Genomic DNA, 55,081 nt, shown 5'->3' with positions numbered 1-55,081 from the left:
GATGGCGTGTTCGAGGCCTCCGAGATTCTCGCGCGTCATGACGAGACCTACATGCCCGCCGAGGTGATCGACGCCTTGAAGGAACAGGGCGTCTACCAGGAGCCGAACGGCTAGTTACCTGACCGTTAAGACCGAAATGGGAGCGTCTCCGCATCAAGTGGAGCGCTCCCGATGCTGTCTGTCGAAGCCATTGTCGATGAGATTCTCGCCCGCGAAGGCGGGTATGCGAACGATCCGGACGATCCGGGCGGCGCGACCAACCACGGCGTGACGATCCACACCATGCGAAGGCTGGGGCTGGACCTCGACGGCGACGGCCGGGTTTCGGTGTCGGACGTGAAGCGGCTGACACGCCGGCAGGCGCGCGAGATCTTCATCGCCGAGTATTTCCTGAAGCCAAGGATCGACTGGCTTCCCGCGCCTCTGCAGGCCAGCGTGTTCGACATGCAGGTGAACGCCGGGGCGCATGCGGTACGGCTTCTCCAGCGGCTTCTGGGGCGAATGGGCTTTTCCGTCTTGGTTGACGGCGCGGTTGGTCCGCTGACGCGCGACGCCGCGCGGCAGGCCGCGGCGGCGGCGCCGGAACATATCGCGGATGCCTATGGGATCGCGCGCCGGAACTACTATTACGCCCTCGCGGATCGACGGCTGGCGAGCCGGAAATATGCCCGGCGCCGCGATGGTGGAAAGGGAGGCTGGATCACGCGCGCCGAGGTGTTCATCTCGCCGCGCTACCACCTGAGCGAGGCCGAGCATCGGGCGAGGGTCGCGGCATGGGGCTGATCGGAAACATCCTGGGCGTGGTCTTCGGGGGCGGCCGCAACGCGGTGCGCGAGACCATCGAGGTCTTTCGCCCGAACGCCGAGGCCGAGGCGGTGCGCAGCGCGGCGCGGGAGGCCGCCGCCTTGGCACAGTTCGCATCCGAATTCGCCTTTCAGAGGCAGGGCCTGTTCGACCGCGTGATCGATGGGCTGAACCGTTTGCCGCGCCCGTTTCTCGCCTTCGGTGTGCTAGGCCTGTTCGTCGCCGCGCTGGTCGATCCGGTCTGGTTCGCGGCGCGCATGCAGGGGATCGCGCTGGTGCCCGAGCCGCTCTGGTGGCTGATGGGGGCGATCGTGTCGTTTTACTTCGGTGCGCGCCACCAGGTGAAAGCGCAGGACTATCAGCGCGGGCTGGCCGAGACACTGGCACGGACGCCGGAGGTGATGCGTCATATCCGTGATCTCGAAGCGCTGGCGCCGGAGGACGCGGACGAAGAGGCGCCGTCGCCGGAAGTGACTGAGCGCGACGGACCTGAGGATGGCGAAGAGAATGCCGCGCTCGATGACTGGAGGCGAAGCCTTGGGCGGTGACCTGATTTTCAAGCTGGTTGCCGATCACGGTCCCTGGGTGCTTCTGGTGTTCTTCCTGCTCTGGCGGGATTTCCAGAAGGATCAGGCGACCCGCGACGTTCTGGACAAGAACGCCGTCGTCCTGACCGAGATCGCCACTGTGATCCGCGAACGGATGCCGAGGAGCTGAGCGATGTGGCGCGTCCTGAACCGGATCCGAAGATATCTTGCCGGGCGCCGGTTCGACGCCGCGCTCCGGCGGAACAACGAAGCCGCAGACCGTCTGGATGCGGCGCTGCGCGAGGTGTTGAAACGATGACGGATGCGTTGAGAGTGATGGGCCTGGCAGTCTCGGCGATGCTCGTGATCTATGCCGCGCTGGGGTACGAGGCGGCCTACGAGATCAGCTATGGCGCGTTCACGCTGATGGCCGCGATGGTGTCGCTGACCTTTCTCTGGCTATGGATGCAGCGTGCGACGCCGCTGGCCGTGGGGATGTCCTTCGGCTGGGCCGGGGCGGCAAGCGTGATGGGCTGGTGGTGGATCTACAACCTCCTCGATACTCCGGCGTTCATGCGTGAGAACGTGGCGCTTTTCCTTTGCCTGTCCGTCTATTTCGTCGGAGCCGTGCTTCACTTCTCGGTCATAGGACGGTCGCTGGGGCTGGCGCGGGGGCTTTGGGCGGCGCCGGTGGCGTTCGCTATCGCGGTCTCGGCAATGCTTCACGTCACGCGACTTTGATCGGGGACCCGCGACCAAGCGTCCTTGGCCCTTGGCCTTGGCGAGGCGGCGGATTACTCTTCCTGCATGATCATCGAAACCGGACATTTCAGCCTGATACTGGCCCTCCTGGTGGCCTTGGTGCAATTCGTGCTGCCGCTTGTCGGGGCGCATAAGGGCTGGCGTGGCTGGATGGCCATAGCCGGACCCGCCGCCCTGACGCAGGCGGCGCTTCTGACCTTCTCGTTCTGCGCGCTGACCTATGCCTTCGTGACGTCGGATTTCTCGGTCCGGCTGGTGACGCTGAACTCGCATACGCTGAAGCCGATGCTTTACAAGGTGACGGGCGTCTGGGGAAACCACGAAGGTTCGATGCTGCTCTGGTGTCTGATCCTTGCGGTGTTCGGCGCGCTGGTGGCGCTTTTCGGCGGTAACCTGCCCGAGCGGCTGAAAGCGCGGGTTTTGGGCGTTCAGGCCTCGGTCGGCGTTGCCTTCCTCGGGTTCCTGATCTTCACCTCGAATCCGTTCCTGCGCCTGGCCAATCCGCCGATGAACGGGCAGGATCTGAACCCCCTCCTGCAGGATCCCGGTCTCGCCTTCCATCCGCCGTTTCTCTACCTGGGCTATGTCGGCCTTTCGATGTCCTTCTCCTTTGCCGTCGCCGCGTTGATCGAAGGCCGGGTGGACGCCGCGTGGGGGCGCTGGGTGCGGCCCTGGACGCTTCTGGCCTGGCTGAACCTGACGATAGGGATCGCACTGGGGTCGTGGTGGGCCTATTACGAGCTGGGCTGGGGCGGGTTCTGGTTCTGGGATCCGGTCGAGAATGCCTCGTTCATGCCCTGGCTGATCGCTGCGGCGCTTCTGCATTCGGCCATCGTGGTCGAGAAACGTGAGGCGCTGAAAAGCTGGACGATCCTGCTGGCCATCCTGGCCTTCGGGTTCTCGCTGATCGGGGCCTTCATCGTACGTTCGGGCGTTTTGACCAGTGTCCACGCCTTCGCCAACGATCCCGAGCGCGGCGTCTACTTGCTGGCGATTACCGGGGTCTTCATGGGCGGCGCGCTGACGCTCTACGCTTTCCGCGCGGGCGAGTTGCAGGCCAAGGGCGTCTTTGGCATCGTCAGCCGCGAAAGCGCGCTTGTTGCGAACAACGTGCTGCTTGCGGTGGCGACCTTCGTGGTCTTCATCGGCACGATCTGGCCTCTTATTGCCGAGATGATCTGGGACCGGAAGCTATCGGTCGGGCCGCCGTTCTTCGATGCCGCCTTCACACCCTTCATGCTTTTGCTTGCGGCGATCCTGCCCATCGGCTCGGTCCTTCCGTGGAAGCGGGCGAAGCTGGGCCGTGTGATGCGGCCTCTCTGGCTGGCCCTGATCGCGGCGTTCCTCGTCTCGGCTTTGGCCTGGGTGGTTCAAACGGAGAAAACGCTGCTGGCGCCTGTGGGTGCGCTTCTGGGGGCGTGGCTGGTCTTTGGTGCCGCTGTCGATCTTTGGACCCGTACGGGGAGCGATGCGTCGCAGAAATTCGGGCGCGCCCTCCGCTTGCCCCGTGCCGACTGGGGCCGGGTCGTGGCGCACGCCGGGCTTGGCATCACGATTTTCGGCATCGCGGCCATGACCGCCTGGCAGATCGAGGACATCCGGGTGGCCCGCGAGGGGGAAACCTTCGAGGTTGGCAATTACGAAGTCACGCTGGTCGACGTGCAGCGGGTCGAAGGACCGAATTATATCTCCACCATGGCCGAATTGCGCATGGTCAGGGACGGGCAAGAGGAGGCCGTGCTTTTCCCCGAGAAACGCGTCTATCCGGTCGCGGGCATGCCCACGACCGAAGCGGACATTGACAACGGCGTGTTCCGGGATCTCTACCTCGTGATCGGTGATCCGCAGGACGGCGGCGGGTATGCCGTGCGCACCTATATCAAGCCGTTTGCCAACTGGATCTGGGCTGGCGCGATCATCATGGCGCTGGGAGGCTGTTTGTCGCTGTCCGACCGCCGCTTTCGCGTTGCGGCCGGTGCCCGCAAGGCACCGCAATGCGTGCCGGCCGAATGATACGGGTTCTCCTGGTATGGCTGATGCTCGCGGGCGCGGCCTTTGCGGTTCAGCCCGATGAGGTGCTGGACGATCCGGTTCTGGAGGAGCGCGCGCGCGAGTTGTCGAAAGGTCTGCGCTGCCTTGTCTGCCGCAATGAATCGATCGACGAATCCAATGCCGAACTGGCCCGTGACCTTCGCCTTCTGGTCCGCGAGCGCCTTCTCGAGGGCGACAGCGACGAGGAAGTGATCGACTTCCTGGTTGCGCGCTACGGTGAATACGTCCTCCTCAGCCCGCGTGCGACGGGCTCCAGCCTGATCCTTTACCTGGCAGGGCCCGCGATGCTTCTGGCTGCACTTGGAATTGCGCTGGTCTACCTGCGCCGGCGTCGCAGTCAGCCGGAAAGCGCGCAGCTGAGCGAGGAAGAGCGCGCGCGACTGGCCGAGCTTATCGACGAATGACGTAAGGTGCCTCTTTCCTGAACCACTTCGTTCACTTATGTGAAGCGAATGCGACAGGAAGGATTTTCGATGGACTACCAGACCATTCGCCTGACCCGGACCGACGGTTACGCGGTGATCACCCTTGCCCGAGCCGGTGTGATGAACGCGCTGAACACCCAGATGCGGGCCGAGATCCTGCACGCCGTCAAGTCTGCGGAAACCGACGCGCGCTGCATTGTCCTGACAGGTGAGGGCAAGGCGTTCTGTTCGGGGCAGGATCTGGGGGACAGCTCCTCGGTGGCGAACGCCAACCTCGAGCGGACGCTGCGCGACGAATACGTGCCGCTTCTCCGGGCCATCTTCGACTGCCCGGTCCCAACGATCGCTGCGGTGAACGGGCCGGCGGCCGGGGCAGGGGCGAACCTGGCGCTGGCGGCCGACGTCGTGATCGCGGCTGAACGCGCGGTGTTCCTGCAGGCGTTCACGCGGATCGGGCTGATCCCGGACGCGGGCGGAACCTACTGGTTGCCGCGCCAGATCGGTTTTGCGCGTGCCATGGGCGCGGCGCTTTTCGCCGAACCTGTCAGCGCCAGACAGGCCGCCGACTGGGGCATGATCTGGGAAGCGGTGCCGGACGACGACTTCGATGCCCATTGGCGCCGCCGCGCGGCGACGCTGGCCGCTGGACCGACAGTGGCCTACCGCCAGACGAAAGAGGCGATGCGCGCGAGTTTCAACAACTCGCTCGACGAGCAGCTTCTGCTGGAGGCGAAACTTCAAGGCCGCTGTGGCATGACGCGGGACTTCCGCGAAGGCGTGCTGGCCTTCCTGGAGAAGCGCCCCGCGGAATACGAAGGTCGATAAGGCGCGCTGCCCATGTCGCGCCCGGCCTGTTGAATTCTCGAAAAGAATAAGGGCGCCCTTGGGCGCCCTTTTCTGTGTCAGCGTTTCTCGACGTCGACGTAATCGCGGGTCGTCTCGCCAACGTACAGCTGGCGGGGACGGCCGATCTTCATCTGCGGATCGGCGATCATTTCCTTCCACTGGCTGATCCAGCCAACAGTCCGCGCGACCGCAAAGATCGGCGTGAACATCGAGGTCGGGAAGCCCATCGCGTCGAGGATGATGCCCGAATAGAAGTCGACGTTCGGATAGAGCTTCTTGTCCGCGAAATAGGGGTCTTCCAGCGCGCGCTTCTCAAGCTCCTTGGCGACCTGAAGCGTCGGGTTGTTCTCGATGCCCAGCAGATCGAGCACCTCGTCCGCGGATTGCTTCATCACCTTCGCGCGCGGGTCGAAGTTCTTGTAGACCCGATGGCCGAAACCCATCAGGCGGAACGGATCGTTCTTATCCTTGGCGCGCTCGATGAACTCGGGGATGCGGTTCGGCGTGCCGATCTCGCGCAGCATTTCGAGGCAGGCCTGGTTGGCGCCGCCATGGGCCGGGCCCCAGAGGCAGGCGATACCTGCGGCAATGCACGCGAAGGGGTTGGCGCCCGAGGACGAAGCAAGGCGCACCGTCGATGTCGAGGCGTTCTGCTCGTGGTCGGCATGAAGCGTGAAGATGCGGTCCATCGCGCGGCTGAGGATCGGGTTGACCTCGTAATCCTCGGCCGGGACGGCAAAGCACATACGCAGGAAGTTCGACGCGTAGTCGAGCGAGTTCAGCGGGTACACGAAGGGCTGCCCGATCGAGTACTTGTAGGCCCAGGCAGCGATGGTGGGCATCTTGGCGACCAGGCGAATCGAAGCGACCTCGCGCTGCCAGGGGTCGGCGATATCGGTGCTGTCGTGGTAGAAGGCGGACATCGCGCCGACGACGCCGACCATGGTGGCCATCGGGTGCGCATCGCGCCGGAAGCCACGGAAGAAATACTGCATCTGTTCATGCAGCATCGTGTGGTTCGTGACGCGGTTCTCGAAATCTTCCAACTGGTCCGCCGTCGGCAGTTCGCCGTAAAGCAGCAGGTAGCAGACTTCGAGGAAATGCGATTTCTCAGCCAGCTGGTCGATCGGGTAACCGCGATGCAGAAGCTCGCCCTTGTCCCCGTCGATGAAGGTTATGGTCGAGTCACAGGATGCCGTCGAGGTAAAGCCCGGGTCATAGGTAAAGATGTTGCCCTGAGCATAGAGCTTGCGGATGTCGATCACGTCGGGGCCCGCGGAGGGGGACAGGATCGGCAGTTCCAGTTCCTTGCCGTCAAACGAGAGTTTCGCAGTTTTGCCCGTGTCAGCCATGTTTTCCCTGTCTCCTCGGACGCTGCGCCCCCGTTGGGCGAGCGTGGTTCATTCAAGCGCCCCCGCCTTGCGGCGGAACCGTCCTGTCACTCGGCGCAGTCAGCGATCCGAAGTATCGTCTCTTCGCGTCCGAGAACAAGCATCATGTCGAAGACACTGGGAGTAACGGAACGTCCCGCAAGCGCCGCGCGCAGCGGTCCCGCGAGCTTGCCAAGACCCAACCCGTGAGCTTCGGCGAGGGACTTCACGATCCCTTCCAGCGTGTCGCGTGTCCAGCTAGCATTTTGCAGGTGCGGCGTCAATTCTTTCAGTATACCACGGGATACCAAATCCAGCGCTGCCGCCGATTTCTCGTCCGGCTCCAGCGGCCGGGAAGTCAGAACAAATGACGCTTTTTCAATGATTTCCGGGTATGTCTTGGCACGCTCTTTCAGACAATACATTGCACCCTCCAACTCCGCCGCCTTGTCGTCTGTCAACCTGTCCTGACCGGAAAGTGTCAAAAATTCCTGAATTCCTGCTACGAGTGCAGCATCGTCCATCGCGGCGATATGCTGGCCCGAGAGGTTGGCGAGTTTCTTGGTGTCAAAACGGGCCGGGGCCTTCTTGATGCCACCGAGATCGAACCATTCTATTGCCTGAGCATCGTTGAAGAACTCGTCGTCGCCGTGGCTCCAGCCCAGCCGGGCAAGATAGTTGCGCATGGCGGGGGCAGGATAACCTTCGGCGGCCCATTCCTCGACTCCCAACGCGCCGTGGCGCTTCGAGAGCTTCTTGCCGTCCTCGCCATGGATCAGCGGGATATGCGCCCAGACCGGCACGTCCCAGCCCATCGCGTCGTAGACAAGCATCTGGCGGGCGGCGTTGTTCAGGTGATCGTCGCCCCGGATTACATGCGTGACGCCCATGTCGTGGTCATCGACCACCACCGCCAGCATGTAGACGGGCGTGCCGTCCGAGCGCAGCACGATCATGTCATCCAACTGGTCGTTGCGAATGGTGACATCGCCCTGAACGGCATCTCGGATCACGGTTTCGCCTTCGCGGGGGGCCTTGACGCGGATCGCGTAAGGAGCATCGGGGTGGTCGGCCTCGGAAACGTCGCGCCAGGGCGAGCGGAACAGCGTGCTTTCGCCTTTCGCCCGCGCCGCTTCGCGAAAGGCCTCGATTTCCCCGGGCGTCGAGAAACACTTGTACGCGCGTCCCGTGGACAGCATCTCGCGGGCCACCTCGGCATGACGTCCGGCGCGCTCGAACTGGCTGATGGCGTCGCCGTCCCAGTCGAGACCCAGCCATTTCAGGCCCTTGAAGATGGCCTCGGTCGCTTCGGGCGTGGAGCGCGCGCGGTCCGTATCCTCGATCCTTAGGAGGAACTTGCCGCCCGTGTGGCGCGCATAGAGCCAGTTGAACAACGCCGTTCGCGCGCCTCCGATATGCAGGTATCCGGTGGGCGACGGGGCGAAGCGGGTGACGACGGGCATGGGCATTAACCTTTGGGTAAGCATGAGGGCCTAGGCTCGCGCGGGTGTATTCAACGCGCCCGGAGGTGACAAGGGTGCGCCTTCTGAAGCAGTGCGGGACGTGGCTGGACGGGCAGAGGGGCGCTCTCTTTCCCTGGGCACCTGTTTTCTTCGCTTCTGGCATCGCTACCTACTTCGCGCTCAAGTGGGAGCCGGGGCGCGGCTCCTGGCTGGCTGTCGCGGCTGTCATGGCGTTTCTGCTGGGGCTCGGATGGGTTCGGGGGCCGGGTCGCCGACTCGTGATCACCGCGCTTCTTCTGGCGCTGGCGGGGTTCTCGGTGGCAGGGCAGCGCGCGCATTCGGTGGCGGAACCCGTGCTGGCGTTCCGCTACTACGGCCCGGTCGAGGGGCGGATCGTTGCCATAGACCGTTCGGCCTCCGACGCCGTGCGCCTGACGCTGGACCGGGTGCGGCTGAAGGACGTCCCGCGGGAGCGCACCCCGGCGCGCGTCAGGATCGCGCTCCATGGCGTGCAAGGCTACCTGGAGCCCGAACCGGGCCTGACAGTCATCGCCACGGCGCATCTGTCGCCCCCGGCCGGTGCGGTCGAGCCCGGCGGCTACGACTTTCGCCGCCAGGCATGGTTCCAGCGGTTGGGCGCGGTAGGTTACACCCGCGTTCCCGTTCTGGCCTACGCGCCGCACGAGGGGCATGAGTTGTCTCTCGCCGTCTACAGGCTGCGGATGCACATCTCGCGCGCCGTTCAGGACGCCCTGCCGTCGCCCGTGGGCGGCTTCGCGGCGGCGATCACGACCGGGGACCGCTCCGGCATGGATTCGGAGGTGCTGGAGGCGCTGAGGGCCTCGAACCTCGCGCATCTTCTGGCGATCTCGGGGCTGCACATGGGGCTTCTGACGGGCTTCGTCTTCTCCGCGCTGCGCCTGGGGCTTGCCTCCTTTCCAGGTGTCGGACTGCGATGGCCGGTACGAAAGATCGCTGCCATCGCGGCGTTGTGCGCGGGCGCGGTCTACCTGGCGCTCTCCGGCGGCAATGTCGCGACCGAACGCGCCTTCATCATGGTGGCGGTGATGTTCGCCGCCGTACTGGTGGACCGCCGCGCGATCACGTTGCGGTCAGTGGCCGTTGCGGCGCTGATCGTGTTGAGCCTGCGGCCCGAGGCGCTTTATGGCCCCGGTTTCCAGATGTCCTTCGCCGCGACCACCGCACTTGTCGCGGTCTACGGGGCCATGCAGGGACGCGCGTGGTCGCCCGGGCGATGGCCTGCCTGGATACGTGTCGCAGGGGGCGTGGCCCTGTCGTCCTTCGTTGCGGGAATGGCGACCGCCCCGATCTCGGCGGCGCATTTCAACCAGGTGCCGCATTACGGGCTGATCGCGAACATCGTTTCGGTGCCGCTGATGGGGGCGGTCATCATCCCGGCGGCGGTGGTGTCGGCGGTTCTCGCGCCCCTGGGGCTGGGTTGGGTCGGCCTGAAGCTGATGGAGTGGCCGATCCTCTGGATCCTCTCCGTGGCGCGCACGGTCTCGGGCTGGCCGGGATCGGTCAGCGCGGTGATCGCTCCCGGGCCTGCGGTGTTGCCGTTGATGGCCCTCGGCGCGCTCTGGATCGTCATCGTTCGAGGCCGGGCGCGGGCGGCAGGGATGCCGCTGATGGTGCTGGCTCTTGTGCTCTGGGGGCAAGCGGAGCGGCCTCGGGCGCTGATCTCGCAATCCGGCGGGCTGGTCGGGGTGATGACACCCAAGGGCCGCGCCCTGTCTAAGCCGAAAGGCGATGGGTTCGCGGCGACAAGCTGGCTTGAAAACGATGGCGACAGGGCCGGACAGGCGGAGGCGCACGGCCGCACCGCATTCGGAGATGACGCCGTGCGGGTCGTGGAGATCGAAGGGCTGACGCTTTTCCATGCCACCGGCAAGCGCGCCGCGGCCGAGGCTGTTGCCCGCTGCCGCGAGGCGGCCGCGGTGGTGGTCAACGTCGCGGTCGATGCTCCGTCGGAGTGCGAGGTCTATGACGCGGTCCGTCTAGACCGGGTCGGGGCACTGGCCATAGAAGTGGGGCCCGAAGGCCCCCGAATGGTTACCGCGCGCCAGGTGGCGGGCGCGCGGCTCTGGTCTCAGTAGCTGCGGATCAGGCCGACAAGGCGCCCCTGCACCTTGACCTGATCGGAGCGGAACAGTCGCGTCTCGTAGGCCGGGTTGGCGGCCTCCAGCGCGATCGTGTCGCCCTGCTGCCGGAAGCGTTTCAGCGTGGCTTCCTCGTCCTCGACCAGCGCGACGACGATATCGCCATTGTCGGCGGTGTTCGTCTCGCGGATCACCACGATATCACCGTCGTTGATGCCAACGTCGATCATCGAGTCGCCTTTGACTTCAAGCGCATAGTGATGCCCCTTGCCGGTCAGCATCTGGCCGGGCACCGCGACGTGGTGGCTGACCTCGCTGATCGCCGCGATCGGCACACCGGCGGCGATCCGGCCCATGACGGGCAGTTCCATTGCCTGGGCTTCGACCGGCATGGCGCGGGCCGGCGGTGGCGTGTCGGGCCTGTCGCCTTCGATGACGCGAGGCACGAAGGTCTTTCCCTTGTCGAGACTGTCGGGAAGCTTGACGATCTCGATGGCGCGGGCGCGGTGGGCGAGGCGGCGGATGAAGCCACGCTCTTCCAGTGCCGTGATCAGGCGATGAATGCCGGACTTGGACCGCAGGTCCAGCGCCTCCTTCATTTCATCGAACGAAGGCGGAACGCCGTCGCGTTGAACGCGCCTGTGGATGAATTCAAGCAAATCCAGTTGTTTACGGGTCAGCATTGATGCAAACCTCCTCTGCTCGGCCCTGCGCATTCGCGCATGTGTTCAGCCGATGTTCTACTCTCGTTCCCTTTTTGTGTCAATGATTGGTTAATATTCGATGAATGCGATTTCGTCGCCTGCCTCGCGGCTGCCGTCATGGGGTGGGCGGACCGCCAGAACGTTGGCGCTGGCCAGTACTGACAGAAGCGCGCTGTCCTGGCGGTCGGCGACAGTGATCCCGTCGTCCGAGAGAGTTGCGCGCATGTAATGCTGCCGGGGACCGTTCGGGCCGATGGGAGCCACGAGCGGTGCGCTGCGCATGGGCAGCGCGACCTTGGGTAACCCCTGCATTGCGCGAACCATAGGTCGTACGAAGATATGAGCGCAAACCATTGAAGAAACGGGATTTCCGGGAAGTCCTATCATCGGAGTTCCATTCAGGCGTCCAGCCATGAGCGGTTTGCCGGGGCGCATCGCGATCTTGTAGAAGGCGCGCTCCATTCCAAGGTCGGCGGCGACCTGCCCGACGAGGTCGTGATCGCCGACGGAGGCGCCGCCGATCGTCACGATCAGGTCGGTGCCGGTCGCCAGAGCGAAACAGGCTTCAAGGCTCGCCGCGTTGTCGCGCGCGATGGGCAGAAGGCGCGTCTCTGCGCCGTCCTGCTCCAGCGCGGCGGCAATGCCGAAACTGTTCGACGCGATGATCTGGTCGGGGCCGGGAGTCTCGCCCGGCATGACAAGTTCATCGCCGGTGGCGATCAGGGCCACCCTTGGTCGGCGCGCGACGGTCACCTCGGGCACGTTCATCGAGGCGATGAGCGAGACATGCGCAGGAGAAAGGACAAGCGGCGGATCAAGGGTTTGGCCGATCTTAAAATCGGCACCTATCTCTCTGATATACAGCTTTGAATCGATTTTCTCGCCAAGAACAATCCAATCGCCCTCGCGCGTGGCGTCTTCCTGTATGATGACACGCGCGGCGCCATCCGGAACGGGCGCTCCGGTAAAGATGCGGACTGCCTCGCCAGGGCCAACGGCGCCCTTGTAGGCGTGGCCGGCGGCGGCTTCTCCGATGACATGGAATCCGTCGCCCGGATTGGCATCGGTCGTGGCGATGGCAAAGCCATCCATGACGGATACGGCGAATGGCGGCTGGTTCCGTGCGGCGGCGACCGGCGCCGCCAGGATGCGCCCGGCGGCAGAGCGCAGCGGTACAGTCTCGACCCCCGTCGGTACGACAAGGTCGAAGATGTGACCCAGCGCCTCGTCGACGGAGATCACGCCGGCGCCTCGTACCGCCCGGACTTGCCGCCGTCCTTCAGGACGAGGCGGATATCCTCGATGACCATGCCCTTCTCGACAGCCTTGACCATGTCGTAGATCGTGAGACAGGCAGTCGCCACGGCGGTCAGCGCCTCCATCTCGACGCCGGTCTGACCCGAGGTCTTCACGGTCGCCTCGACCCGGACGCCGGGCCGCTCCGGATCAGCGGTAAGTTCCAGCGCAACCTTCGTGATTGGCAGTGGATGGCAAAGCGGGATCAACTCGGAGGTTTTCTTGGCCCCCATGATCCCCGCCAACCGTGCGACCGAGAGAACGTCGCCCTTCTTGGCGCGTCCTTCTGTAATCATATCAAGGGTTTCCGGCGTCATCCTGACGTAGCCTTCGGCCACTGCGATACGGTCGGTATGGGCCTTTTCCGAGACATCGACCATATGCGCCTGGCCCTGCGCGTCGAAATGGGTGAGGCCCGACATCACGCCGCTCCCTTCGCGGGAACGGGATCGGCCAGGATCGCGCGGGTTGCCGCGGCGACGTCTTCCTGGCGCATGAGGCTTTCTCCGATAAGGAAGCAGCGCGCGTTGCTGGAGGTGGCCAACCGGGCCAGGTCGGCCGGGGTGAAAAGGCCGCTTTCGGCCACCAGGAGCTTGCCCTCCGGCACGCGGGTGGCAAGGCGCTCGGTGGTGCCGAGATCGGTTTCGAAGGTCTTGAGATTGCGGTTGTTGACGCCCAGAAGCGGCGAACGAAGCGCCAGCGCGCGGTCCAGCTCCTCCTCGTCATGGACCTCGACCAGCACGTCCATGCCCCAGTCGAATGCGGCCGCTTCCAGTTCGGCCGCCTGCGCGTCGGTAACGCTCGCCATGATGATCAGGATGCAGTCCGCTCCCCAGGCGCGCGCCTCGGCAACCTGGTAGGTGTCGTAGAGAAAATCCTTCCGGAGGCAGGGCAGCGAGACCGCGTTCCGCGCGGCGGTCAGGTATTCCGGGGCTCCCTGGAACGAGGGTGTGTCCGTCAGAACGGACAGGCAAGTCGCGCCGCCGGCCTCATAGGCGCGGGCCAACGCGGGCGGGTCGAAATCGGCGCGGATCAAACCTTTTGAGGGGCTGGCCTTCTTGATTTCGGCGATCAGGCCATAGCCGGCCTCCGCAGCGGCGAAGAGCGCCCGGGCAAAGCCGCGCGGCGCGCCGGCCGCGCGGGCCTGGGCTTCGAGATCGGCAAGCGGGGTCCGTGCCTTGGCGGCGGCGATTTCTTCAAGCTTGTAGGCTTTGATGCGGTCGAGAACGTTTGTCATGAGGACGGGAATAGCGCGTTGGCGGGGCGGTGAAAAGCGCCCTTGATGGCCGGTGCCAGTCCGCGGTGCAGGATCAGCGGGGCTCTGCCCCGCACCCCGAAGTATTTTCGCCAAGAGGAAAGAAGGCGTTATCGGCAGGATGCGTCAGGCCCAGCGGATTCCGGCATCGCCCTGGGCTTCGAGCCACGCGTTCACCCGGCTGAAGGGGCGCGAGCCGAAGAACCCGCGATAGGCCGACAGGGGCGAGGGGTGGGCGGTCTCGATGAAGAGATGGTCCGCTCCGGTTACGTGTTGCCGCATGGACTGGGCATGTTTGCCCCAGAGGAGAAAAGCGCGCGGCCGGTCCGAGAGGCGGGCCAGAACCTGCTCGGTCAGCCGCTGCCATCCGAGCGCCACGTGCCCGCCTGCATCGCCCGACGGCACGGTCAGCGCCGTGTTGAGGAGGAGAACGCCCTGGTCGGCCCAGTGGGTCAGGTCCCCGGTGGCCGGTGTGGCCCCGATATCGTCCTCGAGTTCGCGGAAGATGTTTCTGAGGGATTTTGGCAGCGGCGTGTCCGGCGTGACCGAGAAGGCGAACCCGTGCGCGTGGCCGGGGGTCGGGTAGGGATCCTGGCCAAGTATGACGACGCGGGTCGCCTCGGGCGGCGTGTGTTCAAGGGCGGCGAAGCGTTGGGATGCGGGCGGCAGGACCTCGCGCGGATCGCTGTCGATCCGGGCTGCAAGCGCGGGCCAGTCGTCGCTGAAGAAGGGCAGGTCGGCCCACCCGGCAAGGCGCTTCGGCGTCATGCGTCCGAGGTGACGCGGGCCAGCCCCTCGACCTTTTCCTTCGCCCTGCCGCTGTCGATGCTCTCGGCCGCGATCTCGACGCCTTCCTTCAGGCCGGCGGCCTTCTCGGCGATGACAAGCGCGGCGGCGGCGTTCAGCAGGACCGCATCGCGATAGGCGCCTGTGGCGCCTTCGAGCAGGTCCCGGAAGGCCTGCGCGTTTTCCTCGGGCGTGCCGCCAAGTATGTCGCGGAAGGGATGCACCGGCAGGCCGGCATCCTCGGGGTGAAGTGTGGCCGAGCGGATCTTCCCGTCCTTCAGGATCGCGGCGTCGGTCGGGCCTGAGATCGAAATTTCGTCGGTGCCGTCATGGCCGTGAACCAGCCAGGCTACCTCGGACCCCAATTGCTGCAGCGTTTCGGCCATCGGGAAGATCAGGTCGACGGCGAAGGCGCCGGTGAGCTGGCGTTTGACACCGGCGGGGTTGGTCAGCGGACCGAGGATGTTGAAGATGGTCTTGGAGCCGAGTTCCATCCGCACGGGCATGACGTGTTTCATCGCCGGGTGGTGCATCGGCGCCATCATGAAGCCTATGCCGACCTCTCTCAAAGCCTTTTCAACCACTTCCGGGCCGACCATCACGTTAATCCCAAGCTGCGACTGCAGATCTGCCGCGCCGGATTTGGACGAGAGGTTACGGTTGCCGTGCTTGGCCACCGGCACGCCGGCGCCGGCCACGACGAAAGCGGTAGCGGTCGAGATGTTGAGCGTGCCCATGCCGTCGCCGCCGGTGCCGACGATATCCATGGCGCCCTCGGGCGCGCGCACGGCGGCGCATTTGGCGCGCATCACGGCGGCTGCGGCGGCGTATTCGGCGACCGACTCGCCGCGTGCGCGCATCGCCATCAGGAAACCGCCCAGCTGCGCGGGCGTGGCGTTGCCTTCGAAGATGATCTCGAAGGCTTCCTCGGCCTGTGCGCGGGAGAGAGGGCCTTCGGAGGCGGCGTAGATCAGTGGCTTCATTGCGTCAGTCATGCGGGTACCGGAACCAGGTCTAGGAAATTCTTCAGCATGGCATGGCCATGCTCCGAGCGGATGCTCTCGGGGTGGAACTGCACGCCGTGAATAGGCTTTGTCCTGTGCATCAGGCCCATGATGGTCCCGTCTTCCAGCCAAGCCGTGACTTCAAGGCAGTCGGGCAGCGTCTCGCGCTCGACGATCAGCGAGTGGTAGCGGGTGGCCGAGAGCGGCGAGGGCAGGCCCTTGAAGACCGATTTGCCGTCGTGGTGCATCGCGCCCATCTTGCCATGCACGATCTGGCCCGCGCGGACGACGCGACCCCCGAAGGCCTGGCCGATGGTCTGGTGCCCGAGGCAGACGCCGAGAAGGGGCGTGTCGGTCTCCGCCGCCGCCTCGGTGAGCGCCAGGCAAATGCCCGCCTTGTCCGGGTCGCAGGGGCCGGGAGAGAGGATGATCCCGGAAGGTTTCATCGCCATCGCCTGCTGAACATCCAGCGCGTCATTGCGTTTCACCACGCATTCGGCGCCCAATTCGCCCAGATAATGGACGAGATTGAAGGTGAAGCTGTCGTAATTGTCGATCAGTAGCAGCATTTTGGCGTCTCTCGCACGATGGCGTGAAGATATGGGGTGTCAGCGCCCGAAAGCGCCGGTATACTTGTGGGAGAGGCGCCGGAGATCGTCAAGGCGCCCATTGGCATTTGAGCAGAGCGGAGGAGAGTGCGTTGGGACGCGGCTTCCTTGCAGGCATTTTGTGGGGTGGTGTTGTAGGCGCTGGCCTTCTTCTGGTGTCGAACCAGACGATGGACCGTCAGCAACTCAGTTTTCCCAAACCCGAAGCAAGCCCGGTCGATGTGCCGGGCGGGTCCGAATTCGATCAGGCGCGCGTGGAGACCGAGCCCGTTCTTCCCGGAACGGAAGAAACGCCCGGCGCCGATGAGATCGTGACCGGCGTGCTGCCGCCCACGGATGTTGTGGAAACGCCTCCCGCCTTTGACACATCGTCGCTGGACGTTCCGCAGCCTTCCGTCGAAGGGCCCTCGGGCCTGGGCGATGTCCCGGCCGTGGCCGATGAAGTCGCGGCGCCCGAAAGCGGTGAAGCCGACCGTGTGGGCAGTTCCGGCAATCTTGCCGGAGTGCCGGCGTCGCCGTCGCTCGAGACGCCCGAGACGCCGATTGCCGCACCGGAAACAGACACCGCCTCGCCCCTGGCCCTGGACGCCCCCGAGACCGAGGGACTGGAAGTCAGCGACGGCGCAACCGCCGATACCGCGCCCGTCGCGGAAACCGAGGTCGCCGCGCTGCCGGCGGAAACCGGCGACAGCCCGCCGGTGTCGATCGACAGCGCCCCGGCCATTGAGACCGAGAGCGATGGACCGGCTTCGCCCGCAGCGCCACAGGTCGGCGATGCGCCGACGCTTGAGGGCGTGCGCATGCCGGAACCCGAACCGGCCCCCGCTGATACCGACGTTGCGGCGCAGCCCGATGCGGCGCAGCCGGAAGCGCCCGTACTTGCGCCAACCCCGCCTTCGGCACCTGAAGTCTCGCAGCCCGAGCCCGATGTCGCCCGGACCGAACAACCCGAGGCGCCTGCCGTAGCCCCCGAAGTGGCCGAGACGCCCGACAGCGGGGGCGTGGCGACGGTGGATGGCAGCGACTCGCAGTTCTTCACGCCTGTCGAGACGTTCCAGGACCGCGCCGAAGGCGTCGAGGTCAACCGCCTGCCCACCATCGGCGGGGATGATGACACGATTCCCGTGGTGCGTCGGCTGCCAGGCACTCCCGCGACCGAAGGTTTGGTGCCGGAAACGGAAGAGGACGGAACCGAAGACAGTGCCGGTGCGACCGCGACCGCGGAAGGGCCGGCGCTTCGTGCCTTCGCCATGGAGTTCGATGTCCCTGCCGGTGCGGCGGTCGTTTCCGTCGTGCTGTTGCACGAAGGGCCGGCAGCGCTGTCCGACGCGGACCTGCGCCGCCTTCCACAGACCGTGGGGTTTGCGGTCGATGCGGGTTCGCCTGAGGCCGAAGCAATCGCGGCGGAATACCGGCGCGCGGGGCGCGAGGTCGTGATGATACCGTCGCTGCCCTCCGGTGCATCTCCGCAGGATGTCGAGGTGGCGCTGAGCGTCAATCTCGAGCGAATCCCCGAGGCTGTGGCGGTGATGGACGTCTCCGGCTCCAGCTTCCAGTCCGACCGGGATGCTGTGGCCCAGGTCGTTGCGGTCATCGGCGACACCGGACACGGGCTGATCACTTTCCCGCGCGGTCTGAACACGGCGCATCAGCAGGCCGAAAGGGCCGGCCTTCCGACCGGGCTCATCTTCCGCATGCTCGACGACGACAACGAGACCGACGAACAGATCCGACGCACCCTCGATCGGGCAGCCTTCCGCGCCCGCCAGAGCGACGCGGTCATCCTGGTCGGACATGCCCGTCCCGGCACGATTGCAGCCGTTTCAGCATGGGCCGCGGATGCGGGCGGCGACGTCACGCTGGCACCGGTGTCGGTGGCGCTGGAGGGCGAATAGGCGGGAGTCTTCCGCGTCTGGCCTAACCAAGGTCGCGTGAATAGAGCACCGCTGCCCCTGGCGTGTTTTCCGTCATGGGCTTGAAGCCCAGCTTTCCCAGTACGCGGGCGGATGCCGCGTTCTCGCTGTCGACGCCGGCTACGAGCCGGCCGCTCCGATGTTTGGAAAGCCAAAGGATCAGCGCCTGAAGCGCCTCGGTGGCGACCCCCTTGCCCCAGCTCTGCTGCGCCAGAAGGTACCCGATGTGGGCCTCGTCCTCACTGCACATAGGGATACCGGGCGCCAGAAGGATCAGGCCTATCAGGGCGCTGTCTTGGTCGCGGATCAGCAAGACTTGAGATTCCATGCGTCTGGCATCGATCCAGACGCGAGGCGCGTCTGCGGCGGCTCCAAGCTGCATCGTTTCAGGCAAATGACGCGTGACGCCCGGGGTCAGAATCCGGTGCAGCGCGGCTTCGAGCGCAGTGCGCTTCGCCTTGTCTGCCAGATCGGAATCCCAGAGGCAGAGCCTCAACCGGTCCGACTTTATCATCGCTGGGAAATCGCCCTGCAAACGAGGACGGCGCCCCGAGGGGCGCCGTTTCATTGTCATGAATTCACAGTCCGCATCAAGCGAACCACCAGCGCTCCTGCGCCTTGTTGCCGTCGTTGGCCCAGTTCGCGGCCACGGCCTCGTCGTGGGCCAGCGCCTTGGAATGCGCCGAGATATAGCTGGCGAACATTGCGACGATGGCACCACCGTCGTTCTGGAGCAGCGACTGGGCTTCCCAGTACTGGTTCTTGCGCGCGGCTTCGTCGGTTTCCGAGCGGGCCTGCAGAACCAGTTCGTTGAAGCGCGTGGCGGCTTCTGTGTCGCGCCAAGCGGTGTCGTTCCACTCGGTTTCCGCGACATAGGCCGACGAGTACATCCAGTCCTGCGTCGGGCGTCCCGACCAGTAGCAGGCGCACCAGCCCTTCTTGTTCCAGACGTTCGACCAGTAGCCGTCAGACGGTTCGCGCACGACTTCGATCTCGATCCCGGCTTCCTTGGCCGAGGCCGCGATCAGCTGGGCGGCGTCGACCGCGCCGGCGAAGGCCGCATCGGCCGCGGACAGCTGGATCGGACCGGAGTGACCGGACTTCTTGTAGTGCTCGGCCGCCTTCTCGGGGTCGAACTCATGCACCGGCAGATCGGTGTTGAAGAACGGCATGGAGGCGTTGACGGGTACGTCGTTGCCAGCCTCGCCGTAGCCCAGAAGGATCTTCTCGACCAGTTCCTGCCGCTTGATCGCGTATTTCAGCGCCATGCGCAGGTCGTAGTTGTCGAAGGGTTCGACCGCGAGGCGCATCGGGAAAGTATAGTGCTGGGTGCCTGTGGCCGTCAGGATGTCCAGCGTCGGCACGCGGCCCAGAAGCGCCACGGTCTTGGGGTCGATATCGCCCGAATAGTCCACGTCGCCGTTCATCACGGCGTTCTGGCGTGCGGTCACGTCGAGGATCGAGAGAAGCTCGAAGCGGTCGAAATGCGCGGCTCCGTCCTTGAAGTAGTTCGGATGGCGGTTGAAGATCGCGCGCACGCCCGGTTCGAAGGTTTCGACGACATAGCCGCCGGTGCCGTTCGGATCCTGTCCATCGACCGATCCATCGGCCGAAGCCATGATGATCAGGTGATAATCCGACATGATGTAGGGGAAGTCCGCGTTGGCGCCCGCAAGCTCGAACACGACCTGGTTGTCACCGTCCTTCCGGATATCGGTGATCTGGCTGACAAGGCCCTTGGCGGCCGATTTCGAGTCTTCGCCCCGGTGATGGTTGATCGAGGCGATCACGTCTTCGGGGGTCAGCGTCTTGCCGTTGTGGAACTCGACGCCCTTGCGCAGGTTGAACACCCAGGTCTTGGCGTCCGAGGTGTCGACGCTCTCGGCAAGTTCGGGAACCAGGTTGCCGGTCTTGTCGACTTCCATCAGGCAGTTGCCACGCGAATAGTTCACGGTGGTGCCGAAATCGTTTTCGGTCGTCGCCGGATCAAGCGAGTCTGTGGTCGAGCCGTGGCCCACCGCCATCCGGAATACGCCGCCCTTCTTGGGTGTCTGCGCCTCTGCGCGGCCGGCCAGGCCCATCGCCGTCGGAAGCGTGACCCCGGTGGCCAGCGCCGACATGATGAAGCGGCGGCGGTTGATCTCGCCTCTTGTCAGGCGCATTGCCTGACGGGCGAGATAGGTTTCCTTGCGTTTGTCCATGAAGAAGTCTCCCTGATTATTCTTCTTTGAGCACAAGGAACCAGTCCAAGAAGGTGAAAGCAAGTCAACTTTCGTCAAAACAGCCCTTCACCGACACGAAAAAGGGGGCCGAAGCCCCCTTGATCGCCAAGTGTTGACAATGACCTACGACGTGACGTCGTAGGCGCGCTCGCCATGCTGCGAGAGATCGAGCCCGGTTTCCTCGGTTTCGGCGTCCACGCGCATGCCCACGGCGGCTTTCGCGATCAGGGCGACGATCACCGTCACAACAGTCGTGAAAATGCCGACGATCAGGAGGCTGCCCAGCTGCGCGGCCCAGCTTCCGGCCCCGAAGACGGCGATCATGATCGTGCCGAAGATGCCGCCCACGCCATGCACCGCGAATACGTCGAGCGTGTCGTCGATCTTCAGCTTGTTGCGGATGAGGTTCACGGCCTCCTGGCAGAGGATGCCGGCAATCGCGCCGATGATCAGCGCCTCGACCGGTCCGACGAAGCCCGAGGCGGGCGTGATCGAAGCGAGACCGGCGATGGTGCCCGTGACCATGCCGACAAGCGAGGCCTTGCCGTACTTGATCCGCTCCCAGAGCGCCCAGGTCAGCGAGGCGGTGGCGGCCGAGATATGTGTGACCGTCAGCGCCATCGCCGCGCCTCCGTCGGCGGCCAGTTGCGAACCGCCGTTGAAGCCGAACCAGCCGACCCACAGCATCGCCGCGCCGATCATGACGTAGCCCGGATTGTGCGGCGGCTTGGTGCGGTCGCGCCGCGCGCCCAGCATGACTGCCAGGATCAGCGCCGCAAGACCAGCGGTCTGGTGCACCACGATGCCGCCCGCGAAGTCGCGCGCTCCGGTCTCGCCGAAGATGCCGCCATCGGCCAGCATCCCGCCGCCCCAGATCCAGTGGACGACGGGCGCGTAGCACAGAAGCATCCAGAGGGTCGAGAAGATCAGCACGAAGCCGAAGTTCACGCGTTCCACATAGGCGCCCACGATCAGCGCCGGGGTGATGATCGCGAAAGTCATCTGGAAGGCGAAGAACAGGATCTCGGGCAGTGTGCCCGACAGGCTTTCGGCATCGACGCCCGCCAGGAACATCTTGCCCAGGCCGCCCCAATAGGCATTGCCGTCGCCGAAGGCGATCGAATAGCCCGCAACGAACCACGCCACGCTCATCAGGCAGGCGATAGCATAGCAATGCATGAAAACGCTCAGCACGTTCCGCGAGCGCACGAGGCCCCCGTAGAACAGCGCCAGTCCCGGCAATGTCATGAACAGCACAAGCGCCGTCGCAACGATGATCCAGGCGGTATCTGCCCCAACCATATCCTTCCCTCCATTTTTTGGTTGCGGGTCAGGAACCGTGTCGGGGCTGCGAGGAAAAGCGGCAAAGCGTGCAGAGCGGGATTAATTGTTCAGCAAAAACGGAACTGCCCGCATTATTTGCGCGATATCGGGCTGAATGATTAAAAGTTAGGCGCTGTGCAAAGCTGCTTCCATCAGGAGCATCAGCGCGTGGTTGACAGTGACTCGGCGCACGTTCTCGCGCCCGAGGGCGCCGAAATCGACAGTTTCTGTCTGTGTTTGTCCGCCCCGTCGCGCGATCCCGAAGCAGACCCGGCCTTCGGGCTTGTGTTCTGAGCCGCCAGGCCCCGCGATGCCAGTGACCGACACGGCGAGGTCCGCAACGGACCGCGCGATTGTGCCTTCCGCCATCGCCCGCGCCACTTCCTCCGAGACCGCGCCATGGGTGGATATTACCTCTGCCGGAACGCCAAGCATGTCCGTCTTGGCGCTGTTGGAGTAGGTGACGAAGCCGCGGTCGAACACGGCAGACGATCCGGGAATGTCGGTGAGCGCCGCCGAAACCATGCCGCCCGTGCAGCTTTCGGCGGTTGCGATCCGAAGGTTCAGCCGGCGGGCGACGTCAATCAGGGCTTCCGCGCTCATGGCTGGTTGGCAACCCCGGCGATAAAGCCCGCATGGGCCAGTGCGGCCGACAGCACGACGACGATCGCGGCGAATAGTCCGGCCCAGACATCGTCCAGCATGACCCCGGTTGCGTCGCCCCGCCGGTCGGCCTGTCCGACAAGCCACGGCTTCCAGACGTCGAAGAGACGGAAGAACACGAAGGCGACGACGAAGCCGGGCCAGAGCCGGTGCATCTCGACGCCGGCCGAATAGGCGCCCAGCGACACCGGGAGCAATGCGATCCACTGGCCCACCACCTCATCGATGACGATCCAGGACGGGTCGTGATCGTCGCCCGAGGCGGTTTCCTGCGCAGTCAGCCAGACACCGACCACGTAAAGGAGTGCCGCTCCGACGATCAGCGCAATGGGCCCGGCGACGGTATGTATGGCCCAGGCCGCGGGCAGGGCGGCCAGCGATCCCCATGTGCCAGGTGCGGGGCGCAGGTAGCCCGCGCCGAAGAAGGACAGGACCAGCCGCCTCATGACGCCACCAGCGTTGCCGTGGCGATGGCGGCAATGCCTTCCTCGCGGCCGGTAAAGCCCAGCTTCTCGGATGTCGTCGCCTTGACGCTCACGCGGCCCATCTCGATGCCGAGGATACGGGCCAGCTCGGCGCGCATCGCAGCAGCATGCGGGCCGATCTTGGGGCGTTCGCAGATCAGGGTGCAATCGACATTGGCGATGTGAAAGCCGCGGTTTTGCGCCCGTTCCGCCGCGTGCTCCAGAAAGATATGGCTGGCTGCGCCTTTCCATTGCGGGTCGGACGGCGGAAAATGCTGGCCGATATCTCCATCGGCCAGGGCGCCATAGATCGCGTCGGTGATCGCGTGCATACCCACGTCGGCGTCCGAATGGCCGCTCAGCGCTTTGTCGTGCGGGATGCGCACACCGCAAAGAATGACGTGATCTCCGGAAACGAAGCTGTGCACGTCGAATCCGTTGCCAAGACGGATGTCCATCGGGTTCATTCCTGTTCGGTCCGCGCATGATCCGGAAGGGCCGGGTCCGGACGCGGTCCATATGCTGTGGTCGGGCCTTGTGACACGTCTAGGGCGTGATGGCTCTGCTGACAATGGCGACGCTTTGCAGGTTGATGTGCACAATTTTTAAGCATATGCCATTTCGAGAGGCTTTTTGAGCCTGATAGGTTTGAGGGTTCCACCCCGGCAGCCTAGTTCTGATGCGACTGCACAAGGTTTTGGCATGACAATCGCCCTTTCGGACATTCGTCTGGATCCCCCCGTGTTCCTGGCCCCCATGGCCGGGATTACCGACCTGCCGTTCCGGCAGCTTGTCGCGCGTTTCGGCGCGGGGCTTGTCGTCAGCGAGATGGTCGCCAGCCAGGAAATGGTGCAGGCCAAACCCGGTGTCCGCGAGCGGGCCGAACTGGGGTTCGGCGAAGCGGCCACCTCGGTGCAGCTTGCCGGACGCGATGCGCGCTGGATGGCCGAGGCGGCGCGGATGGTCGCCGCGAACGGTGCGAAGATCATCGACATCAACATGGGCTGTCCGGCCAAGAAAGTAACGGGCGGGCTGTCCGGCTCCGCGCTCATGAAAACGCCGGATCACGCGCTCAGCCTGATCGAAGCCGTGGTGAGCGCCGTCGATGTGCCGGTCACCCTGAAGATGCGGCTCGGCTGGGACGACGACTGCCTGAATGCCCCGGATATCGCAACGCGGGCCGAAGCCGCGGGCGTGCGGATGATTACCGTTCATGGACGCACCAGGTGCCAGTTCTACAAGGGCCGCGCTGACTGGAAGGCCATTCGCGCAGTGAAGGAGGCGGTCTCGGTTCCCGTGGTCGCCAACGGCGATATCGTGACGCCCGCGGATGCGAAGGCGGCGCTGACGCAGTCGGGCGCCGATGGCGTGATGGTCGGACGCGGTATCCAGGGCGCGCCCTGGCGGTTGGCCGAGATCGCGCATGCCCTCGGACACGGTCCGGCGCCCGAGGTGCCCGAAGGCGACGACTTTGCCGCCATGGTCCGTGGTCACTACGACGCCACGCTGGACTTCTATGGCGATGAGTTGGGCGCGCGCGTCGTCCGCAAGCATCTCGGCTGGTACATGGACCGGGTCGGAACCCCGCCGGATCTTAGGAAACTCGTGCTTACCGCGCCGCCGAGCGACGTGCGCAAGGCCCTTCGTCCGGCGCTTCTCGGCCAGGAAAGGCGGGCGGCATGAACGTCTTTCAGGAGAACCTCTGGCAGTCGCTTCCGATCCCTGCCTTCCTTCTCGATCCCGGCGACATCATCGCCGAGGTGAACCCGGCCGCCGAAAGCTTTCTGAACGCGTCGTCGCGGTCCGTGCGCGGTGCGCCCGTGTTCGACATCCTCGCGATCGACGCGCCGCTCGACGACCAGTTCAAGCGGGTGCGCACCGATCAGTCCTCTCTGTTCATGAACAACGTCGATGTCGGCTCGGGCAACACGCAACCGGTGAACTGCAACATCCAGATGGCTCCGATGACCAGCATGCCGGGCTTCGTTCTCGTGCTGATGGAGCCGCGCATGATCGCCGACCGTCTGGGACGGTCGATGTCGGTGAAATCGGCGGCGCGGTCGGCCATTGGCATGGCCGAGATGCTGGCCCACGAGATCAAGAACCCGCTGGCCGGCATCACCGGAGCGGCGCAGCTGCTAAGCATGAACCTCGCCAAGGAAGACCTCGAGCTTACCGACCTGATCGTCAGCGAGACGCGGCGGATCGTGAAGCTTCTGGAGCAGGTCGAACAGTTCGGAAATCTCCGTCCGCCCGAGCGCAGGGCCGTCAATGTTCACGACCTTCTGGACCGCGCGCGCAAGTCCGCCGCGGTGGGTTTCGCAGCCCATATGAAGATCGTCGAGGAGTACGATCCGTCTCTGCCCGCCACCTGGGTCGACAGCGACCAGATGGTGCAGGTTTTCCTGAACCTCTTGAAGAACGCCGCCGAGGCGGCGCGGGGCGAGCCGGGACAGATCACGATCCGCACCTTCTACGACATGTCGCTCAGGCTCCGCCGCAAGGATGGCACCGCCGCGTTGCCGCTGCAGGTCGAGATCATGGACGATGGTCCGGGCCTGCCGCCCGAGATCGCCGCGGAGGCGTTCGAGCCCTTCGTTTCGGGCCGCGAGAACGGCACGGGTCTGGGATTGGCGCTGGTCTCGAAGATCATCTCCGACCACGAAGGCTGGGTCAGCGTCGACAGCGTTCCCGGCCGCACGGTTTTCCGAATTTCACTTCCCGTCGCGCCGCGAGGCAGCGGCGACGGCGGCAACGACAAGCAAAAGGGGTAGGACATGGACGGCACCATTCTGGTGGCAGACGACGATCGCACCATCCGCACGGTGCTGACGCAGGCTCTGACCCGTGCGGGGTGCAAGGTCCATGCCACTTCGTCCCTTGTCACGCTGATGCGCTGGGTCGAAGAGGGCAAGGGCGACCTCGTGATCTCGGACGTCATGATGCCGGACGGAAACGGGCTGGAGCAGTTGCCGAAGATCAACGAACTGCGCCCCGGCCTGCCGGTGATCGTCATCTCCGCGCAAAACACCATCATGACCGCCATCCAGGCGAACGAGGCCGACGCCTACGACTATCTGCCAAAACCTTTCGACCTGCCGGACCTGATGAAGCGCGCCAATCGGGCGCTTGAGGTCAAGCGCCGTGCGCCGCAGCCGCGTGGCGAGGTCGACACCGAGGCCGGCGACGATCTGCCGCTAGTGGGACGCACGCCGGCGATGCAGGCGCTCTACCGGCTCGTGGCACGGGTGATGAACGCCGATCTTCCGGTCCTGATCACCGGCGAAAGCGGCACCGGCAAATCGCTGATCGCGCGCGCGATCCACGACCTGTCCGACCGGCGCACCCTGCCGTTCGTCGTGGCGACGGCAGCCGACCTCGTGACTATGGACGGGCCCGCCACGCTGATCAGCCGCGCGCGCAACGGAACCCTGCTGTTCGACGAGGTCGCGGACCTGTCCGAGGATGCGCAGGCCCGGATCGTCCGCATGCTGGACAGTTTCGGCGACAGCGGTCCGCGCGTAATGGCCACCAGCCAGGCCGCCCTTGCCGATCGACTCGACAAGGGCACATTCCGGCAGGACCTGTTCTATCGGCTGGGCGGCGTCACGCTGACCGTTCCCAGCCTGCGCGAACGGGTCGAGGATATCCAGCTTCTGACCGAGCACTTCCTGGCCCGCGCGGAACGCGACGGCTTGCCGGTTCGCGCCTTCGAAAAGGATGCCCTGGAACTCATCCGCGCCTATTCCTGGCCCGGCAACGTTCGGCAACTGGAAAACACCGTGCGCCGCCTCGCGCTGACCGGCGGCGAAGAGCGGATCAGCCGCTCAGAGGTCGAACTGGTACTTGGCAACCAGCCCGCGATCGAGCCCCTGACCGGGGGCAGCGACGGAGACAAGCTTTCCGCCTCCATTGCAAAGCATCTGCGCCGGTATTTCGACCTCCACGGCGGTCAACTGCCCCCCCCCGGCCTGTACCAGAGAATCCTCCGCGAAGTGGAAACCCCTTTGATAGGAATAGCTTTGGACGCTACCGGTGGTAATCAGGCCAAGTGCGCGGATTTACTCGGGATTAACCGGAATACGCTGAGAAAGAAGATCACGGATCTCGATATCCGCGTGACACGGCGCCGCAAATTGATGTAAAACCGCAACATAGAGTGGCCAATTCGCGACTGTGGATAAATAAGGTCACCGATATTGGGCGGTCGCCGCGACCAGCGGCACATCATTTGGAGGCACCCTTTGGCGGGGCGCGCACGGGCACAGACCTGGGAAAAATTGAGCCGTATCAGGCGTTTGCGTCGTTTTCAAAACGCTGCAACCCTTGGGCTGGTCATCCTTGGCCCGGTGCTTGCGCTGCTGACTTTCCTCGTCCTCGGTCCGCTCGATCGATCCACAACCACCTTCTCCCTGCGACTCGTTCTGCTGGCCGACCTTGTCTATGTGCTGGTCGTTGCGGCGCTGGTTCTGGCCCGGATCGCTTCGATGATCGCAGCCCGGCGCGCGAAATCGGCAGGTTCCCGCCTGCACTTGCGCCTGACCGGGGTCTTCGCCCTGATCGCACTGATCCCAACTGTGACCGTCGCCGTTTTCGCTGGCCTGACGGTGAACGTCGGTCTTGAGGGATGGTTCTCGGAACGCGTCCGCGGGGTGGTCGGCGCCTCGCTGTCCGCTGCCGAAGCCTATCAGGAGGATGAGCGGCGAGACCTTCAGGACGACGCCCGCGCTCTTGCCGAATTTCTGAATGCGGCCCGTGCGCGTACGGTCTTCGTGTCCGACGGCGAACTGCGCCAGTTGCTGGGGCAGGGGCAGGCGTTGGTTCAGCGCGGTCTGCGCGAAGCCTTCGTGATCGACGGCACCGGCGACATCCGGGCGCGGGGAGAAAGGTCCTACCTTTTCGACTTCGAGGAACCCGGCAAGGACGCCCTGACCCGCGCAGGCGAAGGCGAGATCGTCATGATCCAGGACCTGGATGTCGATGAACTGCGCGCCCTTATGCGGCTCGATGCCTTTCCCGACCGGTATCTCTACATCAGCCGCACGGTGGACGGTGCGATTCTGGGGCTGCTCGACGAGGCTGCGGCGACCGCAACGCTCTACAACCAGCTCGAGGCCGAGCGCGGACGCATCGTGTTCGAATTCGGCCTTCTCTACCTCGGTTTCGCGGTGATCCTGATCCTTGCGGCGGTTTGGCTGGGACTCTGGTTCGCAGAACGCTTGTCCCGTCCCGTGGGCCGCCTTGCCGGCGCGGCGCAGCGGGTCGGCGCGGGAGACCTCGACGTTCAGGTTCCGGAAGAGCCCGGCGACGACGAGATCGCCATGCTCGGGCGTCTCTTCAACCAGATGACCCGGCAACTGAAGGGCCAGCGCGAGGCGCTGCTATCCACGAACCGTCAGATTGAACGCCGCCGCCGCCTGTTCGACAGCGTGCTGTCGTCAGTGACCGCCGGCGTGATCGGCCTGGACCCCGAAGGCAACATCACCTTCGTCAACCGCTCGGCCGAGCGGATCCTGTCGATGGAAGAAGACAGCGAAACGTCCGTTCCCCTGAAGGTCGCCGTGCCCGAATTCGGCGCCGTGCTTCAGCGCCTGCTGGACAGCGGCAAGGAGGTGGAGCAGGAGGAAATCCGGGTTTCCCGCAACGGCGTGGCCGAGACGCTTCTCGTGCGCATTGCCACGCGGCGCAATTCGGAAAGCGAAGCGGAAGGCTACGTGATCGCCTTCGACGACGTGACCGACCTTGTCACCGCGCAGCGCATGGCCGCCTGGGGCGACGTCGCGCGGCGCATCGCGCACGAGATCAAGAACCCCCTGACGCCGATTCAGCTTTCCGCCGGCCGGATCAAGCGAAAGTTCCGTGAAGCCGCAGGCGACGAGGCGGCCGCACTCGACCAGATGACGGACGTAATCGTTCGCCAGACCGAGGATCTGCGCCGTATCGTCGACGAGTTCTCCAAGTTCGCGCGGATGCCGGAGCCCGAGCGCACGCGGCAGGATCTCGCGCAGATCGTGCGCGACGCTGTCACGCTGCAGGAGGCCGCCGCCGAAACGCTGACGCTGGACTCCCGCGTGCCCGATACGCCGGTCCCGGCGGATCTCGATCAGACGATGATCGGGCAGGCGCTGACCAACCTCATCAAGAACGCCGGCGAGGCCATCGAAAGCCTGCATGAAAAGGGCAATGCCCCCGAGGGCCATGAACCGCGCGTGCTGGTCGAAATGCGCACCCAGGGTGACAAGGCGGTGATTTCCATCTCGGATAACGGCATCGGTCTTCCCGAAGATCGCTCTCGCCTGTTCGAGCCCTATGTCACGACGCGTGAAAAAGGCACAGGCCTCGGCCTGCCGATCGTGAAGAAGATCATCGAGGAACATGGTGGCACGCTGGTCCTGACCGACGCCGAGCCGCTGGACGGATCGGGCCAGATCGGGGCCCGGGCCGAAATAACCCTGCCCATCGAGGCAGCAAGCGAAACAACGCCTGATCTGCAGGTGGCCGAATAAAGAGGAGAGCAATTGATGGGCGATATTCTGATTGTCGATGACGAACGCGATATCCGTGAACTGATCTCGGATATTCTCAAGGACGAGGGGTTCACGACCCGTCTGGCCGGAACCTCGGACGAGGCGATGGCCCAGATGAACAAGGAGCCACCGGCGCTGATGATCCTCGACATCTGGCTCAAGGACTCGAACATGGACGGGATCGACATCCTGAAATCCGTGAAACGCGACAACCCGGAAGTGCCGGTGATCATCATTTCGGGGCACGGCAACATCGAGATCGCGGTCGCCGCGATCAAGCAGGGCGCCTACGATTTCATCGAGAAACCGTTCAACATCGACCAGCTTCTGGTGGTGATCACGCGGGCTATGGAGACCTCGCGTCTGCGCCGCGAGAACAGCGAACTGCGCCGCAAGGACGTCACCACGGCCGAGATGATCGGGTCCTCGCCGGCCTTCCGCGCGCTGAAGTCCCAGCTCGACAAGGTGACGAAGTCGAATGGCCGGGTCATGCTCAGCGGGCCGGCCGGGGCGGGCAAGGAGATCGCGGCCCGCTACATCCATGCCAACTCCGAACGTGCGAACGGGCCTTTCGTGTCGGTCAATTCGGCCTCGATCGAGGCGGACCGGATGGAAGAGGTGCTCTTCGGCCGGGAATCGGCGGGGCGCGGCGTCGAGCCGGGCCTTCTGGAGCAGGCCCATGGCGGCGTGATCTATTTCGACGAGGTGGCCGACATGCCGAGCGGCACCCAGTCCAAGATCCTGCGCGTCCTGACCGACCAGCAGTTCCAGCGCGTGGGCGGTGGCGACAAGGTGCGCGTGGACCTGCGCGTGATCTCGTCCACGACGCGGAACCTCGAGGCAGAGGTCGCGGCGGGCAACTTCCGGCAGGAGCTCTATCACCGGCTGAACGTCGTGCCCGTGGACGTGCCGTCCCTGGCCGAGCGCAGGGAAGACATCCCGGAACTGGCCGGCCATTTCATCGCCGCCTTCAACAAGTCCCAGGGACTTCCCCTGCGCGAATTGAGCGAGGACGCGGTCGCGATGCTGCAGACGATGAACTGGCCCGGCAACGTCCGCCAGCTGAAGAACGTCGTCGAGCGCGTGCTGATTCTCGGTGCCGACAAGGGCGAGATCGAGGCCTCGGAGATTCCCGGCGATGCCCAGCCGGCGGGTTCCGAAGAGGGCCGCGTGATCCTCTCGGGCAGCCTGGCCACGCTGCCGCTTCGCGAGGCGCGGGAATTGTTCGAGCGCGAGTACCTGCTGACCCAGATCAACCGGTTCGGCGGCAACATCAGCCGCACCGCGGGCTTTGTCGGCATGGAGCGCTCGGCGCTGCACAGGAAGCTGAAGTCGCTGAACGTGGTGACCTCGTCGCGCTCGGGCGCGCGCGTTGCGACGGTCGCCGAGGAAGAGGAAGAAGAAGACGCGTGAGACACGCGGTTTCGCCGCCTCCGGCGGCGATCCGCCGGGGGGCGCTCCCCCCCGGGCCCCCCGGGATATTTCAGGGCCGATGGAAGCCGGGGCTCAGGCCCCGAGGTAGTCCTCGTCGCTGACATGCTCGGCCCAGTCCACGCGCCGGCCGTCGATCGATTCCGCGATGGCGATATGGGTCATGGCCGTGCTGTCGGCGGCCCCGTGCCAGTGCCGCACGCCCGGCGGAAACCAGACGATGTCGCCGGGGCGGATTTCCTGCTTCGGCTCGCCTTCGATCCTTGCCCAGCCAAGCCCCGCGGTCACGATCAGCGTCTGTCCGAGCGGATGCGTGTGCCATGCGGTCCGCGCGCCCGGCGCGAACGTGACCGTCACGCCGCCCACGCGCGCGGGAGATTCGGTATTGAATTCCATATCCATGCGGACCTGGCCGGTGAAATAGCTTTCTGGCCCCTGTTTCGACGGCACCGCGCCGTTTCGCGTGATCTTCATGGACAGTGTCTCCCTTGCTTTGAGCGGATGCTAGCCGGACACGGCGCGGGTTCAAGAGCCTCGTTGCGCTTGATCCCGTTAACCGCGCGTGCCAGACAGTCGGGAACCGGGGCGGCCAAGAGGCATCCATGAAGGTCATCATCTGCGGTGCGGGCCAGGTCGGCTGGCAGATCGCGCGGCACCTCTCGGGTGAACGCAACGACGTCACCGTTGTCGACAACAATGCCGATCTGGTGCGTCGGGCGACCGATACGCTGGACGTGCAGGGTATCGCGGGCCATGCCAGTTATCCCGACATCCTGGAACGCGCCGGCGCGCGGGACGCGGACATGATCATCGCAGCAACCTTCTCGGACGAGGTGAACATGGTCACCTGCCAGGTGGCCCATTCGATCTTCTCGATCCCGCGCAAGATCGCGCGTCTGAGGTCGCAAAGCTATCTCACGGCGATCTATTCCGATCTCTATCGGCGCGACCACCTGCCGATCGACGTGGTGATCAGCCCCGAACGCGAAGTGGCCGAGGCGGCGCTGCGGCGTCTGAACGCCCCGGCGGCATTCGACACCGAGCTCTTTCTCGGGGGCAAGGTGCAGCTTCTCGGTATCCAGCTTGACGAGGACTGCCCGGTTTTGAACACGCCGCTTCGGCAACTGACCGACCTGTTTTCGACGCTGCGGGCCATCGTCGTGGGCGTGCGGCGGAACGAGAAACTCTTCGCACCCGAGCCGGGCGACCAGCTTTTTGCCGACGACCAGGTCTACGTGGTATCCCACAACGAGGACGTGACGCGCACCTTCGAGATCTTCGGCAAGACCGTGCACCGGCAGGAGCGTGTCGTGATCGTTGGCGGCGGCAACGTCGGTCTGGCGGTGGCCAAGGCGCTGGAGGGCCGGGCCGACCGGCTTCGGGCGAAGGTGATCGAGAAGAACCGCGCCTGCGCCGAACGGGCAGCGGATTCGCTGGAGCGGACTATCGTTCTGCATGGCGACGGGCTGAACATGGAGCTTCTGGCAGAGGCCGGCGTCGACCGCGCCGACGCCATCCTTGCGGTGACCGACGACGACAAGACCAACCTCCTGGCCAGCGTCAGGGCCAAGCAGGCGGGCTGCCCGATGGCCATCGCGCTGATCAACGATCCGACGCTTCTGCCGTTGATGGAGCCTCTGGAGATCGACGCCTACATCAACCCGCGCGCCACAACGGTCTCTTCGATCCTGCGCCATATCCGGCACGGGCGGGTGCGCGGCGTCTACTCGATCGGAGACGCGGAGGCCGAGGTGATCGAGGCGCAGATCCTCGGAACGTCGCCCATAGCCGGCAAGGCCATCCGCGACATCGACTTCCCCGAAGGCGTGCTGGTCGGCGCGGTGATGAAGGACGGCAAGGTGGTCAAGCCCACCGGGAGCCTGCGCATCGACGAGGGCGATGTGATCGTGGTCTTCGCCATGGCCGACGACGTGCCGGAGGTCGAGCGGCTGTTCCAGGTCTCGATCGACTTCTTCTGATGCTCGCCCGGTTCGCGGAACTGCCGTTCATCGTGATCCTGCTCGGGATCGGTGCGCTTGCGATGATGGTTCCCGCCGTACACGGTGTCGCGGTGAACGACCATGAAACCGCGCGGGCCTTTTTCTACTGGTCGATTCTGTTCCTCGTGCTCTTCGCGATGATCGCGCTCGCAACGGCGAATTACCGCATCCGGCGGCAGGGACGCAGCCACCTGATCTCGATCCTGATGACCTTCGCGGTCCTGCCCGTCATGCTGGCTGTGCCGTTCAACGAGGCCGTTCCGGACACGCGTTTCCTCAACGCCTATCTCGAAATGGTCTCCAGCCTGACAACCACGGGTCTGACACTGTTCGAAACCGACCGTCTGCCGCCCACCGTGCATCTCTGGCGCGCCTTCGTCGGCTGGATGGGCGGGCTCTTCATCTGGGTCACGGCCATCGCGGTCATGGCGCCCCTGAACCTCGGCGGTTTCGAGGTTTCGTCCACGCGCGAAGTGGGCAGCGGCGCGGCGGTCGGCACGATGCAGATCGATCGGGTCGCGGACGCGTCCGAGCGTCTGGTCCGGTTCGCGCTTCGCCTGCTGCCGATCTACGCGGGCCTGACAAGCGCGCTCTGGATCGCGCTCTTGATTGCTGGGGACAGCCCCTTGGTATCGTTCTGCCACGCGATGTCGACGATGGCGACATCCGGGATATCCCCCGTGGGTGGCATATCTGCCAACAACTCGGGCGTGGCGGGCGAGGCGCTCATGCTCCTTTTCATGGTGTTTGCCCTGACGCGCCTGACCTTTTCTTCGGACGAGCGTGCCGACGGGTGGCGAAGCCTGTGGCGGGATCCGGAACTGCGCTTTGGCCTGCTCATCATCCTGTCGCTGTCGACCCTGCTGTTCTTCCGTCATTTCGGCGCGAGTTTCGAGGAGGGTCTGGAGGTCACGGCTTTCGAAGGACTGATGGCACTTTGGGGATCGCTGTTCACGGTGACGTCGTTCCTGACCACCACCGGGTTCGAATCCAGCCACTGGGCCACGGCGCGGGCCTGGTCGGGCCTGGGCTCGCCGGGGGTGCTGCTTCTCGGTCTGGCGGTCTTTGGCGGTGGCGTGGCCACGACCGCGGGCGGGGTCAAGCTGCTCCGGGTCTATGCGCTCTACAAGCACGGACTGCGGGAGATGGAAAAGCTGGTCCAGCCGTCGTCGATCGGCGGCGCGGGGCAGGCGGCCCGGCGACTCCGCCGGCAGGGCGCCTATGTCGCATGGGTGTTCTTCATGCTGTTCGCGATGTCGATCGCTGTCGTCACACTTGGCCTGACCCTGGTGGCGGGCGTCGACTTCGAAAGCGCCATTATTTTGACCATTGCAACTCTGTCCACAACCGGTCCGCTGACCGAAGTTGCGGGAGACGTGCCTGTGAATCTCGCTCAACTGAACGATGCGGCAAAGGCGATTCTCAGTGCAGCCATGATTCTCGGTCGCCTTGAAACATTGGCGATCATTGCGCTTTTGAACCCCGAGTTCTGGCGTTAACGTACAGAAGCGATTGAAATGCCGTGAAAAAGGTCCGGATTGGGCCTTTTTTGGGGGTAGCCAGCGTCAATCGGGCGTTACATATTGTTTCCACGTTCCACCAGCCGGTGATTTTCCGGCGGAAAGAAAAAAGGCTAAAAAGCTCATGGCTTCGGACAGACAGAATTTGCAGGACGCATTTCTGAATCACGTTAGGAAGACAAAGGTTCCGGTGACCATCTTCCTGATCAATGGCGTCAAGCTGCAAGGTGTCATCACCTGGTTCGACAACTTTTGTGTGTTGCTGCGCCGCGATGGACAGTCGCAACTCGTCTACAAGCATGCGATTTCCACAATCATGCCGGCTCAGCCGATCAGTCTTTACGAGGGTGAAGAGTAAGATTGGAAAAGACGGCCGCGACAGAAACCCGCGCGCTCGTTCTGCATCCCGACATCACCAGCGAGCCTGACAGACGTGACGCGCGTTATGCGCTTGAGGAGGCCGTGTCGCTTGCTCATGCGTTGCCGGGCCTGGATGTCGTCGGGGCTCAGATCGTTCGGCTTCAGAAACCGCAACCGGGGATGCTGTTCGGAAAGGGCAAGATCGAGGAACTGGGCGCCCGCATTGCCGCCGAGGAGATCGGGCTGGTCCTGATCGATGGCCCCGTCACGCCGGTCCAGCAGCGCAATCTTGAACGCGAGTGGAAAACCAAGCTCCTCGACCGGACCGGACTCATCCTCGAAATCTTCTCCGACCGGGCCGCGACCCGCGAAGGCGTGCTTCAGGTCGAAATGGCGGCTCTCAGCTACCAGCGCACGCGACTTGTGCGCGCCTGGACCCACCTCGAACGCCAGCGCGGCGGACTCGGCTTTGTCGGCGGCCCCGGCGAAACCCAGATCGAGGCCGACCGCCGCGCCATCGACGAACAGCTGACCCGGCTCAAGCGGCAACTGGAGAAGGTCGTCAAGACCCGCAGTCTGCACCGTGCCGCGCGCGCCAAGGTGCCCTATCCGATCGTTGCGCTGGTGGGCTACACCAACGCAGGTAAGTCCACGCTGTTCAATCGCATGACGGGGGCCGAGGTTCTGGCGAAAGACATGCTGTTCGCCACGCTCGATCCCACCATGCGCGCCGTGCGGCTTCCCACAGGGCGCGACGTCATCCTCTCCGATACGGTGGGCTTTATTTCGGACCTGCCGACGCAACTCGTGGCGGCCTTCCGCGCCACATTGGAAGAAGTGCTCGAAGCCGATCTGATCCTCCACGTCCGCGATATCGCCCACCCGGAAACCGAGGAACAGGCAAAGGATGTCGAGACCATCCTCGAAGACCTGGGCGTCGCTCGCACCACGCCGCTGATCGAAGTCTGGAACAAGATCGATCTTCTCGAGCCGGCCGAACGCGAGGCGCTCGTGACGCTCGCCGCGCGCAAGGAAAACGTTCAGGCGATGTCAGCGGTGACGGGCGAGGGGCTGGACGCGGTCATCGCGGCCGTGACGTCGGAACTCGACCGGGACCGCGTGCAGGAGACCCTGCATCTCGGTCACGAGGACGGCCGCCGCCGGGCCTGGCTCTATGAACAGGGCGTGGTCGAGACAGAGATCAAGACCGAGGATGGCAGTGACCTGACTGTGAACTGGACACCGGCCCAGGCCGTGCGCTTCTCTCGCCTCTGAGGCTCAGGCCGTCAGCTTCTCACGGTCAAGGACGACCCGCCTCCAAAGCGCGGCTTCGTACCCCTTCAGGCAGGGAAATGCCGTGTGGACCGGGCGCTCCCCGACGATTTCGCGTACCCTCGCGGCATCCGCTTGGCCCAGCGAGGCAAGCGCCACGTCGCCAGGCAGAAGGCTCTCGCTTTGGCAGCCATTGGCGATCAGGCATTCGTGGCTGTCGCAGAGCACGTGGACATAGGTCAAGTCCCTGATCGGCGCGGGGCGCGCCCGTGGCAGATCGCGCGCGGCGACATAGGCGGCGTCGAGACCAAACAGAAGCTCGATATCCGGGTCGCGGACAAGAACGCGGTGCAGCGCCGACACCGTCAGGTCCGAGGATGGCATGCCCGGGGCAACGGATCCGGCCGGTATCAGGATTGGCTGAAGGGCCGGAAACGCCCGTAGCTCGCGTGCGCGAACATGTCGCTTCGCAGAGAACCGCACGGGCACATGCCGTCCGTCCAGTGTGGTCACCAGATCGCCCGGTGCAATCGCCTCGATCGGCCGCGGCCCGTCCGGCGTCTCGATCAGCGTGCCTTCCGTATAGCAGGCGAACAGACCCTGTATGGCATGCGCACCGTTCGGAAAGGCGTCCATGATGTCGAAATAGAACTGCGAGCCGTCAGAACCCGCGAGAAAGAAAAAGCGCTCCCCGGTCGCTTCGATGGTCAGCACATAGATTTCGGCACCGCGCAAATCCTCGCCGTTCACATTCGAGAGCTTGTTTGACTGAGGAAGGTAGCCGCCGAACTCCAGAACAAAGGTGTAGGGTGTCGGGTCGCTGTTCAAATACACGACCGTGTCCTCGTCTGCCGTTCCCGCGCCCTTGTTGAACTCGAGCTTCTCGTCGCCCCCTGCCGTCGCTTCAAAAGTCAGAAGCGTCGTCGGCTGCTGGTTCGTGCTCTCGGTGTTCAAAGAGGAGTTGTTCGCGCTGGAACTGTCGCCCCTGGCCCAGACGGAGAATGGCATGCCCGATCACCTTTTTTCTTGAGATTACCGTTTCCATGCGAACAAATTAAGCGGAAAAGTGATTACCCCCCCGGCACCAGCCGCATCACGCCCACCGCCCCGGCGCGTGCCAGGTTCGGGTCCAGCGTCATCGGGATGTATTCTCCCCGCCGCCACAACTCGCCCAGATCGTCGTAGTGCCGCGACAGGGGATGGCCGGACTGGCCGGTCGAGATAATGAAGACGGACGAATCCGGGTCCGCGAAATCATAGACGCCCCGATAGCCCGCGCCGTGGATATTCAGAAACGGCTCCGGGCCTTCGCCAAGCGTTCGACCGCTTTGCAGCGTTTGGTCCCCGCCGCTCGTGGACTGTCGGATGTTCACGATCCACGAGAACCAGGCCACATCGCCCAGCACGCCGTGGTCGTGGGTGGCCTGATGCGCATCACCCCAGCGCAGCGAATCCAGCGACTGACCCCAGGTCTCGTCGATCCACAGAAGCGCGTCGTCCAGCGCCAGCCGCGCGATCTCGGTGCAGGTCTCCTCGGGGGCTGACTGGATCACGTCGCACCAGGCTGCCGCGCCGTCCACGTCGCGAAAGACCCGTTCAAGGAAGATCGGCTCCGGGTGGCGATATTCGTCCGCAAGGGGACCCAGCTCGTCGCGGATCAGCCTGTCCTGCAGCGCGCGCATCCAGGCGGCATAGATCAGAGGCTCCGGCAGGTGCTCGTTCATCTCGCCGTTCCAGTCGGCCAGAAGGTCCAGCGCATCGCGTCTCCGGCGTTCCGGCGTACCCTCGGGGGCCGCTTCTCCGGTAAACCAGAGATCGCGCGCAACGAGCGGCAAGAGCGTCCGCGCGGTGACCGATACCGTATCCAGCTGCGCCTCGATGAAGCTTTCCCGCGTATGCACTTCGCGCGATTGCATCAACCTTTCCCAGCGCTGAACCCGCTGCGTGTCGCCCCAGTCGAAACTGACATGGAACGGAAAGGGCCGGTCGACGCTCTTGTTGTTCGTGTTGCCCAGGATTCCGCCCTCGGGGTCAACGAACGAGGGATTGCCCGAAGGGTTCATTCGTCCCTGCCAGCGGTTTTCCGGAAGCCAGCCCGGCGAAGGCATTCTGCCTTGCGTCTGGTGGCGCGCAGCGCGACGGGGCAGGGCGCCGACCAGCTTCATGGCAATCCGCTCGGCATCGACCAGCGTCAGATTCACGGCCGGAGCAATGAATGCCTCGGTCACGGCCATCGCCTCTTCGATGTTGCCCGCACGCATGACGGCGAGCATGGCTTGCATCGTGGTATCCGTCGGCGACAGGGCGGTCCATGCCAGCGAGGCGACGTGGCCGGGCGGTGTGATGGCGCCAAGATCATAATGGCTGCCGGGCAGGATCGGACCGTTCTCCGAGTTTCGGAGCGTGATCGTGATCGGGTCGGCATCCTTGACGGTGATGATCGACTGGCGCGAGATGAGCGGTTTCCAGCCCTCGGGCGTCAGTACCTCGTCCGACTTGTCCGGGTTCAGCTTCTCGATGAACACGTCCTGGTCGTCGGCGTAGGACGACGTGAGACCCCAGCCCAGCCGGTCCGACCGGCCGACCAGGACGACCGGCGCGCCGGGTATCGTGCCACCGATGACGCCGCCCGATTGCAGTTCCAGCCGGGCCAGATACCAGATCGAGGGCGCCGTGAACTCCAGATGCGGATCGTTTGCCAGCAGAGTTCCGCCCGCCGCCGACCGCGACGGCGCTGCCGCCCACGCGTTCGAGGCCCCCGCGAAGGCGCGTGCCTTGAACGGCGACAGCGGATCGCCCGGCGTATCGCCCATGTCCGCGTACCGGGGCAAGGGCGCGCCGAACAGCGATGCGTACTCCGGCAATTCGGCGATTCCGTCGCCCGGCGTGTCCGGCAGAATATCGGCGACCCGCGCATCCGGCAGCATCAGCGATGTCCGCGCGCGCAGAACCTCGGTTTCGAGATGCGTGGAGAGCTGCAGCGCCATCAGCTTGCCGATCACCACCGAATCGGCCGGCTGCCACGGCGCGATGGCTGGCTCGAACAACCAGAACTCGGGCGCCCCACGTCCGCGCGCGCCCTCGTTGACCTCGCGCAGCCAGGCGTTCACTCCGTCGGAATAGGCCTCCAGCGCGGCCCGTGTATAGGCGTCCTGCGCCTCGACCGAGCGCACGGCAAGCGCATAAAGATCGAAGCGCCGAAGCAGTTCATCGGTGCGCACCGTCCGCGGGCCGAACAATTCAGACAGGCGGCCTTGCGCGGTGCGCCGGAACATCAGCATCTGCCACAAACGGTCCTGAGCATGGGCCAGCCCGAGGCCGTAATAGACGTCGTGATCCGTCTCTCCGAAGATATGCGGGACGCCCGCATTGTCCCGCACGATCTCGATCGGCGCATCGAGGCCAGCCACGTCCAGCGTTTCGTCATAAGGCGGAACCGAGCGTGAGAAAAACCAGTACAGCAAAAGGATGCTGATAAGGCCCAGAAGGACCAGCCCGGTAACGATCCGGACAAGCCAGCGGAACAAACGAAGCATGATCGCCTTATTGACTAGAAATGCCTGTCCTTTAGGTAAAGCCCGCACGGCTGCGGAAAACAAGGGAGGATACCATGGCAAAATGCGCGTTTCTTGGTCTTGGGGTCATGGGCTTTCCCATGGCGGGGCATCTCAAGGCCGCGGGCCACGAGGTAACCGTCTACAATCGCACCTTCGCAAAAGCCGAAGACTGGGCCGAAAAGCATGGTGGCAAGGCCGCGAAGACACCGCGCGAGGCCGCGAAAGGAGCCGATTTCGTCATGGCCTGCGTCGGCAATGACGACGACCTGCGTTCCGTCTGCCTCGGCGAGGACGGTGCCTTTGCGGGCATGGCCGCGGGCTCGGTCTTCGTCGACCACACCACGGTATCGGCCAAGGTCACGCGCGAGCTGTACGCCGCCGCGGACAAGCAGAATATCTCCTTCGTCGACGCGCCGATCTCGGGCGGGCAGGCGGGCGCAGAGAACGGCCAGCTCTCGGTCATGTGCGGCGGAGATCAGGGCGCTTATGACCGTGCCGCCCCGATCATCGACGCCTACTCGAAGATCTGCCGCCGTATCGGCACCTCCGGCGCGGGCCAGATGACCAAGATGTGCAACCAGATCGCCATCGCCGGGCTGGTCCAGGGCCTGTCCGAGGCGCTGCATTTCGCCGAAAAGGCCGGTCTCGATGGCCGCGCGGTGGTCGAGGTGATCTCGCAGGGCGCCGCCGGCTCCTGGCAGATGTCGAACCGCTACCAGACCATGCTGGACGACCATTTCGAGCATGGCTTCGCCGTCGACTGGATGCGCAAGGACCTCGGCATCTGCCTCGACACCGCCAATGAGACCGGGGCCTCGCTCCCGGTCACCGCGCTGGTCGACCAGTATTACAAGGACGTCCAGAAGATGGGCGGCGGACGCTGGGATACCTCCAGCCTTTTCAAACGGCTCCGCAAGCTCGGCTGATCCGGCCCGTGATGGACCGCGATGGCGGTCCTAAGCGCGCAAGTCAAAGCGATCCCGGGCAGGCGATGCATCCTGCCCGGACGACCCCGACGGTTCAGCCCGGACCGTTCCGTTTGGGTGCAGCGGAAAATTCTGCGTGTTTGACCTGCAAGCTCCCGCGCGGCCTGCAAGGGACTCCCGCGCGTTCCTCGCGGAGGATCCTGCGTGTTTACTCCGGAAATTCCTGATCGCTTAAAGCTTCTTTCAAGGACCGGCCGTTAGGTTAGGGGCGGGAGGACGGGGGAAACAACGGCTGGCCCAGGGACGGCCGCTTCACCGTCTGGAGGGATCAGATCGGATCGAAGCTGGCGGCGCTGGATCGGTTCCAGCGGCCAAGGTATCCGAACTCGTCGATCTCGCCGCGGACAAGAAACCCTTCCGGAAGATAGGGATAAACCTCGTCGCCCGTGACCATCTCGCGGTCCTTTTCCCGCATCAGCAGGTGATGCGGAAGGAAATCTCCGGGATGCGACAGCCCCGCTGCCCCGGTCATCTCGGCCAGTGCCTTCAGCGTGTTCTCGTGGAACCGTTTGACCCGCATCGCCTTGTCCGGCACGTCGATGGCGCGCTGGCGCACCTTGTCCTGCGTCGCGACGCCCACCGGGCAATGGTTCGTATGACAGGCCTGAGCCTGGATACAGCCGATCGCGAACATGAAACCGCGCGCCGAATTCGCCCAGTCCGCGCCCAGCGCCAGCATCTTGGCCAGGTCGAAGGCCGTCACTACCTTGCCCGAGGCGCCGAGTTTCAGCCGGTGACGCAGGCCTGCGCCGCGCAGCGTGTTGTGCGCGAAGGTCAGACCCTCGACCAGCGGCATCCCCATGTGATTGGCGAACTCAAGCGGAGCGGCCCCTGTGCCGCCTTCCTTGCCGTCGATCACGATGAAATCGGGAACGATATCCGTCTCCAGCATCGCCTTCACGATGCACATGAACTCCCGCCTGTGCCCGATGCACATCTTCATGCCCACCGGTTTGCCCTCTGAAAGGTCGCGCAACCGCCCGATGAACCGGACCAGTTCCAAAGGCGTCGAGAACTCCGGGTGGGACGCCGGCGAGACGCAATCCTGTCCCATCGGAACGCCGCGCGCTTCCGAGATTTCCTCTGAGATTTTCGAGGCCGGCAGAACACCGCCGTGTCCCGGCTTGGCACCTTGCGACAGCTTGAGTTCGATCATCCGGACCTGCGGATCGGCGGCCTGGCGGGCAAATGCCTCCGGGTCGAACCGGCCCTCGGCCGTGCGGCAGCCGAAATAGCCCGATCCGACCTGGTAGATCAGGTCGCCGCCGCCCTGCCTGTGATAGCGGCTTATGCCGCCTTCGCCGGTGTCATGGGCGAAGCCGCCCATCTTGGCGCCGGTGTTCAATGCAAGGATCGCATTGCCCGAAAGCGCGCCAAAACTCATCGCCGAGACATTGTAGAGCGAAGCCCGATAGGGCTGCCTGCAGTCCGGCCCTCCGATCTCGACGCGGAAATCATGGTCGCTCAGATGTTTCGGCACCACCGAATGGGTGATCCACTGATAGCCCGAATCGTAAACCCGCGCCCGCGTCCCGAAGGGCCGCTTGTCCTCGGCGCCCTTGGCGCGCTGATAGATCAGCGAACGCTCGTCGCGCGAGAACGGTTCTTCGTCCTGATCGCTTTCGATCAGGTATTGCCGGATCTCGGGGCGGATGCCTTCGAAGAGGAACCGCATATGCCCGATGACGGGATAGTTCCTCAGGATCGAATGACTGCGCTGCGTGACGTCATAGACCCCCAATGCCGATAACCCGGCAAAGAACAGAAGCGGCAGGAGGAACCAGCCACTCCAGAGCAGGGCAATGGCGGAAATCAAAGTGAGGGCGAGCGAGGCTCCGAACGCGGTGTATCTCTGCATGCCTCACGTTAGTGTCCAGCGCCGGGAAAACTCAAGCGCTTCGCATCGGTCAGACAGAAAAGGGGGCCGGAGCCCCCTTGGAGTCAGGAGTTCGAGACCCGGATCAGGGAATGATACGGGAGTACTTCGTGCCCTCGACCGATGCGCCGGCGATCAGGCCCGCCTGACCGAAGACAACGGCGATGACGGGAGCCAGCACGGTCGTGGTTTCGGCCGAAAGATTGCCGCCCCGGTCGTTGACCGCGTACTCGACGTCCGCACCGGCAGCCCATCCGGCAGATGCACGGAAATCCGCAAGAGCTTCTTCGGTCATGAAATAGAGCACGTGGGCGTATTGCTGCGCACCGGCCTGGATGCCGAAACTCGCCTGTGCGGCGGAGTAATAATCGACGGTCACGTTGTTGACGCGCAATGCGCCACGGCCATAGGACCCGCCAAAGCCGAAGCTTGCCTCGGTGATCAGCGGCATGACCAGCATGCCGACGGACTTGTCGCGCAGGTCGCGTGTGCCGGGATAGTTGTTGTCCAGGTAGGCCAGCGATGCATCGACGCGCGCGTCGATGTTTTCAGCACCGGGGCTGCCGATGCCGTTTCCGCAAGCGGCCAGCGCCAGAGAAGCGGTAAATCCGGCCAGCACGGCGCGACGGGGGAATCGAGTCATTGGGTCTGCCCTTTGTATTAATTGCCTCAGCGACGGCCTTATTTGGCCGTTCGACACAAAGTATAGTTGACCGTTGCAGCAATGTCACCCGTATTGGTGCCTTGCATGCGTCTTTCCGCCGGATTTTTGACGGCCAGAACGCTAGTCGATCATCAGTTCCGCGATCAGGGCGGCCCATCCCGCGCCATGCATGTCCCGGTCCTTGGCGGTGCCCTGCACGGCCGGACGGGGCGCGGAGAGCTTGATCACGTTCAATTCGGGAATGTCGAACCGCTTCAATTCCTGCGTCGGTACGCCAAGAACGCGGGCGGCCTCGGACGTGGCCAGCCCGTCGCGAATCCGGCCAAACGCCTCGGCGCCGCCGCAGAAGATATCGATCGTCACCCAGAACGGGCCGGCATTCTTGGAGCGGACCTTTTCGGCGACCTGGCCGATCTCAGGCATCGATCACCTCCAGCGTGAACGCTGCCATCGGATCGTCCAGTGTCAGCACATGGTTCAGGCAGAACTCGTAGATCGGGCCCCGGTCGATTTCGGCGGGCGAGAAGGGAAAGGCGAACGTCGGCTGCTCCTCGTCGCGCGTCAGCGGGTGGTGCAGCAGGTAAGGATTCAGCAGCTTGCCGATCTCGGACGCTATCGCCTGGGTTTTCGCCGTGACGATCCCCAGAGCACCGATCTCCACCGGGTCGCCCGTCCGGGTTTCCAGCGCGCCCAGCGTGGCGTTTTTCCCGATCAGCCGGATCTCAATCGAGAAATCACCCTCGACGGCATGGGTCCGCGCCAGCGTTTTGGCTGTGCATTTCGCGACGATATCCTCGGCCCATGCCTCGGCATTGGCCACGTAGCGCGGGTCGCGCAGCAACGCCATCAGCACGGTCTGGTACCCGGCGACGCGCGCGCCCTCCAGCTTGACGGTGTAAGGCCCCGCGACCCAATGCGCCCCGGCGATCCGCACCGCGCCTTCGGCCTCCTGCACATAAGTGGCATGGGTCACGTCCAGATAGCCGCCCGGCTCATAGAGCCGGAACGGATCGGAATTCTCGTAGAGCATATGCGCCGACACCGTGTGAGGCGTGGCTCTCGCATCGTCCGCCAGCGGCGTGATCAGGCAGCTGTCGGTCTCGAAATCCAACTGCAGAACGCCAGATTGAGGGTTCGTCGCGCAGAGCGCGCCGCATTCCCCGATCTTGGCCGCGTGCCAGGCCACGCCCGCGTCCACGCCCCGAGCAATGGGGAGTGCGGCGATGATCGCGGTGTCCGTCGTGCGCCCGGCGATGACGATATCTGCGCCGGTCTCCAGCGCCGCGTTGATCTGTTCTGCGCCCGCTAGCGCAACGATATTCGTGCAACTCTCGATCAGCCCGGCATCGATCTCGGGGGCGGGAGACAGGGGTGCGATGCGGCCGGTTTCCAGCGCCGCCGCGATCCGCGTGGGAGACTGGCCGGATTTCAGAACCGCGATCTTCGCGCTCTCACCCCGCTCGGCCAGGATCTCGCGGGTGATCTCCACCAGCCAGTCCACGGCGCTGTCCGCGCCGCAGGTGCCGGCCGTTCCGATCACCAGCGGGCAGCCCGCGCGCGCCCGCGCGTCGATCAGCCCGGCCCATTCGGCCCTGGTCGAGGAGCGCGCGTATTTCGAGACGCCGCGGCCAAGGTAGGATGGCCCCGAATCGGTCGAGCCGCCATCGATCGCGATCAGGTCGGGACGGTTCGTGATGCCGCGATCCAGCGCCGCCTGGTCCCAGCCGAGGCCGAGCGCGCCGGAGGGGACGAGGATGCGGGTCATGGGTTTCGCCGCCTTCGGCGTCGACAGGTCGGGGGGCGCTGCCCCCCGAACCCCCCGAAGTATTTGTGCCAAGAGGAAGGCATCAGTCGGTGATCGCCTGCGGCTTCTTCAGGACATTACGCAGGAACATCGGTGCGATGAACCCCGCGATGGCGAAGAACCAGAGCCCCAGCGCGATCGGAGACGAGAACAGGTAGGTCACGTCACCGTCCGAAAGAACCATGGCCCGGCGCAGCGCGTCCTCCATGTTCGAGCCGAGGAGGATGCCGAGAATGACCGGCACCGTGGGAATGTCCATCTTGCGGAAGACATAGCCCATGATCCCGAAGAGGATCATCAGAAGCAGGTCGAAATAGCCGCCGGTCAGCGAGTAGATCCCGACAAAGGACACCATCGTCACGCCCGGCAGCAGCAGCGCCGGCGGTACCGAGAGGATCTTCACGAAGACGCGCACCATCGGCACGTTCATCGCCAGGAGTACGAAGTTGGCGATCAGGAGCGAGGCGATCAGGCCCCAGACCACCTCGGGCCGGTCGGTGAAGAGCGTCGGTCCCGGCGTGATGTTCAGCGTCATCAGCACGGCCAGAAGCACCGCCGTCGTGCCCGATCCGGGCACGCCCAGCGTCAGCATCGGCACCAGTGCGCCGCCCGCGGCCGCGTTGTTGCCCACCTCGGGCGCGGCGACGCCCTTGGGAACACCCGTCCCGAACTTGCCTTTTTCGCCTGCGATGCTTTTTTCCATCATGTAGGTCAGGAACGAGCCCAGCGAAGCACCGGCGCCCGGCAGAACGCCGGCGATGAATCCCACCACGCCGGAGCGCAGTTGGGTCCAGCGGGTGTCCCAGATCTCGGCCCACGGCACCCTGAACTTGTTCAGCTTGACGCCCACCGCGCCACCCTTGCCGTGCTTCTCGATGAAGAAGAACACCTCCGACACGGCGAAGAGGCCCACGATGGCGACAAGGAAGTCGACCCCGTCCATCAGGTGGAGGTTGCCGCCCGTCATCCGCGGCATGCCGCTGAAGTTGTCCAGCCCGATGACCGAGATGCCAAGCCCCACGCAGGAGGCGAAGGCGGCCTTGGCCTGGTTGTTCGACGCGATGCCGCCCAGGGTCGAGAAGGCCAGCAGGTAGAGCGCGAAGTACTCGGCCGGACCGAACTGATAGGCGATGCGGCTCAGCGCCGGGGCCACGAGGGCCAGCATCACCGTCGCGAAAAGCGCGCCCCAGAACGACGCGAAGCCCGAGATCACCAGCGCCTCGCCGGGTCGCCCGGCCTTGGCCATCGGATAGCCGTCGAGCGTCGTCATCAGCGCAGGCTCGTCGCCCGGGATGTTCAAGAGGATCGAACTGATCCGCCCGCCATACATCGCGCCATAGTAGACCGCCGTCAGCAGCACCAGCGCGGCGGTGGCGTCGAGACCCATGGTGAAGGTGATCGGGATCAGGATCGCAACGCCGTTCGACGGCCCGAGGCCGGGCAGGGCGCCCACGATCGTGCCGATGAAACAGCCCAGCACGGCCAGCATAAGCGTATAGGGCGACAGGGCGATAGAAAAGCCCATTGCCAGGTTCGAGAGGATTTCCATGTCAGCTGTCCCTAGCCGAACCATCCCTTGGGAAAGGCCACGAGCCCCAGCCCAAGAATGAATTTGAAGAGAACGAACAGGCCCACGGCCAGGCCGGGTCCGGTCAGAGCGGCAAAGCCAATTCGCGGCGAGATCTGGTAGCTGAGGATCGCAGCGGCGATTGCCGTCGGAATGATGAAACCCAGGGGCTTCAGCGCATAGGCGTAGCCGATCAGGACCAAGACCGAAATCAAAAGCGCGAAGGCCGCCCTGAGGTCGGGCCACTCGGGCTCTTCGTCAGGTTTGAAGACCATGAACAGACCGCAGAGCCCGGCAACCGCTCCGATCATGATCGGAAAGGTCTTGGGGCCGACAGGGTCCGCCATGAAGCTGGTCTGGGTCTGCAGGGCGCCCGCGATATACGCGAGCGCCCCAAGGACCACGACCACACCGAAGATGCGGTCGGAGGCCATTACTGGATCACGCCGATTTCTTTGGATAGCTCGACCGTCTGCGCCACCACGCTGTCGACCCACGACTGGAAGTCGCCGCCAACCTTGGTGAAGGGCGCAAGACCGTTGGCTTCCATCGCCGCTTTCCATTCGTCCGAGGCAGCGACGGCGGCCAGTTTTTCGGCCCAGGCGTTGAACTGGTCGTCAGAGATGTTCTTCGGCACGTACAGACCGCGCCAGTTCACCGCGACGACATCCAGACCCTGTTCCATGGCGGTCGGGATATCGTCGAAGCCCGGCACACGCTCTTCGGTCAGAACGCCCAGCGCCTTCACTTCGCCCGACTGCAGGAAGCCCACGATTTCCGACATGTCGCCGGTCATCGCGGTGGTGAAGCCGCCGACCGTCTGGGTGATCGCGTCCGCGCCGCCGTCGACGCCGATGTACTTGACGGCCCGGATGTCTTCGATGCCGCCGGCCTTCAGGACCTGCAGAACCTTCAGGTGGTCGAAGCCGCCAGCAGCCGAGCCGCCGGCGAACGAGACATCCTCGCCCGCCTTAACAGCGGCGACAAGGTCGTTCAGCGAGTTGAGCGGGCTGTCCGCGGCCACAACGATCACGCCCGGGTCGGCGCCGATCGCGCCGACGAAGCGCACCTGATCCGCAGTCATGCCGCCAAAGGCGTTCTGGGCAAGGCGGGTGGTCGTGGCGGACGAGGCCGCGACGATCAGCTCGGCGTCATCGCCGCGCTCGTTGACGACATGGCTGAAGGCCAGGCCGCCGCCGCCACCCGCCATGTTGGTGACCTGCACCGGCGCATCGACCTGGCCGATGTCATACAGGATCTTGCCGATCTGGCGGCAGGTGAAGTCCCATCCGCCGCCGGGGTTGGCCGGCGCGATGCATTCGGCGGCGCTGACGGCACCAGCGGTCAGCACGAAAGCGGCCGAAAGGCCGAGCGTCTTGAGTGTCATGATGTCCTCCCGTTTGACACGGCGGATTGCTCCGCTCATGGTCAGTAACGCTATGGACCTGTCACCAAGCTGTCACGTCCAAATCGAATGTAGAGTGATGCGCTTTCTATTGATCGAGGATAACGCGAGCCTGGCCGGAGCCGTGGTCGAGAGGCTGCAGATGGATGGTCATGCGGTCGATCATGCCGACACGCTCGAAGCGGCGCGGGCCTGTATAACTGTGGCCGATTACGATTTGATTTTGCTGGATATTATGCTTCCGGATGGCGACGGTCGCGCGTTCCTGGAATCCCATCGCATGGCCGAAAAGCAGACCCCCGTGATCGTCACTACGGCCCGTTCCGAGGTCTCCGACAGGGTCGGCCTTTTGGACCTCGGAGCGGATGACTACATCACCAAGCCCTTTGATTTCTCCGAGCTGGAAGCCCGCTGCAGGGCCGTTCTCCGGCGGCGCGGAGGGGTTGCGGCGAACCGCATCGCGGTCGCGGACGCCGTTCTTGATTCGGCCTCCGGGGAATTGCGAATCGGTGAGTCGCGGCATTCCCTGCGCAACCGGGAGCTTCGGCTGCTCGAAGTCTTCTTCGGCGCTCCCGGGCAGGTGTTCTCGAAATCCTACCTGATGGACCGGATATTCTCGTTCTCGGACGAGGTGAACGAGAACGCGATCGAGGTCTACGTCGGCCGCATTCGCAAAAGGCTCGAAGGCTCTGCGGTGAGGATCGAAACCGTGCGCGGGCTGGGCTATCGGCTGGTGGCGCAGGCTTGAGCCGGGTCCGGGTCAGAGGGTCGATCCGGCGGAGGTTGTTCCTGCAACTCGCCGCGATCGCGGCGCTCTTGTCCGTTGTCCTCTTTTTCGTCGTCCGCGCTCTGGCGGCTTCGGCCGCCGAGGTCACGCAGGACGGCATTCTCGCGGCCTCGGCGACCTCGATTGCCGACGCGTTGCGGTCCGAGGATGGCGCGATCACGCTGGACATGCCGTATTCCGCGCTGTCGATGCTGGGAACGATCAACGAGGACCGCGTGTTCTACCGCGTGGTCGTCGATGGCGAGACCCTGACCGGCTACGACGATCTGCCTCCGCCCGAGGAAGAGCCGACCATCGCGCGGAACAGCTTCTCGACCTTCGAATACCGGGGCGACGAGGTGCGCATGGTCACTGTCGCACGGGTGGTCAGCACCGGCGGCGCCCCGTCGAACGTGCAGATTTCGGTTGCGCAGACACGACTGGGCCTTGCGGCAATCTCCCAGCGGATCAGCGCGATCGCGACGGCGGCGGGTCTAGGATTCTTCATCGTGGCGACGGCGCTCTCGCTCTGGGCCGCCCGCTCGGCCTTCCTGCCGCTGGAACGGATGACGGCGTCGGTCACGCGGCGCGGACCGGGCGACCTCAGGCCTCTCGAAACCGAGACGCCTGCGGAACTGGTGCCCTTCGTCGACGCGCTGAACAGTTTCATCTCGCGTCTGCGCGCCTCGCTCCTGCGTTCCGAAGACCTGATCGCCGAGGCGGCTCATCGCGTCCGCACGCCGCTGGCTACTGTGCGCGCCAAGGCCGAGGTCACGCACCGCAAGCTGCAGAAACCCGAGCACCGGCAGGCCATGCGCGAAATGATCCGGGCGATCGACGAAAGCTCGCGGTCCGCAGGGCAGCTTCTCGATCACGCGATGGTCACCTTTCGAACCGACAGCCTCTCGGGTGAACCGGTCGACCTCAGCGAGATCGCCGTCGAAACCTGCGCCCGTCTGGAACCCGCGGCGGCGCTGAAGGACGTCACCATCCGGTGCACGACACCGCCCGAACCACCGTCTTTCCATGGCGACTGGCTTCTGCTTCAAAGCGCGCTCCACAACATCCTCGACAACGCCGTCAAGTATTCCCCGGACGACCGCGCGATCGATGTCACGCTTGAAGCGGGCGACGAGATCCGGCTGTCGGTGACCGACCGGGGGCGCGGGTTCGGCGGCGCGGATACCGAGAAACTGAAGGGCCGGTTCGCGCGCGGAGGCAACGTTGCCGATATCGTGGGATCGGGGCTGGGCCTGACAATCGCGGACGAGGTCGCGCGCGCCCACGGCGGACGGCTGGAAATCGCGTCTAACCCGGAGGGAGAGGGCGCATGCGTCTCACTTGTCTTTCCATTGTCCTGAGCATCTGCTTCGCAGGTCCGTCCTCGAGCTTCGAGATCGAGGAACACATCGTCTACGAGGCGGCGTCGCCCGCAAGCGTTCTGCGAATCCTTTCCACCGCCGACCGCGAAGCCTTCGAGCCCATTGTCGAAGCGTTCCAGGCCGAGAACCCTGCGATCACGGTCGACTACACGATCGCAGGAACGACGGACGTCATGAAAGCCATCTACGACGAGGGCGCGGTCTTCGACCTCGTGATCTCCTCGGCGATGGATCTGCAGACCAAGCTGGCGAACGACGGCTTCGCCCTCGGCTATCGCTCGGCCGCGACCGATGCGCTTCCGGACTGGGCGCGCTGGCGCAGCCAGCTTTTCGCCTTCACCCAGGAACCAGTCGTCCTGATCCTGTCGGACGCCGCCTTCCAGGGGCAGCCGGTTCCGACGACGCGGGACGACCTGATCGATCTTCTGCGCGAGAACCCCGAGCGCTTCCGCGGCAAGGTCGGAACCTACGACGTGCGCATCTCTGGGTTCGGATACCTGCTGGCGACGCAGGATGCACGGGTGTCGGAGAACATCTGGCGGCTTCTCGAGGCGATGGGGCGGCTCGATGCCCGTCTCTATTGCTGTTCCGGAGACATGTTGCGCGACATCCGCTCCGGTGAGCTGTCCGTCGCTTACAACGTGCTTGGCAGTTACGCCGCCGCCCAGCAGAAGCAGGCGGGCGGCTTCAGTATCGTCGAAATGAGCGATTTCGCCAATGTGACGCTGCGCACGGTGCTGATCCACCGCGACGCGGGGAACGTGCGCGACGCCGCCGCGATGGTCGACTTCCTGGTCACGCTTGGCCGGCGGCCCGATGTGGTGGCGGCCTCGGGCCTGCCCGCCATCGACGACGCCGCTCTTCGCGACAACGTCGCCCTTCGGCCGATCCGGCTGGGGCCGGGTCTCCTTGTCTTCCTCGACCGCCTGAAACGAAAGACATTCCTCCGGAATTGGGAAGCCTCGATCACGCAGGAATAGGACTAGCTGCCCGTGTAGGTCCAGCGATACCCTGGCGGGGTCGGCCCCTTGTTCCGGCCACCCTGCTGCTTCTGTTCCCAGGCGTGCGCGAGAATGCCGACAGAGCGCGACAGGCAGAAAAGTCCGCGGGCGAGGGGGGCCGCGAACCCCAGTTCGGCGAAGATCACCGCGGTGGCGCCGTCAATGTTCATCGGCACCGGCTTGCCCGCGATGCCGGCCAGATGCGCCTCGATCCCTTCGGCGATCGTGGCGAACCGCCCGGAGACCTCGCCTGCCTTGGCTGCGTCCCGCACAAGCGCCATAAGGCGCGGCGCGCGCGGGTCGGTCGGCGTGTGAAACCGATGCCCGAAACCGGGCACGTATTTGCCGCGCTCGGTGCGCCAGCGCGCAACCTCACCCGGAATGTCTCCGCTGGCGTCGATGCGGTGGTACAGCTCCACCGCCTGTTCGCCCGCGCCGCCGTGGACATCGTCGAGGAGGTTCACCGCCGAGGCCATCGCCTGGTTCAGCGCCGCGCCACAGGTCACGGCCATCCGCGCGGTCGCGATCGACGGAGCCTGCGGCCCGTGATCCACACCCGCGACCAGCGCCGCCTCCAGAAGCCGCGCCTGGCCCCCGGAGGGCAGATCGCCCCTCAGCATCAGCCAGATCATCTGCGGAAAAGTCACCGATCCGATCAGTTCCTGTATCGGACGGCCCCGGATATCGATCCGGCCGGGCTCCATGTCGATGATCGCGGTCGACCACCAGTCGGCGACGTCGCTCATATCGCGCCTTTCTCTCTCAGTCCGGCGATTTCGTCTTTGCTCAGTCCCAGCGCCGACAGGACCGTATCGGTCTGCGCGCCCAGTTCCGGCGGCCCGTCCTCGACGGCGAGGGCCGCGCCGTCGAAGCGCATGCCTGTACGGAACACCTCCGCGCTGCGACCGCCGATGTCGTAAGAAGCGATCTGGCCGGCCGCGCGCGCCTGGTCCAGCGCTTGCGGCAGCGTCAGGATGCGGCCCGCCGGAACGCCGATGGCGTTCAGCTCCTCTTCCCAGACGGCCGAGGGCCGGTCCAGCAGCACAGCCTCGATCGCGGCATTCAACTGCACGCGGTTCGCCTTGCGGTCGGCCCTCGTGACGAACCGGGGGTCGGATACCAGCGCATCGAGCCCCAGATGGGCAGCCAGCGCCTCCCATTGTTCCTGCTTGTTGGCGGCGATGTTCAACAGGCCGTCGGCGCAGCGGTAGGCGGCCGATGGCGCGGAGGTCAGGTTCTCGTTGCCCGCAGGCACTGCCTCGACGCCCGCCACCAGCCAGTTCGAGACCGCCCATCCCATGGTCGCCATCAGGGCATCGCGCATCGAGATGTCGATGAAGGCGCCGCGGTCCGGCGCGTTCAGGGCGGCCGAAATCGCCATGGCCGCCGTCAGCCCGCCCACGGTGTCGGCCACCGGCCAGCCGGCGCGCAGCGGCGAAGCCTCGGGCGTGCCTGTGATCGCCATTGCACCTGCCATGCCCTGCACGATCTGGTCGTAAGCAGGGCGGTGGGCGAGGGCGTCATCCTGCCCGAAGCCCGAGATCGCGCAGTAGATCAGGCGCGGGTGCTCCGCACGCAAGGTCTCGTGGCCGAGTCCCAGCCGGGTCATGACGCCGGGCCGGAAGTTTTCGACCAGCACATCCGCCGTGGCCAAGAGGCGCAGGAACACCGCCTTGCCCTCGGGATGCTTGAGGTTCAGCGTCACCGATTTCTTGCCGGGGTTGGGTGCCAGGAAGGAGACGCCCATGTTCCGTGCCGAGAGGCTCTCGTCCTGTCCCAGCTGCCGCGCGAGATCCCCGGTCCCCGGCACCTCGACCTTGATGACCTCGGCGCCCAGATGGGCGAGCTGGTGGCAGGCGAAAGGGCCGGCCAGCACGTTGGTCAGATCGAGGATGCGGATACCGGCGAGCGGTTTCATGGTTTCGCCGCGCCTTCGGCGCGCCGACCGGTGCGAGGGGCGCTGCCCCTCGCGCTCCCCGCCGGATTTTCGCCAGGAAGAAAGGTCATTCGGCCTCGCGCCCGGCGCGGTACCAGGCGACCAGCGTGGCACGGTCGGACGGCTCCAGAAACGAGGCCGAGGGCGGCGGCATGGCGTGGCTGAGCCCGGCCTGAAGGTAGATTTGTTCCGCGTGCCGCACGATGTCCGACGCGGTCTCGAGGTGCACGCCTTTCGGTGCCCAGAGAATGCCGTCCCAGACCGGTTCGCGCGCATGGCACATCGAGCAGTTGCCAAGGACGATGGCCTCGGCGTCCTGCCATTCGGTGACTTCGGTGAACCGCGCCTCGGCGGGCGTCAGCACCCGGGCCTCGGCATCCTCGTAGCTGTCCGTCACCGGCCCGCCGGTCGAGAGCCACGCGATCAGGAGGAAGATCACCACCGTCACCGCCCAGGTCCAGTGCGGGTTGCCCGCGCGCGCGTGGTGCGTGTTGAACCAGTGGCGGATCGTGACCCCCATCAGGAAGACCAGCGGCGCGATCACCCAGGCATGGGCCGTGCCGAAGGCCAGGGGATAATGGTTCGACAGCATCAGGAAGATGACCGGAAGCGTCAGGTAATTGTTGTGGGTCGACCGCAGCTTGGCGATCTTGCCGTATTTCGGATCGGGCGTCCGGCCCGCTTTCAGGTCCGCCACCACGATCCGCTGGTTCGGCATGATGATGACGAAGACATTCGCCGTCATGATCGTCGCGGTGAAGGCGCCCAGGTGCAAAAGCGCGGCGCGGCCCGTGAAGATCTGGTGATACCCCCAGCTCATCGCCACCAGCAGCGCGAAGAGAAGCAGCATCAGGACCGTCGGCTTCTCGCCGAGCGGAGACTTGCACAGGAAATCATAGATCAGCCAGCCGATGGTCAGGCTTGCCGCCGAGATCAGGATGCCCTGCCAAAGCGCCAGATCGGCCTTGGACGGATCGAGCAGGTACAACTCGCCCCCCACCCAGTAGACGATGGCCAGAAGCGCCGCGCCCGACATCCAGGTCCAGTAGCTCTCCCATTTGAACCATGTCAGGTGCTCGGGCATTGCCTCGGGCGCCACCATGTATTTCTGGATGTGGTAGAAACCGCCGCCATGGACCTGCCATTCCTCGCCATCGGCAGGGCCGGCAATGTTGCGGTTCAGGCCAAGGTCCAGTGCGATGAAATAGAAGGACGATCCGATCCAGGCGATGGCGGTGATGACATGCAGCCAGCGCACGGCGAACTCGGCCCAGGACCAGAGCACGGCAAGATCGTACATGGGACTTCCCTCGTTTTCTTTTTCGCGTCATGTGAAGACACCCGGGGCGGAATGGCAAGGGGCGCTTTCGTTCCGGACGCCGAAGACGTTAGAGTGGCCGCGACATTTTCCGACCGGGAAGGACATGATGCTGACCGACACTGCCGCAGCCCAGGCCGCCGCGCTACTGCACGAGGCGTGGAAAACCGGCCGGCAGATCGACCACCTGCCCGACGGGCTGCGCCCGGCCACGCGGGGCGAGGGCTATGCGATCCAGGCGCACCTGGAACAGCATGCCGCTGGCGGCGTCGGGGGCTGGAAGATCGCCGCGACATCGAAGGCGGGGCAGCGCCACATCAACGTGGATGGCCCTCTGGCCGGACGCATCTTCGGCGAGCGCCTCCTTCGGAACGGTCAGAGCGTACCGCTGGAGGGCAACAACATGCGCGTGGCCGAGCTGGAATTCGCTTTCCGCCTCGGACGCGATCTTGCCCCCCGCGACGGCGGCTATGCGCTGGATGAGGTGCAGGACGCCGTGGCGTCGCTCCATCCGGCGGTCGAAATCCCGGCGTCCCGCTTCGCCGACTTCTGCGCCGTGGGCGCAGCGGCGCTGATCGCCGACAACTCCTGCGGCCATGCCTTTCTCTTCGGCGCGCCTTTCGATCCCGCGGACTGGAAGGGACGCGACCTCAGGGCCTGGGAGGTGACCGCCCGCATTGCGGGCAAGGGCAGCTTCCACGGTATCGGCGCCAACGTCCTCGGAGATCCCTGGGAGGCGCTTCTCTGGCTGGTGAACGAATGCTCGGAACATCGCATGAGCCTGACCGAAGGCCAGCTCATCTCGACCGGAACCTGCCTCGTGCCGGTCGCCGTCGCCGAGGGCGACGTGCTGACCACGGATTACGGTGCGGGCGAGCCCCTTACGTTGACATTCGCATGACCGTCGCGCGCGGGGCGTGACAACTCCATGGTGCTGGCAAGGGATCGGAAGACAGGTGCGTCCGGCCCCGCTTTTCAGCGGGGCCGGGTGTGATGTTAGCGGTGTTTTGTCAGCCTTTCCACCAGCGGCGGGGCTCGACGTTTTCGGGCAGGGTTGCGGCGTCGATCTCGCGGGCGACGGAGTAGATCTCCTGGTAGGTGT

52 protein-coding genes and 1 pseudogene (1 of these 53 cut by a window edge) are annotated in these 55,081 nt (G+C 64.9%); 25 read left to right on the top strand and 28 right to left on the bottom strand.

What is annotated here, in order from left to right:
* The 9 genes from ccmE to ACKLNI_RS08515 form a co-directional block, all read left to right on the top strand.
* Nucleotides 1–114, top strand: the 3' end of a protein-coding gene (gene ccmE / locus ACKLNI_RS08555; RefSeq protein ID WP_413718646.1) for a cytochrome c maturation protein CcmE. It extends 330 nt beyond the left edge of the window; 114 of the gene's 444 nt are visible here — the last part of the coding sequence; the start codon falls outside the window, past its left edge; it ends in the stop codon at nucleotides 112–114.
* 57 nt (nucleotides 115–171) lie between these two features.
* Nucleotides 172–783 (top strand): holin-associated N-acetylmuramidase, encoded by a 612-nt coding sequence (locus ACKLNI_RS08550; RefSeq protein ID WP_413718645.1) that lies wholly within the window; start codon nucleotides 172–174, stop codon nucleotides 781–783.
* A complete protein-coding gene (locus tag ACKLNI_RS08545) occupies nucleotides 774–1,352 on the top strand; it encodes a holin family protein (protein WP_413718644.1) in 579 nt (192 codons plus the stop codon). Before ACKLNI_RS08550 ends, ACKLNI_RS08545 begins: the two co-directional genes overlap by 10 nt.
* On the top strand, nucleotides 1,324–1,521 hold the full coding sequence (locus ACKLNI_RS08540) for a hypothetical protein (RefSeq protein ID WP_413718643.1): 198 nt from the start codon (nucleotides 1,324–1,326) through the stop codon (nucleotides 1,519–1,521). Before ACKLNI_RS08545 ends, ACKLNI_RS08540 begins: the two co-directional genes overlap by 29 nt.
* A gap of 3 nt (nucleotides 1,522–1,524) precedes the next feature.
* Nucleotides 1,525–1,650, top strand: a complete 126-nt coding sequence (locus ACKLNI_RS08535; protein WP_413718642.1) for a hypothetical protein — start codon at nucleotides 1,525–1,527, stop codon at nucleotides 1,648–1,650.
* Nucleotides 1,647–2,072 carry a hypothetical protein gene (locus ACKLNI_RS08530; RefSeq protein WP_413718641.1) on the top strand — a complete coding sequence of 142 codons (426 nt, stop codon included), beginning with the start codon at nucleotides 1,647–1,649 and terminating at the stop codon, nucleotides 2,070–2,072. The genes ACKLNI_RS08535 and ACKLNI_RS08530 overlap by 4 nt, the downstream gene beginning before the upstream one ends.
* Before the next feature lie 66 nt (nucleotides 2,073–2,138).
* A complete protein-coding gene (locus ACKLNI_RS08525; RefSeq protein WP_413718640.1) occupies nucleotides 2,139–4,106 on the top strand; it encodes a heme lyase CcmF/NrfE family subunit in 1,968 nt (655 codons plus the stop codon).
* On the top strand, nucleotides 4,103–4,549 hold the full coding sequence (locus ACKLNI_RS08520; protein ID WP_413718639.1) for a cytochrome c-type biogenesis protein: 447 nt from the start codon (nucleotides 4,103–4,105) through the stop codon (nucleotides 4,547–4,549). The genes ACKLNI_RS08525 and ACKLNI_RS08520 overlap by 4 nt, the downstream gene beginning before the upstream one ends.
* 69 nt (nucleotides 4,550–4,618) lie before the next feature.
* Nucleotides 4,619–5,395, top strand: a complete 777-nt coding sequence (locus tag ACKLNI_RS08515) for an enoyl-CoA hydratase-related protein (RefSeq protein WP_413718638.1) — start codon at nucleotides 4,619–4,621, stop codon at nucleotides 5,393–5,395.
* Nucleotides 5,396–5,472: 77 nt separating this feature from the next.
* On the opposite strand, the gene gltA is transcribed toward ACKLNI_RS08515, so the two are convergent.
* Nucleotides 5,473–6,768: a citrate synthase gene (gene gltA, locus ACKLNI_RS08510; RefSeq protein WP_413718637.1), complete on the bottom strand. Its 1,296-nt coding sequence runs from the start codon at nucleotides 6,766–6,768 to the stop codon at nucleotides 5,473–5,475.
* An 86-nt stretch (nucleotides 6,769–6,854) separates the two neighbouring features.
* Entirely contained in the window at nucleotides 6,855–8,255 is a 1,401-nt protein-coding gene (gene gltX, locus ACKLNI_RS08505) for a glutamate--tRNA ligase (protein WP_413718636.1), read from the bottom strand.
* A 68-nt stretch (nucleotides 8,256–8,323) separates the two neighbouring features.
* On the opposite strand from gltX, the gene ACKLNI_RS08500 reads away from it, so the two are divergent.
* Nucleotides 8,324–10,366: a ComEC/Rec2 family competence protein gene (locus ACKLNI_RS08500; RefSeq protein WP_413718635.1), complete on the top strand. Its 2,043-nt coding sequence runs from the start codon at nucleotides 8,324–8,326 to the stop codon at nucleotides 10,364–10,366.
* Here ACKLNI_RS08500 and lexA read toward each other — a convergent pair.
* The 7 genes from lexA to ACKLNI_RS08465 all read right to left on the bottom strand — a co-directional run bounded on the left by lexA (nucleotide 10,360) and on the right by ACKLNI_RS08465 (nucleotide 15,983).
* Entirely contained in the window at nucleotides 10,360–11,052 is a 693-nt protein-coding gene (gene lexA / locus ACKLNI_RS08495; protein ID WP_413718634.1) for a transcriptional repressor LexA, read from the bottom strand. The two genes, ACKLNI_RS08500 and lexA, sit on opposite strands and share 7 nt — an antisense overlap.
* Nucleotides 11,053–11,142: 90 nt before the next feature.
* Nucleotides 11,143–12,315: a molybdopterin molybdotransferase MoeA gene (locus ACKLNI_RS08490; RefSeq protein ID WP_413718633.1), complete on the bottom strand. Its 1,173-nt coding sequence runs from the start codon at nucleotides 12,313–12,315 to the stop codon at nucleotides 11,143–11,145.
* Nucleotides 12,312–12,791 carry a cyclic pyranopterin monophosphate synthase MoaC gene (gene moaC / locus ACKLNI_RS08485; protein ID WP_413718632.1) on the bottom strand — a complete coding sequence of 160 codons (480 nt, stop codon included), beginning with the start codon at nucleotides 12,789–12,791 and terminating at the stop codon, nucleotides 12,312–12,314. The genes ACKLNI_RS08490 and moaC overlap by 4 nt, the downstream gene beginning before the upstream one ends.
* Nucleotides 12,791–13,606 carry an indole-3-glycerol phosphate synthase TrpC gene (gene trpC / locus ACKLNI_RS08480; RefSeq protein WP_413718631.1) on the bottom strand — a complete coding sequence of 272 codons (816 nt, stop codon included), beginning with the start codon at nucleotides 13,604–13,606 and terminating at the stop codon, nucleotides 12,791–12,793. The genes moaC and trpC overlap by 1 nt, the downstream gene beginning before the upstream one ends.
* A gap of 144 nt (nucleotides 13,607–13,750) precedes the next feature.
* Nucleotides 13,751–14,392: a uracil-DNA glycosylase gene (locus ACKLNI_RS08475; protein ID WP_413718630.1), complete on the bottom strand. Its 642-nt coding sequence runs from the start codon at nucleotides 14,390–14,392 to the stop codon at nucleotides 13,751–13,753.
* Nucleotides 14,389–15,405 (bottom strand): anthranilate phosphoribosyltransferase, encoded by a 1,017-nt coding sequence (gene trpD, locus ACKLNI_RS08470; RefSeq protein ID WP_413718629.1) that lies wholly within the window; start codon nucleotides 15,403–15,405, stop codon nucleotides 14,389–14,391. Before trpD ends, ACKLNI_RS08475 begins: the two co-directional genes overlap by 4 nt.
* On the bottom strand, nucleotides 15,402–15,983 hold the full coding sequence (locus tag ACKLNI_RS08465; RefSeq protein WP_413718628.1) for an anthranilate synthase component II: 582 nt from the start codon (nucleotides 15,981–15,983) through the stop codon (nucleotides 15,402–15,404). The genes trpD and ACKLNI_RS08465 overlap by 4 nt, the downstream gene beginning before the upstream one ends.
* 131 nt (nucleotides 15,984–16,114) lie before the next feature.
* Here ACKLNI_RS08465 and ACKLNI_RS08460 point away from each other — a divergent pair, with 131 nt between their 5' ends.
* Nucleotides 16,115–17,917, top strand: coding sequence for a divergent polysaccharide deacetylase family protein (locus ACKLNI_RS08460; RefSeq protein WP_413718627.1), 1,803 nt, complete (start codon nucleotides 16,115–16,117; stop codon nucleotides 17,915–17,917).
* Between the two features lie 22 nt (nucleotides 17,918–17,939).
* Here ACKLNI_RS08460 and ACKLNI_RS08455 read toward each other — a convergent pair whose 3' ends face one another.
* The 6 genes and pseudogenes from ACKLNI_RS08455 to ispF form a co-directional block, all read right to left on the bottom strand.
* On the bottom strand, nucleotides 17,940–18,509 hold the full coding sequence (locus ACKLNI_RS08455) for a GNAT family N-acetyltransferase (protein WP_413718626.1): 570 nt from the start codon (nucleotides 18,507–18,509) through the stop codon (nucleotides 17,940–17,942).
* Nucleotides 18,510–18,525: 16 nt separating this feature from the next.
* Nucleotides 18,526–20,136: an ABC transporter substrate-binding protein gene (locus tag ACKLNI_RS08450; protein ID WP_413718625.1), complete on the bottom strand. Its 1,611-nt coding sequence runs from the start codon at nucleotides 20,134–20,136 to the stop codon at nucleotides 18,526–18,528.
* A 144-nt stretch (nucleotides 20,137–20,280) separates the two neighbouring features.
* The gene (locus ACKLNI_RS08445; protein WP_413718624.1) at nucleotides 20,281–21,459 is read right to left on the bottom strand and encodes an ammonium transporter; all 1,179 of its coding nucleotides are present in this window, start codon (nucleotides 21,457–21,459) and stop codon (nucleotides 20,281–20,283) included.
* Nucleotides 21,460–21,606: 147 nt separating this feature from the next.
* Nucleotides 21,607–22,083 (bottom strand): CinA family protein, encoded by a 477-nt coding sequence (locus ACKLNI_RS08440; RefSeq protein ID WP_413718623.1) that lies wholly within the window; start codon nucleotides 22,081–22,083, stop codon nucleotides 21,607–21,609.
* Entirely contained in the window at nucleotides 22,080–22,589 is a 510-nt protein-coding gene (locus ACKLNI_RS08435) for a phosphatidylglycerophosphatase A family protein (RefSeq protein WP_413718622.1), read from the bottom strand. The genes ACKLNI_RS08440 and ACKLNI_RS08435 overlap by 4 nt, the downstream gene beginning before the upstream one ends.
* Nucleotides 22,586–23,065: pseudogene (ispF, locus tag ACKLNI_RS08430) on the bottom strand (2-C-methyl-D-erythritol 2,4-cyclodiphosphate synthase); the annotation flags it as partial. The pseudogene ispF and the gene ACKLNI_RS08435, both read right to left, overlap by 4 nt.
* A 244-nt stretch (nucleotides 23,066–23,309) precedes the next feature.
* Here ispF and dusB point away from each other — a divergent pair.
* The 5 genes from dusB to ntrX all read left to right on the top strand — a co-directional run bounded on the left by dusB (nucleotide 23,310) and on the right by ntrX (nucleotide 30,547).
* Nucleotides 23,310–24,290, top strand: coding sequence for a tRNA dihydrouridine synthase DusB (gene dusB, locus ACKLNI_RS08425; protein WP_413718621.1), 981 nt, complete (start codon nucleotides 23,310–23,312; stop codon nucleotides 24,288–24,290).
* Nucleotides 24,287–25,381, top strand: coding sequence for a two-component system sensor histidine kinase NtrB (locus ACKLNI_RS08420; RefSeq protein ID WP_413718620.1), 1,095 nt, complete (start codon nucleotides 24,287–24,289; stop codon nucleotides 25,379–25,381). The genes dusB and ACKLNI_RS08420 overlap by 4 nt, the downstream gene beginning before the upstream one ends.
* 3 nt (nucleotides 25,382–25,384) lie before the next feature.
* Nucleotides 25,385–26,752 carry a response regulator gene (locus ACKLNI_RS08415; protein ID WP_413718619.1) on the top strand — a complete coding sequence of 456 codons (1,368 nt, stop codon included), beginning with the start codon at nucleotides 25,385–25,387 and terminating at the stop codon, nucleotides 26,750–26,752.
* 99 nt (nucleotides 26,753–26,851) lie between these two features.
* A complete protein-coding gene (locus ACKLNI_RS08410) occupies nucleotides 26,852–29,113 on the top strand; it encodes a sensor histidine kinase NtrY-like (protein ID WP_413718618.1) in 2,262 nt (753 codons plus the stop codon).
* A 15-nt stretch (nucleotides 29,114–29,128) separates the two neighbouring features.
* A complete protein-coding gene (gene ntrX, locus ACKLNI_RS08405) occupies nucleotides 29,129–30,547 on the top strand; it encodes a nitrogen assimilation response regulator NtrX (RefSeq protein ID WP_413718617.1) in 1,419 nt (472 codons plus the stop codon).
* 93 nt (nucleotides 30,548–30,640) lie between these two features.
* Here ntrX and ACKLNI_RS08400 read toward each other — a convergent pair whose 3' ends face one another.
* Entirely contained in the window at nucleotides 30,641–31,039 is a 399-nt protein-coding gene (locus ACKLNI_RS08400; protein ID WP_413718616.1) for a (R)-mandelonitrile lyase, read from the bottom strand.
* A gap of 128 nt (nucleotides 31,040–31,167) precedes the next feature.
* Between ACKLNI_RS08400 and trkA the strand changes: the two genes are divergently transcribed.
* From trkA to hflX, 4 genes are all read left to right on the top strand, one after another.
* The gene (trkA, locus tag ACKLNI_RS08395) at nucleotides 31,168–32,544 is read left to right on the top strand and encodes a Trk system potassium transporter TrkA (protein WP_413718615.1); all 1,377 of its coding nucleotides are present in this window, start codon (nucleotides 31,168–31,170) and stop codon (nucleotides 32,542–32,544) included.
* The gene (locus ACKLNI_RS08390; RefSeq protein ID WP_413718614.1) at nucleotides 32,544–34,064 is read left to right on the top strand and encodes a TrkH family potassium uptake protein; all 1,521 of its coding nucleotides are present in this window, start codon (nucleotides 32,544–32,546) and stop codon (nucleotides 34,062–34,064) included. The genes trkA and ACKLNI_RS08390 overlap by 1 nt, the downstream gene beginning before the upstream one ends.
* A gap of 145 nt (nucleotides 34,065–34,209) precedes the next feature.
* Nucleotides 34,210–34,443 (top strand): RNA chaperone Hfq, encoded by a 234-nt coding sequence (hfq, locus tag ACKLNI_RS08385; protein ID WP_109758248.1) that lies wholly within the window; start codon nucleotides 34,210–34,212, stop codon nucleotides 34,441–34,443.
* Between the two features lie 2 nt (nucleotides 34,444–34,445).
* On the top strand, nucleotides 34,446–35,720 hold the full coding sequence (hflX, locus tag ACKLNI_RS08380) for a GTPase HflX (protein WP_413718613.1): 1,275 nt from the start codon (nucleotides 34,446–34,448) through the stop codon (nucleotides 35,718–35,720).
* Nucleotides 35,721–35,723: 3 nt separating this feature from the next.
* Here the strand turns inward: hflX and ACKLNI_RS08375 are convergent, their stop codons facing one another.
* On the bottom strand, nucleotides 35,724–36,725 hold the full coding sequence (locus ACKLNI_RS08375; protein ID WP_413718612.1) for a Hint domain-containing protein: 1,002 nt from the start codon (nucleotides 36,723–36,725) through the stop codon (nucleotides 35,724–35,726).
* Nucleotides 36,726–36,787: 62 nt separating this feature from the next.
* A complete protein-coding gene (locus ACKLNI_RS08370) occupies nucleotides 36,788–39,253 on the bottom strand; it encodes a penicillin acylase family protein (RefSeq protein ID WP_413718611.1) in 2,466 nt (821 codons plus the stop codon).
* 74 nt (nucleotides 39,254–39,327) lie between these two features.
* On the opposite strand from ACKLNI_RS08370, the gene ACKLNI_RS08365 reads away from it, so the two are divergent.
* Nucleotides 39,328–40,200, top strand: coding sequence for an NAD(P)-dependent oxidoreductase (locus ACKLNI_RS08365; protein ID WP_413718610.1), 873 nt, complete (start codon nucleotides 39,328–39,330; stop codon nucleotides 40,198–40,200).
* A 328-nt stretch (nucleotides 40,201–40,528) separates the two neighbouring features.
* Here the strand turns inward: ACKLNI_RS08365 and ACKLNI_RS08360 are convergent, their stop codons facing one another.
* From ACKLNI_RS08360 to ACKLNI_RS08330, 7 genes are all read right to left on the bottom strand, one after another.
* Nucleotides 40,529–42,118, bottom strand: a complete 1,590-nt coding sequence (locus tag ACKLNI_RS08360; protein WP_413718609.1) for an FMN-binding glutamate synthase family protein — start codon at nucleotides 42,116–42,118, stop codon at nucleotides 40,529–40,531.
* 103 nt (nucleotides 42,119–42,221) lie between these two features.
* Complete coding sequence (locus ACKLNI_RS08355) at nucleotides 42,222–42,779, bottom strand: lipid-binding SYLF domain-containing protein (RefSeq protein ID WP_413718608.1); 558 nt, start codon at nucleotides 42,777–42,779, stop codon at nucleotides 42,222–42,224.
* Nucleotides 42,780–42,920: 141 nt separating this feature from the next.
* Nucleotides 42,921–43,223: a DUF4387 family protein gene (locus ACKLNI_RS08350; protein ID WP_413718607.1), complete on the bottom strand. Its 303-nt coding sequence runs from the start codon at nucleotides 43,221–43,223 to the stop codon at nucleotides 42,921–42,923.
* On the bottom strand, nucleotides 43,216–44,565 hold the full coding sequence (locus ACKLNI_RS08345; RefSeq protein WP_413718606.1) for an acyclic terpene utilization AtuA family protein: 1,350 nt from the start codon (nucleotides 44,563–44,565) through the stop codon (nucleotides 43,216–43,218). Before ACKLNI_RS08345 ends, ACKLNI_RS08350 begins: the two co-directional genes overlap by 8 nt.
* 82 nt (nucleotides 44,566–44,647) lie before the next feature.
* On the bottom strand, nucleotides 44,648–46,153 hold the full coding sequence (locus ACKLNI_RS08340) for a tripartite tricarboxylate transporter permease (RefSeq protein WP_413718605.1): 1,506 nt from the start codon (nucleotides 46,151–46,153) through the stop codon (nucleotides 44,648–44,650).
* A gap of 11 nt (nucleotides 46,154–46,164) precedes the next feature.
* Complete coding sequence (locus ACKLNI_RS08335; RefSeq protein ID WP_413718604.1) at nucleotides 46,165–46,605, bottom strand: tripartite tricarboxylate transporter TctB family protein; 441 nt, start codon at nucleotides 46,603–46,605, stop codon at nucleotides 46,165–46,167.
* Nucleotides 46,605–47,558, bottom strand: coding sequence for a Bug family tripartite tricarboxylate transporter substrate binding protein (locus ACKLNI_RS08330; RefSeq protein WP_413718603.1), 954 nt, complete (start codon nucleotides 47,556–47,558; stop codon nucleotides 46,605–46,607). Before ACKLNI_RS08330 ends, ACKLNI_RS08335 begins: the two co-directional genes overlap by 1 nt.
* A gap of 97 nt (nucleotides 47,559–47,655) precedes the next feature.
* Here ACKLNI_RS08330 and ACKLNI_RS08325 point away from each other — a divergent pair, with 97 nt between their 5' ends.
* The 3 genes from ACKLNI_RS08325 to ACKLNI_RS08315 are packed head-to-tail and all read left to right on the top strand — an operon-like array spanning nucleotide 47,656 to nucleotide 50,704.
* Nucleotides 47,656–48,324, top strand: coding sequence for a response regulator transcription factor (locus ACKLNI_RS08325; RefSeq protein WP_413718602.1), 669 nt, complete (start codon nucleotides 47,656–47,658; stop codon nucleotides 48,322–48,324).
* Nucleotides 48,321–49,703 carry a sensor histidine kinase N-terminal domain-containing protein gene (locus ACKLNI_RS08320; RefSeq protein ID WP_413718601.1) on the top strand — a complete coding sequence of 461 codons (1,383 nt, stop codon included), beginning with the start codon at nucleotides 48,321–48,323 and terminating at the stop codon, nucleotides 49,701–49,703. The genes ACKLNI_RS08325 and ACKLNI_RS08320 overlap by 4 nt, the downstream gene beginning before the upstream one ends.
* On the top strand, nucleotides 49,673–50,704 hold the full coding sequence (locus ACKLNI_RS08315) for an ABC transporter substrate-binding protein (protein WP_413718600.1): 1,032 nt from the start codon (nucleotides 49,673–49,675) through the stop codon (nucleotides 50,702–50,704). The genes ACKLNI_RS08320 and ACKLNI_RS08315 overlap by 31 nt, the downstream gene beginning before the upstream one ends.
* A gap of 2 nt (nucleotides 50,705–50,706) precedes the next feature.
* Here ACKLNI_RS08315 and ACKLNI_RS08310 read toward each other — a convergent pair whose 3' ends face one another.
* From ACKLNI_RS08310 to ACKLNI_RS08300, 3 genes are all read right to left on the bottom strand, one after another.
* On the bottom strand, nucleotides 50,707–51,471 hold the full coding sequence (locus ACKLNI_RS08310; protein ID WP_413718599.1) for a citryl-CoA lyase: 765 nt from the start codon (nucleotides 51,469–51,471) through the stop codon (nucleotides 50,707–50,709).
* Nucleotides 51,468–52,643, bottom strand: coding sequence for a CaiB/BaiF CoA transferase family protein (locus ACKLNI_RS08305; protein WP_413718598.1), 1,176 nt, complete (start codon nucleotides 52,641–52,643; stop codon nucleotides 51,468–51,470). Before ACKLNI_RS08305 ends, ACKLNI_RS08310 begins: the two co-directional genes overlap by 4 nt.
* 85 nt (nucleotides 52,644–52,728) lie before the next feature.
* Nucleotides 52,729–53,961, bottom strand: a complete 1,233-nt coding sequence (locus ACKLNI_RS08300; RefSeq protein ID WP_413718597.1) for a urate hydroxylase PuuD — start codon at nucleotides 53,959–53,961, stop codon at nucleotides 52,729–52,731.
* A gap of 127 nt (nucleotides 53,962–54,088) precedes the next feature.
* On the opposite strand from ACKLNI_RS08300, the gene ACKLNI_RS08295 reads away from it, so the two are divergent.
* Nucleotides 54,089–54,880, top strand: a complete 792-nt coding sequence (locus tag ACKLNI_RS08295; RefSeq protein ID WP_413718596.1) for a 2-keto-4-pentenoate hydratase — start codon at nucleotides 54,089–54,091, stop codon at nucleotides 54,878–54,880.
* The last annotated feature ends 201 nt before the right edge of the window (nucleotides 54,881–55,081 follow it).

The organism is Silicimonas lutimaris, assembly GCF_047314965.1.
Lineage (GTDB): Bacteria > Pseudomonadota > Alphaproteobacteria > Rhodobacterales > Rhodobacteraceae > JAVJUV01.
Note: the sequence above shows the minus strand (reverse complement) of the source record. Positions and strands in the feature narration are given on the sequence as shown.

What these genes read in the sequence shown, in the direction of transcription:
- dusB (WP_413718621.1), top strand. Translation starts at nt 23,310, where the DNA reads ATGACAATCGCCCTTTCGGACATTCGTCTGGATCCCCCCGTGTTCCTG.
- ACKLNI_RS08445 (WP_413718624.1), bottom strand. Translation starts at nt 21,459, where the DNA reads ATGGTTGGGGCAGATACCGCCTGGATCATCGTTGCGACGGCGCTTGTG.
- ACKLNI_RS08355 (WP_413718608.1), bottom strand. Translation starts at nt 42,779, where the DNA reads ATGACTCGATTCCCCCGTCGCGCCGTGCTGGCCGGATTTACCGCTTCT.
- ACKLNI_RS08365 (WP_413718610.1), top strand. Translation starts at nt 39,328, where the DNA reads ATGGCAAAATGCGCGTTTCTTGGTCTTGGGGTCATGGGCTTTCCCATG.
- ACKLNI_RS08450 (WP_413718625.1), bottom strand. Translation starts at nt 20,136, where the DNA reads ATGGACAAACGCAAGGAAACCTATCTCGCCCGTCAGGCAATGCGCCTG.
- lexA (WP_413718634.1), bottom strand. Translation starts at nt 11,052, where the DNA reads ATGCTGACCCGTAAACAACTGGATTTGCTTGAATTCATCCACAGGCGC.
- ntrX (WP_413718617.1), top strand. Translation starts at nt 29,129, where the DNA reads ATGGGCGATATTCTGATTGTCGATGACGAACGCGATATCCGTGAACTG.
- trkA (WP_413718615.1), top strand. Translation starts at nt 31,168, where the DNA reads ATGAAGGTCATCATCTGCGGTGCGGGCCAGGTCGGCTGGCAGATCGCG.
- ACKLNI_RS08440 (WP_413718623.1), bottom strand. Translation starts at nt 22,083, where the DNA reads ATGAGCGCGGAAGCCCTGATTGACGTCGCCCGCCGGCTGAACCTTCGG.
- ACKLNI_RS08520 (WP_413718639.1), top strand. Translation starts at nt 4,103, where the DNA reads ATGATACGGGTTCTCCTGGTATGGCTGATGCTCGCGGGCGCGGCCTTT.
- ACKLNI_RS08530 (WP_413718641.1), top strand. Translation starts at nt 1,647, where the DNA reads ATGACGGATGCGTTGAGAGTGATGGGCCTGGCAGTCTCGGCGATGCTC.
- ACKLNI_RS08435 (WP_413718622.1), bottom strand. Translation starts at nt 22,589, where the DNA reads ATGAGGCGGCTGGTCCTGTCCTTCTTCGGCGCGGGCTACCTGCGCCCC.
- moaC (WP_413718632.1), bottom strand. Translation starts at nt 12,791, where the DNA reads ATGTCGGGCCTCACCCATTTCGACGCGCAGGGCCAGGCGCATATGGTC.
- ACKLNI_RS08390 (WP_413718614.1), top strand. Translation starts at nt 32,544, where the DNA reads ATGCTCGCCCGGTTCGCGGAACTGCCGTTCATCGTGATCCTGCTCGGG.
- gltX (WP_413718636.1), bottom strand. Translation starts at nt 8,255, where the DNA reads ATGCCCATGCCCGTCGTCACCCGCTTCGCCCCGTCGCCCACCGGATAC.
- ACKLNI_RS08335 (WP_413718604.1), bottom strand. Translation starts at nt 46,605, where the DNA reads ATGGCCTCCGACCGCATCTTCGGTGTGGTCGTGGTCCTTGGGGCGCTC.
- ACKLNI_RS08455 (WP_413718626.1), bottom strand. Translation starts at nt 18,509, where the DNA reads ATGACAATGAAACGGCGCCCCTCGGGGCGCCGTCCTCGTTTGCAGGGC.
- hfq (WP_109758248.1), top strand. Translation starts at nt 34,210, where the DNA reads ATGGCTTCGGACAGACAGAATTTGCAGGACGCATTTCTGAATCACGTT.
- ACKLNI_RS08305 (WP_413718598.1), bottom strand. Translation starts at nt 52,643, where the DNA reads ATGAAACCGCTCGCCGGTATCCGCATCCTCGATCTGACCAACGTGCTG.
- ACKLNI_RS08340 (WP_413718605.1), bottom strand. Translation starts at nt 46,153, where the DNA reads ATGGAAATCCTCTCGAACCTGGCAATGGGCTTTTCTATCGCCCTGTCG.
- ACKLNI_RS08415 (WP_413718619.1), top strand. Translation starts at nt 25,385, where the DNA reads ATGGACGGCACCATTCTGGTGGCAGACGACGATCGCACCATCCGCACG.
- ACKLNI_RS08545 (WP_413718644.1), top strand. Translation starts at nt 774, where the DNA reads ATGGGGCTGATCGGAAACATCCTGGGCGTGGTCTTCGGGGGCGGCCGC.
- ACKLNI_RS08515 (WP_413718638.1), top strand. Translation starts at nt 4,619, where the DNA reads ATGGACTACCAGACCATTCGCCTGACCCGGACCGACGGTTACGCGGTG.
- ACKLNI_RS08295 (WP_413718596.1), top strand. Translation starts at nt 54,089, where the DNA reads ATGCTGACCGACACTGCCGCAGCCCAGGCCGCCGCGCTACTGCACGAG.
- ACKLNI_RS08400 (WP_413718616.1), bottom strand. Translation starts at nt 31,039, where the DNA reads ATGAAGATCACGCGAAACGGCGCGGTGCCGTCGAAACAGGGGCCAGAA.
- ACKLNI_RS08540 (WP_413718643.1), top strand. Translation starts at nt 1,324, where the DNA reads ATGACTGGAGGCGAAGCCTTGGGCGGTGACCTGATTTTCAAGCTGGTT.
- ACKLNI_RS08360 (WP_413718609.1), bottom strand. Translation starts at nt 42,118, where the DNA reads ATGCAGAGATACACCGCGTTCGGAGCCTCGCTCGCCCTCACTTTGATT.
- ACKLNI_RS08350 (WP_413718607.1), bottom strand. Translation starts at nt 43,223, where the DNA reads ATGCCTGAGATCGGCCAGGTCGCCGAAAAGGTCCGCTCCAAGAATGCC.
- trpD (WP_413718629.1), bottom strand. Translation starts at nt 15,405, where the DNA reads ATGACTGACGCAATGAAGCCACTGATCTACGCCGCCTCCGAAGGCCCT.
- ACKLNI_RS08315 (WP_413718600.1), top strand. Translation starts at nt 49,673, where the DNA reads ATGCGTCTCACTTGTCTTTCCATTGTCCTGAGCATCTGCTTCGCAGGT.
- ACKLNI_RS08375 (WP_413718612.1), bottom strand. Translation starts at nt 36,725, where the DNA reads ATGCCATTCTCCGTCTGGGCCAGGGGCGACAGTTCCAGCGCGAACAAC.
- ACKLNI_RS08465 (WP_413718628.1), bottom strand. Translation starts at nt 15,983, where the DNA reads ATGCTGCTACTGATCGACAATTACGACAGCTTCACCTTCAATCTCGTC.
- ACKLNI_RS08475 (WP_413718630.1), bottom strand. Translation starts at nt 14,392, where the DNA reads ATGACGCCGAAGCGCCTTGCCGGGTGGGCCGACCTGCCCTTCTTCAGC.
- ACKLNI_RS08345 (WP_413718606.1), bottom strand. Translation starts at nt 44,565, where the DNA reads ATGACCCGCATCCTCGTCCCCTCCGGCGCGCTCGGCCTCGGCTGGGAC.
- trpC (WP_413718631.1), bottom strand. Translation starts at nt 13,606, where the DNA reads ATGACAAACGTTCTCGACCGCATCAAAGCCTACAAGCTTGAAGAAATC.
- ACKLNI_RS08550 (WP_413718645.1), top strand. Translation starts at nt 172, where the DNA reads ATGCTGTCTGTCGAAGCCATTGTCGATGAGATTCTCGCCCGCGAAGGC.
- ACKLNI_RS08535 (WP_413718642.1), top strand. Translation starts at nt 1,525, where the DNA reads ATGTGGCGCGTCCTGAACCGGATCCGAAGATATCTTGCCGGGCGCCGG.
- ACKLNI_RS08310 (WP_413718599.1), bottom strand. Translation starts at nt 51,471, where the DNA reads ATGAGCGACGTCGCCGACTGGTGGTCGACCGCGATCATCGACATGGAG.
- ACKLNI_RS08330 (WP_413718603.1), bottom strand. Translation starts at nt 47,558, where the DNA reads ATGACACTCAAGACGCTCGGCCTTTCGGCCGCTTTCGTGCTGACCGCT.
- ACKLNI_RS08325 (WP_413718602.1), top strand. Translation starts at nt 47,656, where the DNA reads ATGCGCTTTCTATTGATCGAGGATAACGCGAGCCTGGCCGGAGCCGTG.
- ACKLNI_RS08370 (WP_413718611.1), bottom strand. Translation starts at nt 39,253, where the DNA reads ATGCTTCGTTTGTTCCGCTGGCTTGTCCGGATCGTTACCGGGCTGGTC.
- ACKLNI_RS08525 (WP_413718640.1), top strand. Translation starts at nt 2,139, where the DNA reads ATGATCATCGAAACCGGACATTTCAGCCTGATACTGGCCCTCCTGGTG.
- ACKLNI_RS08300 (WP_413718597.1), bottom strand. Translation starts at nt 53,961, where the DNA reads ATGTACGATCTTGCCGTGCTCTGGTCCTGGGCCGAGTTCGCCGTGCGC.
- ACKLNI_RS08420 (WP_413718620.1), top strand. Translation starts at nt 24,287, where the DNA reads ATGAACGTCTTTCAGGAGAACCTCTGGCAGTCGCTTCCGATCCCTGCC.
- gltA (WP_413718637.1), bottom strand. Translation starts at nt 6,768, where the DNA reads ATGGCTGACACGGGCAAAACTGCGAAACTCTCGTTTGACGGCAAGGAA.